We start from the raw sequence: 57,671 nt of genomic DNA, 5'->3' as shown, positions 1-57,671 counted from the left end.
GGCTCCAGCCCCACCAGCTTCCACGACGGCATCCTGTCCGCTTCGCAGCAGGCGCTCGACGTGGACATCGCCAAGGAGTTCTCCACCAGCTGGCTGCCTAATCCGGTGACGCTGGCGTTCGGCGCCGAATACCTGCGGCAGACCTACAAGATCGATGCCGGCGACGTGGCCTCGTACTACACCGGCACCTCGGGCACGTCCGGCGGCGCGCAGGGCTTCGGCGGCTTCCAGCCGGCGAATGCCGGCTCGCATTCGCGCCATGACGTGGCCGAGTACGTGAGCCTGGAAACCAACCTCACCGACAAGCTCGGCACCTCGCTGGCCGTGCGCCACGAGGACTACAACGACTTCGGCACCACCACGTCGGGCGCGCTGGCGCTGCGCTACGACTTCACCGACCGCTTCGCCCTGCGCGGCAGCGCCTCCACCGGCTTCCGCGCGCCCTCGCTGGCGCAGCAGAACTACTCGTACATCTCCTCGCTGTTCTTCGGCGCGGGCAATTCGCTGGGCCTGCCGCAGGGCATCTACAACACCGGCATCGTGCCTTCCACCAGCAAGGTCGCCACCTTGCTGGGCGGCGAGCCGCTGAAGCCTGAGAAGTCGCGCAACTTCACCGCCGGCGCGGTGTGGAACCCGATCGACCCGCTCAACCTCAGCATCGACGTGTACCAGATCACCATCGACAACCGCATCGTGCTGTCCAGCAACCTGGCCACCAACTCGGCGGCGGTGCACAACTACCTGGTCGCCAATGGCGTCACCGATCTCAACTACAGCGGCATCGCCTACTTCACCAATGCGGTGAACACGCGCACGCGCGGCGTGGACCTGGTCGGCAGCTATCTGTTCGACCTGGGGCAAGCCGGCACGCTGCAGGCCACGCTGAGCTACAACTACAACAAGAACAAGGTCACCGACGTCAAGACCAATCCCGCCGCGCTCAACGCGCTGGGCCTGAACCTCAAGCGCATCGACCGCCGCGACCAGTACGGCCTGCTCGCCGACACCACCCCGCGCAGCAAGCTGATTCTCAGCGGCCTGTACAGCGTCGACCGCTGGAGCGTCAGCGGCGCGCTCACCCGCTACGGCAGCTTCGTCTCCTACAACTCGACGACCGCGGCGCTGGACCAGACCTTCTCCAGCAAGTGGCTGCTCGACCTGGCGGTGAACTACAACCTCGACCGCTGGACCTTCACCCTGGGCGCGGACAACGTGTTCAACACCTATCCGGACCGGGTGATCCCCGCCAACGACAACAACGGCACCCTGCCCTATTCGGTGTTCTCGCCGTTCGGGTTCAACGGTGCGTACGTGTACGGCAAGCTGGCGTATCGCTGGTAAAGGATCGGCGTAGGTTGGGGTGAGCGCAGCGAACCCCAACAGGCGTATCGCCATGCCCTAGCGCCCGTTGGGGTTCGCTGCGCTCACCCCAACCTACGCCGTTGCCGCGGCGATCAGTACCGCGGCTTCGGTCAGCTCCGCCAGTGCGCCGCAGGTGTCGCCGGTCATGCCGCCGAGGCGCTGCAGACAGGCGCGCCGCCATGCGACGAACAGCGCCATCGCGACCATCAGCGATGCCGCGCCCCGCAGCCCCGCAAACAGGCAACCGACGGCGACCGTCGCCAGCACGGCCGTATTCACCGCGCGCGACGAAGCGGCCAGGCCTTCGCCCATGCCGCCCGCACGCACGTAAGGCACGAACAGAAACGCCGCCACCAACGCGGCACGTCCCAGCAGCGGCGCCAGCCATACGCCCGGCCACGCCGGCGCGCTCGCCAGCGCGGCGAACTTCAACAGCAAGGTCAGCACCACCGCGGTCACGCCCATCGGGCCGCAGTTCGGATCCTTCATGATCGCCAGCGTGCGCACGCGATCGCCGATGCCGCCCACCCAGGCATCGGCGCTGTCGGCCAGGCCATCCAGATGCAACGCGCCGGTCAGCGCCACCCAGGCTGCGAGCGTCAGCGCGGCGGACAGCAGCGGTGGCCAGCCATGGATCGCCCAGGCCAGCAGGTAAAGCAAGCCGCCGAGCATCCATCCCACCAGCGGATACCAGGGCAGCGAACGCATGCGCGCACCCGCATCGTCGAACACCGCCGCAGGCACCGGAATGCGCGTGAGAAAGCCGATCGCCACCAGCAGGCCGCGCATCACGCGCCGACCTTCGCCTGCCACCGCAATCGATGCAGCGAGGCATGCGGCACTTCGATATTGGCCATGTCGCCGTAGCCGCGTCCTTCCGCCCGGCAGCGCAGGAGCCGGATCGCGCCGCCGTGCGTCACCACCAGCACGTCGCGCCCGCGCGCCTCGGCCGCGACATCGTCCAGCGCCGCGCCGAGCCGCACATGGAACTGCGCGAACGTCTCCGCTTCCGGCGGCGGATGCGCCACCGGATCCGCCCAGAAATTCGCCAGCGCCTCGCCTTGGGTCTCGGCCAGCGTTTCGATCGGCACACCCTGCCACGCGCCGAAGTGATATTCGGCCAGGCGCGGATCGATGCGCAGCGGCAGCCCGCGCGCCGCCGCCAGCTCGCGCGCGAAGTCCGCGCAGCGGCGCAGCGAGGAAGACACGACCAGGTCCCAGCGGCGTTCCGCCACCGCCGCGCGCAGTTGGGCCCAGCCCAGCGCGCTCAGCGGATCGTCCAGCTGGCCGCGATAACTGCGCTGCCCGGTATCGCCATGGCGCAGCAGGTCGATCGCCGCGCTCATGCCGCCGACACTCCCGCTTCGGCGAACGTCGCCATGCCCGCGTGCAGCGCGCAGGCCAGGCGCAGCAGCGGTACCGCGACCGCGGCGCCGCTGGCTTCGCCCAGGCGCAGTTGCAGGTCGAGCAGCGGCTCGGCACCCAGTGCCTCGAGCAGCCGCGCGTGGCCTTGCTCCTGTGAGCGGTGCGAGAACAGCATCCAGGCGCGGCAGTCCGGCTGCAGCCGCACCGCCGCCAAGGCGGCCGCGCTGGCGATAAAACCATCCACCAGGACGGGCAGCCCGCGCTGCGCCGCGGCGATATAGGCACCGACCAGGGCGGCAAGCTCGAAGCCGCCGATGCAGCGCAGCCAGGCCAGCGGCGAGTCCGCCGCACCATGCAGCGCCAGCGCCTGCGCCACCGTCGCGGCCTTGCGCGCGATACCGCTGCCGTCCAGTCCGGTGCCCGCACCGGCCAGCGCCTCGGGCGCCGCGCCGAGCAGTGCGCAGGCCAGCGCCGTGGCGGCGGTGGTATTGCCGATGCCCATCTCGCCGCCGATGAAGAGCTGCGCACCGGCGCCGTCGGCGCAGCGCGCACTCTCCGCTCCCGCGCGCAAGGCGAGCGCGAGCTGCGACGGCGTCATCGCCTCGCCGCGTGCGAAGTTCGCGGTCTGCGCGGCGATCCACTCGCGCCGCACGCCCGGCAGTTCGCCCGGGTCGTTGACAGTGCCCAGATGCACCACTTCGAGCGAAGCGCCCAGTTCGCGCGCCAGTACGCTGATCGCCGCGCCGCCACGCGCGAAGTTGCGCACCATCTCGCCGGTCACCGCCTGCGGGAAAGCCGAGATGCCCTCGGCGGCAACGCCATGATCGGCGGCGAACACGCTGATCCATACCCGTTCCAGCGACGGCTTGAGCACTCCCTGCAGGCCGGCCAGTCGCACCGCCGCCGCTTCGAGCGCACCCAGCGAACCGGGCGGCTTGGTCAGCTGCGCCTGCCGCTCGCGCGCGGCCGCGGCGAGATCCGCACGCGGCGTACGGCACGGCGCATGTACCCAGTCGATCGTAGCCACACTCATGCAAGCTTTCCTTTGAGGGCCAGCGGCAGGCCGGCCGCGACGAACAGCACGCGCTCGCACACGCCGGCGAGCGCTTGATGCAGACGGCCGGCTTCATCGACGAAGCGGCGGCTCAGTTCGCCCATCGGCACCACGCCGAGGCCGACTTCATTACTGACCAGCAGGATCGTGCCGGGCAGGCCGGGCAAGACCTCCAGCAGCGCCTGGCGTTCGCGCGCGAAGCGCTCGCCGTCGGCGTCGCCCAGCAGATTGCTCAGCCACAGCGTGAGGCAATCCACCAGCAGGCAGCGCTCGGCGCGCGCATGGGCGCGCAGCGCATCGGCCAGCGCCAGCGGCTCTTCCACCTCATGCCAGCGCGCCGGGCGGCGCGCGCGGTGATGGGCGATGCGCGCCGCCATCTCGGCATCCCGTGCCTGCGCGGTGGCGAGATAGACCACCTCCAGCCCGGATTCGGCGGCCAGGCGCTCGGCCAGCGCGCTCTTGCCCGAACGGGCGCCACCGAGGATCAGGCTGCGCATGCGCGATCCACTCCCAGCAGCTGTGCGAGGCGCGCGGTATCCAGATGCGCTTCCACCATGTCCGCCAGGCGCTCCAGGCTCGCTTCGCGCAAGGCGCGCACATCGACCGCCGCCGGCTCGCGCAGGCCCGCCCAGCGCAGCAGCGCCTGCAGTGCGGCGGGCTGGTCGAACACGCCGTGCAGGTAGGTGCCGAGTACTTGTCCGTCCGCGGAAATCGCGCCGTCCAGGCGATCGCCGTCGAGCAGGCAGGCCGGCACGGCGAGCGCCGGGCCGGAGCTGCGTCCGCAATGGATCTCGTAGCCGGCGACGTCCGCCTGCTCCAGCGCAAGCCGGCCGCGCACGCGACGCAGCTGCTTCTCCGGTTCCAGCACGGTTTCCATCGCCAGCCAGCCCAGGCCCGTGCTGGAGCCCGGCTCGCCTTCGATGCCCAGCGGATCGTGGACCGCGCGACCGAGCATCTGGAAGCCGCCGCAGATGCCGATCAGCTTGCCGCCATAACGCAGGTGCCGCGCGATGGCTTCCGCCCACCCCTGCTCGCGCAGCCAGGCCAGGTCGGCACGCGTGGCCTTGGAGCCCGGCAGCACGATCAGGTCGCACGGCGGCGGCGCCTCGCCCGGTCCCACCAGGCGCACGTCCAGTTGCGGATGCGCACGCAGCGCGTCGAAATCGGTGTGGTTGCTGATCCGCGGCAGCGCCGGCACGGCGACGCGCAGCAGCGCGTCCTCACGGCGGCCGGCGTCGCGCGGCAATGCGTCTTCGGCCTCCAGATGCAAGCCGTGCAGATACGGCAGCACGCCGAGCACCGGCTTGCCGGTCTCGCGCTGCAGCCAGTCCAGGCCCGGCTGCAGCAAGGCGATGTCGCCGCGGAAGCGATTGATCACGAAGCCGGCCACGCGTGCCCGTTCGCCGGGCGACAGCAGGGCCAGCGTGCCGACCAGATGCGCGAACACCCCGCCGCGGTCGATGTCGGCGACCAGCAGCACCGGGCAGTCCACCGCCTCGGCGTAGCCCATGTTGGCGATGTCGCGGTCGCGCAGGTTGATCTCGGCGGGGCTGCCGGCGCCTTCCACCACCACCGCGCGATAGCGCTCGACCAGGCGCGCATGCGAGACCAGCACGGCGTCCATCGCCACCCGCTTGTACGCGTGGTAGTCGCGCGCATCCATGTTGCCGACGGCGTGACCGTGCACGATCACCTGAGCGCCGATATCGCTCTGCGGCTTCAACAGCACCGGATTGAAATCGGTATGCGGCGGCACGCCGGCGGCCTGCGCCTGTACTGCCTGGGCACGACCGATCTCGCCGCCGTCTTCGGTGACGGCCGAGTTCAACGCCATGTTCTGTGGCTTGAACGGCGCCACCGCCACGCCGTGGCGATGCAGCCAGCGGCACAGCGCGGCGACCAGCGTGCTCTTGCCGGCGTCGGAAGTGCAGCCCTGCACCATCAGCACCCGTGCGCTCATGGCGTTGTCTCCCGCTTCGTCTCGACTGTGCGCCAGCTTGCCAGCGCCGCGTCCAGTCGCGCGAATGCCGCCTCGTCGCCGGGCAGGCCGAAGCGGATGCTGTGGGGCTGCTCGAAGCGGCGCACCAGCACGCCCTGGCGGGCCAGCGCGCGCTGCATCGCCGTGGCGCGTTCGTCGCGGCGCCATTGGAAGAAGGCGCAACCGGCAGCGGGCGCCAGCCCGTGCCGTGCGAGCAGCGCGGACAGGCGCGCGCTCGTCGCGTGCAGGCGCTCGCGCTGGGCGGCCTGCCAGGCGGTGTCGGCGAGCGCCAGCTTCAGCACCTGGCGTGTCGGACCGCTCAAGGTCCACGGTCCCAGGCGCTCGCGCAGCGCTACCAGCAAGGCGGGTTCGGCGCAGACGAAACCGGCGCGCGCACCGGCCAGGCCGAAGAACTTGCCCACCGAACGCAGCACGATCAGGCCGGGCAGCGCATGCGCCTCGCACAGGCTGTCGCCGGGTGTGGCATCGATAAAGGCCTCGTCCACCACCAGCCAGCCGCCGCGGCGGGCCAGCGAGGCGTGCAGCGCCAGCAGGGCGTCGAGTTCGAATCGTTCGCCGCCAGGGTTATTGGGATGGATGAGCACGATCACGTCGTAACGGGCCGCGCGAGAGAACAAGGCATCGGCGGCGGCGCGCTCGACTTTGTGTCCGGCGCGTTGCCACGCCTGCGGATGTTCGGCGTAGCCCGGATCGAGCACGCCCACGCGCGCGCGATGGCGCAATGCGGGCAAGGCCTGGATGGCGGCCTGCGAACCGGCCACCGGCAGCAGCGAGGCATGTCTGTAGTAGGCACGCGCCACCTCGATCAGGCCATCGTCGTCCTCCGGCAACCGATGCCACGCCGCCGCCGGCAACGGCGGCACGGGCCAGGCGAACGGGCTCACTCCAGTGGAGAGATCGAGCCAAGCCTCGGGAGGCATGCCGTACTCGTGCGCCGCGCGCAGCAGGCGTCCGCCGTGTTCAAGCATGACGATATCCCTCGATCAACCAGATCGCCGCCAGCCACACGACCGCGCCCCGTCGCACCAGACGCATGGCACGGCGGATCGACCCGGCATCCGGCGCATCGCCCTCGCCCAGGACCGGACGCTCCTCCCACACGCCGTCGTAAGGTGCGGCGCCGCCAAGCTGCACACCGAGCGCGCCGGCACCGGCAGCCATCACCGGCCCGGCATTCGGGCTGTCCCACGCCGGCGCCTGCCGGCGCCAGCAACGCCACGCGCGCTGCGCATCGCCCAACAGCGCATACGTCGCCGCCGTCAGCCGCGCCGGCACGAAGTTCAACGCATCGTCGATGCGCGCCGCCGCCCAGCCGAAGCGTCCATAGCGTGCGCTGCGATAACCCCACATCGCATCCAGCGTATTGGCCAGGCGATACAAGACCGCGCCCGGCGCACCGAGCAGCAGGAACCAGAACAGCGCGCCGAACACGGCATCGCTGCCGTTCTCCAGCACCGACTCGGTAGCGGCCGCGGCGACCTGGCCTTCGTCCAGCATGGCGGTATCGCGGCTCACCATGCGTCCCACCGCGCTGCGTGCCGCATCGAGCTCGCCGTGCTCCAGCGCATCCGCCACCGGCAAGGCGTGCTCGCCCAGGCTGCGCAGGCCTACCGCGAGATAGAGCATCAGCGCACCGAACACGACACCCCACCGCGCCGGAAGCAGCCACCCCGCGCCCCATGCAACCGCCACCGGCGGCAACACTGCCGCGCACCACGCCACCGCACCGGCATCGCGCGCATCCCGATACCACCGCTGTTCGATCGCCCGCGCCCATGCTCCGAACGCCACCAGCGGATGCGCGCGGCGCGGCTCGCCGAGCAGCGCATCCAGCAGCAACGCCAGGGTGAACGCGAACGCGGTCATGGCAGGAACAGGCGCAAGGCCGCCTCCGGCGCGGACGGGAAATAGAAGTGCACGAAGCTCGCAGTCAGGCGAGCGCGCCGGTACACCGCTTCGTTCGCGGGACCGCCATCCGGATTGGCGGCGCGCACCAGCGGCGGCTGCGCCACTTCGGCGTGCGCGTAGTGGAAGGTGTGACCGCGCAGCCGGCCCTCGGGCAGCTCGACCGACTGCATGCCCAGCCCGGCCAACCGCTCGCGCACCACCGCCCAGCCCGGCAGCAGTCCGGCCATCGTGTATGCATCGCCTTCGCGCGTGGCCAGCGCGTCGAGCAGGCTGAGCATGCCGCCGCATTCGGCCAGCAGCGGCTTGCCGGCGTCGACGTGCGCGCGCAGCGCGGCGTGCAGATCGGTGCGCGCGGCCAGGCGCGGCAGATGCAGTTCGGGATAACCGCCCGGCAGCCACGCGGCATCGCACTCCGGCAAGGCCTCGCCGGCCAGCGGCGAGAACCAGCGCAGTTCCGCGCCGGCCTGCCGCAGCAGGTCCAGGTTCGCCGGATACAGGAAGCAGAAGGCGTCGTCGCGCGCGATGGCGATGCGCCGGCCCTGCAGCATGCGCGGCACCACCGGCGCATCCGCCGCACTGAACGCGACCGGCGGCGGCAAAGCCAGTTCCGCGTGTTTTTCCAGCGCATCGGCCAGCGCGTCGAGGCGCTGCTCCAGATCGGCCAGTTCGCCCGCCGCCACCAGGCCCAGATGCCGTTCCGGCAAGGCCAGCGCCGGATCGCGCGGCAACGCACCGAACCAGCGCAGCCCCGTCGGCAAGCTCTCCGCCAGCAGCTTCGCGTGATACGCGCCGCCGATGCGATTGGCCGCCACGCCATGCACGCGCAAGCCTTCGCGATACCGCGCCAAGCCCATCGCCACCGCACCGAAGGTCTGCGCCATCGCCGAACCGTCGATCACCGCCAGCACCGGCAGGCCCAGGCGCTGCGCCAGGTCGGCGCTGGAGGTGCCGCCGTCGAACAGCCCCATTACGCCTTCGATCAGGATCAGCTCCGCCTCGCCCGCCGCCTCGTACAGTCGGGCGCGGACATCGGCTTCGCCGTTCATCCACAGGTCGAGCTGGTACACCGGCGCGCCGCTGGCGCGCGCCAGCACCATCGGATCGAGAAAGTCCGGCCCGGTCTTGAACACCCGCACGCGCCGGCCCTGCCGCGCATGCGCCCGCGCCAGCGCGGCGGTGAACGAAGTCTTGCCCTGGCCGGACGCAGGTGCGGATACCAGCAGCGCCGGCGCATGCCGCACGCCGCTCACAGCTCGATCCCCTGCTGCGCGCGGATGCCCGCCTCGAATGCGTGCTTGACCACGCGCATCTCGGTCACCGTATCGGCCATCGCCACCAGCGCATCGGGCGCGCCACGGCCAGTCACCACCACGTGCTGGTCCGCCGGGCGCGCGGCCAGCGCGGGCAGCACCTGCTCCAGCATGACGTACTGCTTGACCAGGGCGATGTTGAGCTCGTCCAGCAGCACCAGGCGATAGCGCGCGTCGGTCAGCATCCGCGCGGCGATATGCCAGGCGGCCTGCGCCGCCGCGATATCGCGCGCCTTGTCCTGCGTCTCCCAGGTGAAACCCTCGCCCATCACGTGGTAATCGACCTGCTCGGGAAAGCGGCGGAAGAACGCCTCCTCGCCGGTGGAAAAACTACCCTTGATGAACTGCACCACGCCGCAGTGGAAGCCGTGACCGAGCGAACGCGCCAGCATGCCGAAGCCCGACGAGCTCTTGCCCTTGCCGTTGCCGGTGTTCACCACCAGCACGCCGCGGTCGACGGTGGCGCGGGCGATCTTGCGGTCGACCAGCGCCTTCTTGCGCTGCATGCGTTCGCGGTGGCGCAGTTCTTCCGGCGTCGGCGTCTGCTCGCTCATGCCTTCGCTCCCGCGCGGCGCGTAGCCGCCGCGCGCAACAACACGGCATAGGCGACCAAGGCCACCGCCACATAGGTCAGCGTGGTACGCACGAACAACGGCCCCCACTGCCACAGGCGCGCGACGTACTCGGCCAGGTGCGGATTCGCGTAGCGCCCGCCCAGCCAGTAGAACGCGCCATTGGAGATGGCGAAGGACAGCGTCGACGCCAGCAGGGCCAGCGCGAACGCGCCGGTCAGGGCCGCCGGCGTCGGCGCCATCCGCGCGGACCACAGCCTTCCCGCGTACCACAGCACCGCATAGGCCGGCAGCAGGAACGAGTAAGCCGGCGTCACGCAGAAAGCGCTGACGCCCGCATACGACACCGAGATCCAGTCCAGCAGCACCGCCAGCGCCATGGACGCGGCGAAGGCCAGATGCCGCCGAAGCCACAGCCCGCCCAGGAAGAACAGCGCCATCGAGGCATCGGGCAGATGCAGCGCGGTGCCGAAGTGATGGAAGCGCGTGGCGATCATCGCCGCGGCGAACACGATGGCGAGCGGTACGGGGAAGCCTGGCTTGACGGCGGACATGGTGCGGTCCTCTGGGCGGAAGGGATTCACTGCGCGGGCCGGTAGCTCACGCTGAGCATCGCGGTGCGGCCGGGCTGGTTGTAATAGGCCGCGGTCTCGTAGTGCTTGTCGAAGGCGTTGCGCAGGCTCAGCTGCAGCTTCCAGTCGCGGTCGAGCGCGTAGGCCAGGCGCAGGTCGGTCAGCGCATAGCCGCCGAGGCGGTAGCCGTTGGCCAGGTCGTCGTAGCGATGGCCGGCGGCATACACGCTGGCGCCGATGCTGAAGTCGCCGAAGCCGCGATCGGCATCGAGACGCGCGCTGCGCGGAGCACGGCGCGGCAGCAGTTTGTCGCGATAGGTCTCGCTGCGGTTGCGCGGGTCCAGCCAGGTGGCGGTGCCGCGCAGGATCCAGCCGTCCAGCGTGGTCGAGGCCACCGCTTCCGCGCCGCGGATGCGCGCGCGGTCGACATTGCCGGGCAGGCCGAGCGAGGCGTCATAGGCGATCAGGTCGCGGATGCGGTTCTCGAAGGCGTTGAGCGACCATAGGCCCCACGACGGCGTGCCGCGCAGGCCCAGCTCGTAGCTGCGCGAGCTTTCCGGACGCAGTGCGGTATTGCCGTAGCCGGGGTAGTACAGCTCGTTGAAGGTCGGCGCCTTGTAGGCGGAGCCGGCGCTGGCGGTCAGGCGCATGGCGGGCGCGAAATCCCAGCCCCACAGCAGGCTGCCGGTGGTCTTGCCGCCGAACTGCTGGTTGTCGTCGTGGCGCAGGCTGGCCTGCAGCGACTGCGTGCCGAAACTCTGCTGCCATTGCGCGAACACGCCGCGGTTGAGGCGCTGGTCGCGGGCGTAGCTGGTGTTGCTGTCCACGCGGTCGCGCTGCCAGTCATAGCCCAGGCTCCACAGGCCGCCACCGACATTCAGGTCGCCCTGCACCGAGCCCAGGTCGCGATGCGTATTGAAGGTGCTGGTGTAGCGGCCGTTGAGGTAGTTGTCGCTGAGGTCGGCGCTCTGGCCAGCGCTCACGGTCAGGGTGAAGGTCTGGCTCGGCCGCCAATGGGCGCGGGCGCCGTAGACCTGCTGCACCACATCGGACTGGTTGCTGGTCGAGCCGTCGTAAGCGTTGTAGCCCCAGCTGCGCAGCCACTGCGCGTCGGCATCCCAGGCGTCGTTGAAGCGGTAGCCGCCCTTCAGCGCGACGGAGCTGTCGCGGAAACCGTCGCGGTCCGGCTCGTTGACGAAGCAGCCCGCGCCGCGCGGCGACGGCTTGCCGCGGCAGGCATTGATGCCGTCGGTGTCTTCGTGTGTGGCCTGCACCGCGTACCAGCCCTCGCCGACCTTGCCGGCCAGGCCGGCGGCGCCGCGGAAGCTGTCGTTGCTGCCATAGCCCAGTTCCAGGCTCGGTTCGAAGGCGCCGCTCGGGCGCCGCGTAAAGATCTGGATCACGCCGCCCAGCGCTTCCGAACCATAGAGGCTGGAGAACGGGCCGCGCACGATCTCGATGCGCTCGATCTGCTCTACCGGGATGTTCTGGATCGACGGCTGGCCGAGCGTGGCCGAGCCGATCTTCACCCCGTCCACCAGCACCAGCACGTGATCGGCCTCGGTGCCGCGCAGGAACAGCGAGGTGGACTTGCCGGGGCCGCCGTTGTTGGCCATCGACAGGCCGGGCGTGCCTTGCAGCAGGTCCGTCACCGACTGCGGCTGCAGGCGCTCGATCTCGGCACGGTCGATCACGGTGACGGCGGCGAGCGTCCCGGCCTCGGTCTGTTCGGTACGCGTGGCGGTGACCACCACGTTCTTCAGGTCCTGCGCGGGCTCGTCGGCCAGCGCGGCGGTGGAAGCAAACACGAGGAACAACGCGGCCGCGAACGCGGACCGGCGCAAGGACGGGACATGCAATGACACGGGTGGCTCCTGGCCCGCGCCTGCCCGCGCGGGATCGCTTGAATGCAGGACAAGCGGCAAGGAGCTCTGGACGGACGCATGGAGGCGCGCTCGCCAGGAGCACGCCCACCGCATGTCCGGTTCACCTCGAGGCCGGTCTCCGGGCTCGCGAGCGAAGGCTGGAAGCCTTCCCGACCGGCGCCTTCCCATGCTTCGCAGCACAGTGGCTTGTCGCCGGTCGTGTCTCGCCTACCGTTGCGGGGGCAGCTCCGGAATAGCCGCGAAGGCGGCGCACCGGATTCCCGTTTCAACCGCCGGCCGAGCCGGCGGTCACCTCAGGCCGGGGCATCTTAGCAGCAGCGCGCAAAGGGACCAGCCGCCCGCGTATGGGTGCGCATCACCACGCTTTCACGCGGTGTCGCCGCACTGACGCATGAATGGCAAGGGCCTGCAACACGGCTGCGTTCTGCTATGCGCAGCCTGCCCCAGGCGCGACAAGCCAAGCCCCGACATGAGCGACATCGACCGCCGACGCCGCCGCTTTCTGCAGATGGCCACCGCCTCCGCCGGTGGCCTGGCCGCCATCTCCCTGCTTCCCGAACCGCTGCGCCAGGCGCTGGCGGCGCCTGCCACGGGCGGGGCCGGCGATCTCACCGACGTCAAGCACGTGGTGATCTTCATGCAGGAGAACCGCTCCTTCGATCACTACTACGGCGGCCTGCGCGGCGTGCGCGGTTTCGGCGACCGCGTGCCGGCACCGCTGCCCGGCGGGGCGCGCAACGTGTGGCAGCAACCGTATAGCGGCAACGCGGACGGCTATCTGCTGCCGTTCCGCATGAACACCACGACCACCAGCGCGATCTGCGCCAGCGCGCCGGCGATGAATTACCCGGTGGACACGGCGATCTTCAACAAGGGCCGCTTCGACGCGTGGAACACCGCACGCGAGGCGGGCCTGGGCATGGGCCATTTCGAGCGCGCCGACCTGCCGTTCTATTACGCGCTGGCCGACGCCTTCACCATCTGCGACCACTATTTCGCCGCCACGCTGACCCAGACCAACCCCAACCGGCTGCATGCGATGAGCGGCAGCAACGGCTTGTCGGTCGGCCAGGCGGCGGTGCTGGACAATACCGAGCCGGGCGGCGGTTTTACCTGGACCACCTATGCCGAGCGCCTGGAACAGGCCGGCGTGAGCTGGAAGGTCTACCAGGAAAGCAACAACTTCGACGACAACGCGCTGGCCTGGTTCAAGCCGTTCAAGCAGGCCAGGCCCGGCACGCCGCTGCACGACAAGGGCATGGCCACCGTGCCGGACATGGTCGCCGCCTTCGCCCAGGACATCGCCAACGACACGCTGCCGCAGGTGTCGTGGATCGTCGCCGCCGACTATCTGTCCGAGCACGCCAGCTTCAAGCCGGCCTACGGCGAGGACCTGAGCGCGCGCCTGCTCGCCGCGCTGGCCGCCAACCCGGCGGTGTGGGCCAAGACCGTCTTCATCCTCAACTACGACGAGAACGGCGGCTTCTTCGACCACGTGCCGCCGCCGACGCCGCCGGCCTCGGCCAACGACGGCCTGTCCACGGTGAGCGTGACCGGCGAGATCAGCAACGGCCTGCCGATCGGCCTGGGTTTCCGCGTGCCGCTGCTGGTGGTGTCACCGTGGACGCGCGGCGGCTGGGTGTGCTCGGAGGTGTTCGACCACACCTCGGTACTGCGTTTCCTGGAAAAGCGCTTCGGCGTGATGGAGCCGAACATCAGCGCCTGGCGCCGCGCGGTATGCGGCGACCTGCTCAGCGCGTTCGATTTCAGCGGCAGCAACCACGGCTGGCCGGGCCTGCCCTCCACCACCGGCTATACCGCCGCCGCGGACCTGCAGTGCAAGAGCCTGCCGGCGCCGGGCATTCCCGCGCTGCAGGCGATGCCGGTGCAGGAAGCCGGCACGCGGCCGGCGCGCGCGCTGCCGTACACGCTGCGTGCGGATGGCCGTGTCGATGCGACGACAGGGCGGTATTGGATCGACTTCCATAACGACGGCGCGGCCGGCGCGGTGTTCCAGGTGTATGCGGCCAATCGCAGCGACGGGCCGTGGCGCTATACGGTGGAAGCGGGCAAGCAGTTGTCCGATTACTGGAGTGCGGCGCGCTATACGCAGGGTGTGTATGACCTGGAGGCGCATGGGCCGAACGGATTCCTGCGCCAGTGGCGCGGCAGCGTGGCGACGGGAATGGGGGCGGCGCCGGAGGTGACGGCGACGTACGACGGCGCTCTTCGCCGCTTGCATCTGGCCATCGCCAATACAGGTGGCGCGGGCTGCACGGTCACGGTCAGCAATGCATATGTGAGCGGCGATGTGCGGATCTATTCGGTGGCCGCGGGCGCGACGGTCCATGACACGTGGGCGCTGGATAGGAATGCCAACTGGTATGACTTGAGCGTGACGGTGGCGGAGCTGGGCGGATTCTGGCGGCGGTTGGCGGGGCATGTGGAGGATGGGTTGCCGAGTCAGAGCGAGCCGCGGTGACGTAGGTTGGGGTGGGCCACAGGCGAACCCCAACATCGTGCCGCCAAACGCATCGCATGGTTGGGGTTATGGGCTGCATCAGCAGCCCACCCTTCGGGCCATCCGCTACGCGGATGTTCGCTACGGCGTCCTGCCTTCGCAGTCGCCTGCGGCTCACCCCAACCTACGTTCGTCATTGCTTCTTGCGAAACACCAGCTGCCCGCCTTCTGCATCCACCGCGATGGTATCCCCGGCCGCGAACCGCCCCTCCAGGATCTCGCGCGCCAGCGGATTCTCCAGTTGCTGCTGCACCGCGCGCTTCAGCGGCCGGGCGCCATACACCGGGTCGAAGCCGACGTTGCCGAGCAGGTCCAGCGCATGCTCGCCGATGTCCAGCGCCAGCTGCCGCTCGGCCAGGCGCTTCTCCAGATAGGCCAGCTGGATGCGCGCGATCGCGCGGATCTGGCGCTTCTCCAGCGGACGGAATACCACCAGCTCGTCCAGGCGGTTGATGAATTCCGGACGGAAGTGCGCCTGCACCACGCCCAGCACCGCCGCCTTCATCTTGGTATAGCCCTCCTCGCCATCGTCGCCGTCCAGCTCCTGGATCAGCTGCGAGCCGAGGTTGGAGGTCATCACGATCACCGTGTTGCGAAAATCCACGGTGCGGCCCTGGCCGTCGGTGAGGCGGCCATCGTCCAGCACCTGCAGCAGGATGTTGAACACGTCCGGATGCGCCTTCTCCACTTCGTCCAGCAGGATCACGCTGTACGGACGGCGGCGCACCGCCTCGGTGAGGTAACCGCCCTCCTCGTAGCCGACATAGCCGGGAGGCGCGCCGATTAGGCGGCTGACCGCGTGCTTCTCCATGAACTCGCTCATGTCGATGCGCACCATCGCGTCCTGCGTATCGAACAGGAACTCGGCCAGCGCCTTGCACAGCTCGGTCTTGCCCACGCCGGTGGGGCCCAGGAACAGGAAGGAGCCATAGGGGCGGTTCGGATCGGACAGGCCGGCGCGGGCGCGGCGGATCGCGTCGGACACCGCGCGCACCGCTTCGTCCTGGCCGACCACGCGATGGTGCAGCGCCTCTTCCATGTGCAGCAGCTTCTCGCGCTCGCCTTCGAGCATCTTGCTGACCGGGATGCCGGTCCAGCGCGAGACCACTTCGGCGATCTCCTCGTCGGTGACGCGATCCTGCACCAGCTTGAACTCGTGCTGCTCGGCGGTCTGCGCCGCGGCGAGCTGTTTTTCCAGTTCGGGCAGGCGGCCGTACTGGATCTCGCTCATCCTGGCGTAGTCCTGGCGGCGCTGCGCGGCTTCGAGCTGCACGCGGGCCTGCTCGATCTGTTCCTTGATCTTGGTCGCGCCCTGCAGCAGCGCCTTCTCCGACTTCCACACTTCGTCGAGGTCGGAGAACTCGCGCTCGAGCTTCTCGATATCGCTTTCCAGGTCGGCCAGGCGCTTCTTCGAGGCCTCGTCGGTTTCCTTGCGCAGCATCTCGCGCTGGATCTTCAGCTGGATCAGGCGGCGTTCCAGGCGGTCCAGTTCCTCCGGCTTGGAATCGATCTCCATGCGGATGCGGCTGGCCGCCTCGTCCATCAGGTCGATCGCCTTGTCCGGCAGCTGGCGGTCGGTGATGTAGCGGTTGGACAGCGTGGCGGCGGCGACGATGGCGGGGTCGGTGATCTCCACGCCGTGGTGCACCGAATAACGCTCTTTCAGGCCGCGCAGGATGGCGATGGTGTCTTCCACGCTGGGCTCGCCGACGAATACCTTCTGGAAGCGGCGCTCCAGCGCGGCGTCCTTCTCGATGTACTTGCGGTATTCGTCCAGCGTGGTGGCGCCGATGCAGTGCAGCTCGCCGCGCGCCAGCGCTGGCTTGAGCATGTTGCCGGCGTCCATGGCGCCTTCGGCCTTGCCCGCGCCGACCATGGTGTGCAGCTCGTCGATGAACAGGATCACCCGCCCTTCCTGCTTGGACAGGTCGTTGAGCACGGCCTTCAGGCGTTCCTCGAACTCGCCGCGGAACTTGGCGCCGGCGATCAGCGCACCCATGTCCAGCGCCAGCACGCGGCGGTCGCGCAGGCCCTCGGGCACCTCACCCTTGACGATGCGCTGGGCCAGGCCTTCGACGATCGCGGTCTTGCCCACGCCGGGTTCGCCGATCAGCACGGGGTTGTTCTTGGTCCGGCGCTGCAGCACCTGGATGGTGCGGCGGATTTCCTCGTCGCGGCCGATCACCGGGTCGAGCTTGCCGCTTTCGGCGCGCGAGGTCAGGTCCACGCAATATTTTTCCAGCGCCTGGCGCTGGTCTTCGGCGTTCTCGCTCTGCACCTTTTCGCCTCCGCGAATCTTGTCGATCGCCTGTTCCAGGTTGGCTTTGCTGGCGCCCGCGGCTTTCAACGCCGCGCCGAGATCGCCCTTGTCGTCCAGCGCGGCGAGCACGAACAGTTCGCTGGCGATGAACTGGTCGCCGCGCTGCTGCGCGAGTTTATCGGTGAGATTGAGCAGACGCGTGAGATCGTTGCTCACGTGCACATTGCCTTCCTCGCCCTTCACGCGCGGCAGGCGGTCCACCGCTTCGGCCACGCGCTGGCGCAGCGTCGGCACGTTGACCTGGGCCTGCGTGAGCATGGGCGCCGTGGTGCCGCCCTGCTGGTCGAGCAACGCGGCCATCACATGCACCGGTTCGAGCATGTTGTTGTCGCGACCGACCGCCATCGATTGCGCATCGGCCAGCGCCTGCTGGAAGCGCGATGTGAGTTTGTCCATCCGCATAAATATGTCCCCGCAAGATTTTCTGACGGCCCCCGAGGCCGCTCACTGCCGGTGAGATGCGGTCCACGCCGAGCGATTCAAGTAGGTCGGCGTGAGCGCAGCGAACCCCAACGTTGCCGCGGTGTTGGGGTTCGCTGCGCTCACCCCAACCTACGACGGGCGCTGCGGACTCATCCAAAGCTGATCTTCACATTCGCCCTGTTAGGCTCGATCTGATGTCTTTTTCCCCTGCCTTCCCCCGCATGTCCGCCATCACGCCACTTCCGGCACCGCCCTTGCCCGGTACCGGCGATCGCTGGGCTCTGTTCCTCGATGTCGATGGCACCCTGCTCGAGTTCGCCGATCGCCCCGACGACGTGCGCGTCGAGCCCGAGCTGTACGCACTGCTGGCCGAACTCTACGCCCATCTGGAAGGCGCGCTCGCGCTGGTCAGTGGACGCAGCCTGGCCGGACTCGATGCGCTGTTCGGCGCGCCGCCGTGGGCGATGGCCGGCCTGCACGGGCTGCAGCTGCGCCATGCCGACGGCGAGCAGCGCGAGACGCGCATCAGCGCCAGCCGCCGCGCCCTGGTGCTGCACGCGGCCGAATCGATCGCACGCGAACATCCCGGCGTGCTGGTGGAGAACAAGAGCCTCGCCGTCGCCCTGCATTGCCGTGCGGCGCCAGTCCACTATGAAGCGCTGCGCGAGGCCGTGCTGGCGCTGCTGCCGGGCCTGCCCGGCTACGAGCTGCAGGCCGGCAACCTGGTGCTGGAGCTCAAGCCCGCCGGCATGGACAAGGGCAAGGCGGTGACCGAGCTGCTCGAACGCGCGCCGTTCGCCGGCCGCCTGCCGGTGTACCTGGGCGACGACCTCACCGACGAACACGGCTTCGCCGCCACCAACCTGGAAAACGGGATCAGCGTGCGCGTCGGCGAACGCGAACCCACGCTCGCCCAATACACCCTGCCGGGCCCGTCCTCCGCACAGGCCTGGCTGCAACGTGTCTTGAACGTGCTGAAACAAGGAGTCGAACCCTATGCCCATGCCCTTGGAGGGAATGCCTGAATCACGCGCCAGGCCCGACGACACCGGGCCTGGCGACAGCAACACCCGGGCCAATGCGCAGACCCTGGCCCTGGGAGTGATCGGCAACGGCAGCATTGCCGCGCTGATCGACGGCATGGCGCGCATCGTCTGGTGCTGCCTGCCGCGCTTCGACAGCGACGCCAGCTTCTGCGCCCTGCTCTCGCCGCAGCGCGAGGGCGGCGACTGGATCATCGAGCTGGAACATGTCGAGCGCGCCGAGCAGGAATACCTGCCCAACACCGCGGTGCTGGTCACGCGCCTGTACGACCGCCACGACAATGCCATCGAGATCACCGATTTCGCGCCGCGCCACCGCTCGCGCGGGCGCTTCTACCATCCGGTGATGCTGGCCCGGCGCATCCGGCCGATCCAGGGCAAGCCGCGCATCCGCATCCTGCTGCGCCCCTTGTGCGACTACGGCGCACGCGCGCCCGAGACCACCTCCGGCAGCAATCACCTGCGCTTCCTGCTCAGCGACGTGATCCAGCGCCTGACCACCGACGTGGCGGTGCCGCTGATCGAGCGCGGGCTGTTCTTCCATCTCGACCGGCCCGCGCACCTGGTGTTCGGCCCGGACGAGACGCTGGTCACCAGCCCCGCCGACTTCATCCACAGTTCGCTGGAATACACCATCGCCTACTGGCGCGACTGGGTGCGCTACCTGTCCATTCCCTATGAATGGCAGGAGCCGGTGATCCGCGCGGCGATCACGCTCAAGCTATGCCAGTACGAAGCCACCGGCGCCATCATCGCCGCGCTGACCACCTCGATTCCGGAGGCGCCGGGCACCCGCCGCAACTGGGACTACCGCTATTGCTGGCTGCGCGACGCCGCCTTCGTGGTGCGCGCGCTCAACCGGCTGGGCGCGACGCGCAGCATGGAGGAATACATCCGCTACGTGTTCAATATTTTCTCCGCCGAAGGCGACCACGAGGTCGGCCCGGTGTTCGGCATCACCTTCGAGCGCGAACTGCCCGAGCGCGAGGCGGCGGGGCTGGACGGCTACCGCGGGATGGGGCCGGTGCGCATCGGCAACGACGCCTGGCGCCAGCGCCAGAACGACGTGTACGGCTCGGTGGTGCTGGCCTCGGCGCAGCTGTTCTTCGACCAGCGCCTGGAGAACCGCGGCGACGCGCGCACCTTCCAGCGCCTGGAAAGCATGGGCCGGATGGCGCTGCGCATGGCCGAGGAACCGGATGCCGGCCTGTGGGAATTCCGCGGCCGCGCCGCCGTGCACACCTATTCGGCGGCAATGTGCTGGGCCGCCTGCGACCGTCTGGCGCATATCGCCACCGAGCTGGGCCTGAAGGACCGCGCGCGTTACTGGCACGACGAGGCGGTGGCGCTGCACGAGCGCATCTCCAAGCGCATCTGGAACGAGCGGCTGGGGCATTTCGTCGACGCCTACGACGGCGAGCACCTGGACGCCAGCCTGCTGTTGCTGGCCGACATCGGCTTCGTGCGCGGGCGCGATCCGCGCTTCATCGCCACCGTGGATGCGATCGGCAAGGCGCTCGGCCGCGGCGACTACCTGTTTCGCTATATCGCGCCGGACGACTTCGGCGCGCCGGAGACCAGCTTCAACATCTGCACTTTCTGGTACATCGAGGCACTCGCCGCCACCGGCCGCAAGCGGCGCGCGCGACTGATGTTCGAGCACATGCTGGCGCAGCGGAACCCGCTGGGCCTGCTGTCGGAGGACATCGCGCCGGGCACCGGCGAGCACTGGGGCAATTTCCCGCAGACCTATTCGCTGGTCGGGTTGATCCAGACCGCGATGCGCCTGTCGCGCCGCTGGGAGGACGAGCTGTGAGCGTGGTACCGCTACGCACCGGACGCCTCATCGTCGTTTCCAACCGCGTCGCCCTGCCCAGGCAGACCGCTACTGGCGGCCTCGCCTCGGCCATGCGCGCGGCGCTGCAGGAGGCCGGCGGCGTGTGGTTCGGCTGGAGCGGCAAGATCGCCGCCGAGACCGCGGCCACTGTGCATCACCTGTACGACGGCCCGGTGCACTACGCCACCATCGACCTCTCGCGCGGCGACCACGACCATTTCTACGATGGTTTCGCCAATCGCACGCTATGGCCGCTGCTGCACTACCGGCCCGACCTGGTCGACTACAACCGCGGCCATCTGGACGGCTATCTGCGCGTCAACGGCATTTTTGCCGACCGCCTCGCCGCCGTGGTCGAGCCGGACGATGTGATCTGGGTGAACGATTACCACCTGATCCCGCTGGCCTCGATGCTGCGCGAGCGCGGCGTGCGCAATCGCATCGGTTTCTTCCTGCATACCCCGCTGCCGGCGGCAGGGCTGCTGATCGCCCTGCCGCGCCATCGCGAACTGCTGGAAACGCTGGCCTCCTACGACCTGGTCGGCCTGCATACGGCGCGCGACCTGCGCGCGCTGGAGGAGTACTTCGTGCACGAGACCGGCGCGCGCCTGCGCGGCGGCCATCGCCTGCGCCTGGGCCATCGCCGCTTCCGCGCCGGCGTGTTTCCGATCGGCATCGATACTCAGCACGTGGCCGATGCGGCGGCGCAGGCCGGCACGCTGGATCCGATCGAGGACCTGCGCAGCAGCCTGGAAGGCCGCGCGCTGATCATCGGCGTGGACCGGCTGGACTATTCGAAGGGCCTGCCGCAGCGCTTCGACGCGTACGCGCGGCTGCTCGAGCGAGCACCGCGCCTGCATCGCCGGGTCAGCTTCCTGCAGATCGCGCCGCCTTCGCGCAGCACGGTGCCGGAATACCGGCAGATCCGCCGCGACCTGGAGCGCAAGGCCGGCCATATCAACGGCATGTATGCGGCGCCGGACTGGGTGCCGATCCGCTACGTCAACAAGTCCTTTCCGCACAGCGTGCTGAGCGGGTATTACCGCAACGCCAAGGTGGGGCTGGTGACGCCGATGCGAGACGGCATGAACCTGGTGGCGAAGGAGTACGTGGCGAGCCAGAACCCGGACGATCCGGGGGTGCTGGTGCTGTCGCGCTTCGCCGGTGCGGCGCAGGAGCTGGGCGAGGCCTTGCTGGTGAATCCGGCCGATACCGAAGAGGTGGCCGACGCGCTGGAGCTGGCGCTGGCGATGCCGCTGGAAGAACGGCGGCAGCGCTGGCGGGCGATGATGGACGTGCTGGAGCAGCAGGATATTACGGCGTGGCGGCGGAGCTTCGTCGCTGCCCTGCGCGAGTAACGAACCCAAGCCTAGTGAATCCTTCTCCTCGCGGGAGAAGGTGCCGGCAGGCGGATGAGGGTACGGCCGGAGTCGTGCACATCACTCTTGCGCTCCGCCCGTACCCTCACCCCAACCCCTCTCCCGGAGGGAGAGGGGCTTTATTCGAGCCAGATCAGCGTGGCGAAGCGGCCGCTGCGCGCGGCGTCGCGGCGGTACGAATAGAAGCGCGGGTCGGCCAGCGTGTCGAAACCGCCGCCGTAGATGGCGGGCACGCCGGCCCGTGCCAGCCGCCGCCGCGCCAGGCCGGCCAGGTCGCACAGCCAGTGGCCGGGGCGGGTTAGCGCGAAGCAGGCCTCGTCGCCGGCGTCGTCAGCGACGAAGGCCTCTCGCACTTCCGCGCCGACTTCATACGAGGCGGCGCCAATGCACGGCCCCAGCCATGCCATCGCCGCGCCGGGCGGCGTACGCATATGCCGCAGCGTCGCCTCCAGCACGCCCCCGGCCAGGCCGCGCCAGCCGGCATGCGCCGCCGCCACTTCGCTGCCGTCCGCGGCGCAGAACAGCACCGGCAGGCAATCGGCGGTGAGGATGGCCAGGGGCTCGCCGCGGGTGCGGGTCACCGCGGCATCCGCTTCGGGCTCCGCGCCGTCGCCGCCGCTTTCCGCCACTGCGATCCCATGCACCTGCCGCAGCCAGCGCGGCGTCGCCGGCAGGCCCAGCATCGTCTCCAGCGCCGCCCGATTGGCCGCCACCGCCGCGGGCGCGTCGCCGCAGCGGCTGCCCAGGTTGAAGCGCGCGAACGGCTCGGCCGAGGCGCCCGGCGCCTCGCGCGTGCTCACCGCCGTCCGCACGCCGGCCGGCGCCGGCCAGTCCGGGCGCAGCCAGCCCTCAGTAGTCATCGTAGGGATCGGCCTGGGCGGCATCGGCGCGCAGGATGCGCACCAGTTCGTCCAGGTCGGCCGGCCGCGCCGCGCTGAACGACAGCGGCTCGCCGCTGACCGGGTGGGCGAAGGCCAGCCGCTCCGCATGCAAGGCCTGGCGGCGGAAGCCGCGCAGCGCCGCCACCAGTTCCGGCGTGGCGCCCTTGGGCAGGCGCAGGCCGCCGCCGTACAGCGGGTCGCCGACCAGGGCATGGCCGATATGCGCCATGTGCACGCGGATCTGGTGGGTGCGTCCGGTCTCCAGGTTGCACTGGAGCAGCGCATGGGCGCGGAAGCGTTCGCGCAGGCGGTAGTGGGTGACGGCGTGCTTGCCGTCCTCCTCGTCGCGCACGGCCTGGCGCAGGCGGTCGCCCATGTGGCGGCCGATCGGCGCGTCCACCGTGCCGCCGGCCACCAGCTGGCCCAGCACCACGGCCTCGTACTGCCGCTCCACGTCGTGGCGGGACAGCATCTCGACCAGGGCGGTATGCGCCGGCAGCGAGCGGGCCACCACCATCAGGCCGGAGGTCTCCTTGTCCAGGCGGTGCACGATGCCGCCGCGCGGCAGCTCGGCCAGCTTCGGGTCGTGGTGCAGCAAGGCGTTCAGCATGGTGCCGGCGGGGTTGCCGGCGCCGGGGTGCACCACCAGGCCGGCGGGCTTGTTCAGCACCAGCACGTGCTCGTCCTGGTGGACCACCTCCAGCGCAATATCTTCCGGCTCCAGCTCGACCTCGGCCTCCAGCACGGCCTCCAGCCGCACCTGCTCTCCGCCCCGCAGCAGCTGCCGCGGCGGCGCCACGGCGCCGTCCAGGGTGACCGCGCCGGCCTTGACCCAGGCGGTGAGGCGCGATCGCGAGTATTCCGGGAACATCTCGGCCAAGGCCCGGTCGAAGCGCCACCCCGCTGCCGACAGCGGCACGGTGGCCTCATGGCGGATCGTCGTCATGGCCGGCCGCCCGGGTTTCCGGTGGTTTCGGCTATCATCCCTTTTCGATCAAACATCTGAACCCTTTCCCATGCGCGTAACCAAGCTGCAGCTCTGTAAAGTACTGATCGTGCTCGCCGTCGTCGCCTCGATGAGTGCCTGCTCCATGTTCCGGAGCAAGAAGGACACCATCGACACGATGCCGGTGGACAAGCTGTACACCACCGCGCACGACTCCCTGGTCCATGCGGACTACGCCGCGGCCACCAAGGCCTACCAGCGACTGATCGCGCGCTTCCCGTCCGGCGACTTCAACGAACAGGCCCAGCTTGACCTGGCCTACTCGCAGTACAAGGACAACCAGCCGGACGACGCCTATTCCACGGTCAACCGCTTCATCAAGACGTATCCGACCCACAAGCATGTGGATTATGCCTATTACCTGCGCGGCCTGATCAATTTCGACCGCACCGGCGGCTTCATCGAGCGCGTGTTCCAGCGCACCGAGACCCAGGCCCGCCGCGACCAGGGCTACAACCTGCAGGCCTTCGACGACTTCTCCGAGCTGACCCGCCGCTTCCCGGACAGCGCCTACGCGGCCGACGCCCGCCAGCGCATGATCTACCTGCGCAACGTGCTGGCCCAGTTCGAGATCAACGTGGCCGAGTTCTACCTGCGCCGGAAGGCCTTCATCGCCTCGGCCGACCGCGCCCAGTACGTGATCGAGCATTACCAGCAGGCGCCGCAGACCGGCGACGCGCTGGCCATCCTCACCCGCAGCTACATCGGCCTGGAGCGGCCCCAGCTGGCCGAGCAGACCCGCAAGGTGCTGGCCCTGAACTATCCGGACCACCCCTACCTGACCGACGAGAAGTGGCCGCACGCCCCGTCGACGCTGCGCAAGATGGTGCCGTTCTCCGGACACCATTGACGCAAGGCACTCGCTTCGCATCCGAAAACGCCACGGCCCGCGCCGTGGCGTTTTCGTTTGCACGGCCCATTACCGCGTTACGCCGATCAATTCGCCGAAGCGATGGAACCCGGCCCGCGCGTACACGCGGTTCTCGTTGCCCGATGCCGTCATCAGGAACGGGAAGCACACGCCCTGCACGAAGGCATGATCGGCCAGCAGCGCGGTGACCGCGCCGCCGATGCCGCGGCCGCGCGCATCCTCGCGCACGCCGATCGCCGCGATCTCGGTGACGCCCTCCAGCGGCGGCGAGTACAGGCCGGCGCCGAGCGCGCCGCCGCCGTCGCGGCAGCGAGCCAGGGCGACCACGCCGCCCTGTTCCACCACGCCGGCCAGCCGCTCCACGTCGGCCTCGCAGGTGGCCGGCACGCCGTAGGCGGCGTTCTGCACCTCGGCAGCGGCGTGCAGTTCGTGCTCGCGTTCGGCCAATAGCCACTCCACGCCATCGAGGTCGCCGTCGGCGGCCAGGCTGTCGCGCGTGCAGGTCATCAGGGCCAGCGGCTCCTCGCGGAAGAAGCCAGCTTCGAGCAGGCGCGGCAGCACCTCCGGCGCCAGTTCGTGCAGGTATTCCAGGCGCGGCGTGCGCTGCCTGCGTTCGAACAGATCGACCAGCGCGGCGATGTCGGCGGCGGCCGGCGTCGCATCGTCCACCGGCGTGGCGTAGTTCCAGCCGGGCTCGTTGCTGGCCGCATCGAGGGTGATATGGAATGCATCGAGGCAGCGGTGATCCTTCTGCAGCGCGATGCGGGCGCGCAGATAGGCGGAGACACGGCTCAGCGCCGTGCGGTCATGCATGGTCATGTGTGGGGTACTCAGTCTCGTCCCGACGCGGGCAGCGTCAGGACATGCCGGATCGCCCGAACCTTAGGGCTCGGGTACGGATGCGGGGCCGCAAGCGCGGCCGTCAGAACGGACCAGGTAGACAGTCCAGCGAGAGAAGAAACCGGTGGACCGGCTCAGCAGGCGGCGATCTGCGCTGCAGTGGCGACGGCGGGCTTGCGTGAGGCGATGACATTCATGGCGCACCTCCATTTCCGGAAGGGCGCGGATCGTTCCAAACACGGCGGTGCACTGTCAAGCGCAATGCGCCGAACCGTGACATCAGTTGGGATAAACGCGTCACCGCCACCCGGATGTAATCGGATAACGCCGCTCGCGCCCGAACGCACGCGTGGTCACGCGCGGACCCGGCGCCGACTGCCGGCGCTTGAACTCGTTGAGCAGCACCAGCCGCACCACGCGGCGCACGGTGTCGCAGTGGAAACCCTGCGCGGCGATCTCCGCCTGCGACTGCTCGCCTTCGATGAAGCGCTCCAGGATCGCATCGAGCTCGTCGTACGGCGGCAGCGAATCCTGGTCGGTCTGGTTGTCGCGCAGCTCGGCCGAGGGCGGACGTTCGATCACCGCCGGCGGGATCACCTCGCCGCCGCCGAAGCGCTCCGCATGCGCGTTGCGCCAGCGCGACAGGCGGTACACCACGGTCTTGTAGACGTCCTTCAGCGGCGCATAGGCTCCGCACATGTCGCCGTACAGCGTGGCGTAGCCCACCGCCATCTCGCTCTTGTTGCCGGTGGCCAGCAGCAGGCGGCCGTGCTTGTTGCTCAGCGCCATCAGCATCGCGCCACGGGTGCGCGACTGCAGGTTCTCTTCGGTGAGGTCCGCCGGCTTGCCGGCGAAGGCCGGCGTCAGCGCCTCGATGAAACTCTGGAAGGTCTGCTCGATCGAGATGATGTGGTACTCGACGCCGAGCTGCTCGGCCTGCGCGCGCGCGCCGTCCAGCGACAGCTGCGAGGTGTAGCGCGAGGGCATCATCACCGCGGTGACGCGTTGCGGGCCGAGTGCATCCACCGCCAGGGCCAGGGTCAGCGCGGAATCGATGCCGCCGGACAGGCCCAGCAGCACGCCGCCGAAGCCGTTCTTCTCGATGTAGTCGCGGATGCCGCGCACCAGCGCGGCGTACAGCGTTGCTTCCGGCGCGTCGTCCTGCATGGCGGGCCAGGCGTCCGCGAGCAGCGTGCGCGTGGCGGCGTCGAAATCGGCCCACAGCAGCGCTTCGACGAAGGCCGGCGCACGCGCGGCGACGCTGCCGTCGCCGTTCACCAGCAGGCTGCCGCCGTCGTAGACGACTTCGTCCTGGCCGCCGACCAGGTTGAGATAGATCAGCGCGCAGCCGGTTTCCTGCGCGCGGGCGCGCAGCACGGCTTCGCGCTCGGCCTGCTTGGCGCCGTCCCAGGGCGAGGCATTGATCACCACGATCAGCTCGGCGCCGGCGCGGGCCGCCTGCGCGGCGGGCTCGGGCTGCCAGACGTCCTCGCAGATCAGCAGGCCGACCGTCACGCCTTCGATGGTCGCCACCGCGGTTTCGTGGCCAGGGCGGAAATAGCGCTTGTCGTCGAACACGCCGTAGTTCGGCAGCGCCTGCTTGTGCGCGGTCAGTTCGACGCGTCCCTGGCGCAGCAGGCTGGCGGCGTTGTAGACCTCGCCCTCGCTGTGCGGATGGCCGACCAGCGCGGCCACGCCGTTGGTGGCGGCGGCCAGCGCGCTCAGCTCGCTGTCGCAGGCGGCCAGGAAGCTGGGGCGCAGCAGCAGGTCCTCCGGCGGATAGCCGCTCAGGGTCAGCTCGGGATACACCACCAGGTCCGCGCCGCCGTCGCGCGCCTGCGCCAGCAGGTCGCCCACGCGGGCCGCATTGGCGGCGACCGCCCCTACCGGAAAGTCGAACTGGGCGAGGGCGAGGCGCAGGGTGGTCATGCCTGGGAATCCACGGGGAATGGGCCGCCAATGATACTCGCAGCCCTTTCCCGCAGGAGCGGATCAACCCACGCTGGTCAACCCACGCTGATCAACCCAGTGGCTGCAGCAGCAGCGCGGCCGCCAGGACGAACATGAAAGCGGCGATCAGCACGTCGAACACCCGCCACGCCAGCGGACTGCGGAACACCGGCAGCAAGGCGCGCGCGCCATAGCCCAGCGCGGTAAACCACAGCGCGCTGGCGGTGCAGGCGCCGCTGGCGAAGGACCAGCGGCCCGCGCCTTCGTAATGCGTCGACAGGCTGCCGAGCAGCACCACCGTGTCCAGGTACACGTGCGGATTGAGCAGGGTGAAGGCGAGGCACGCCAGCAGCGCGCGGCGGCGACCCGCCGAGCCCTCTTCCGAAGGTTGCAGCCCACTCTCCCCGTTCCACGCGCGCCGCAGCGCCAGCGCGCCATAGGCGGCCAGGAAGGCCGCGCCCGCATAGCGCAGCACCTGCAGCAGTCCGGGCATCTGCTTCACCAGCAGACCCATGCCGGCCACGCCGAGCAGGATCAGCGCCATGTCGGCCACGATGCACACCAGCACCACCGGCCCGACATGCCGGCGCTGCAGGCCCTGGCGCAGCACGAAGGCGTTCTGCGCGCCGATGGCGATGATCAGGCCCGCGCCGGCGGCGAGGCCGGCAAGGTAAGCGGAAGTCTGCACGGGGTTACCTGCTGGATTTCGATGAAGGGGAAGCGCGCGACGTGCAGCAGCGTGAAGCCCCTCTCCCTCCGGGAGAGGGGTTCCAATTGAAAACGTGAGGTGACCCCCTCTCCCTCCGGGAGAGGGGTAGGGGTGAGGGTACGGGCGGAGCGCAAGCGTGATGTGCTCCGCTCCGCCCGAACCCTCATCCGGCTGCCGCCACCTTCTCCCGGAGGGAGAAGGATTCATGCTCGAAGACTGAGTCCATCCAGGATGCGACACATCCGTCTTTAAGCAAAACTAAATCGACTTATCATGGATAAGATTTTCTTCATCGCGGGCGCCGCCATGACCCTGCTCAACCCCCAGCTCTCCGCCTTCGCCGCCGTGCTCGGCGAAGGCAGCTTCGAAGGCGCCGCGCGGCGCCTGTCGGTGACGCCTTCGGCGATCTCCCAGCGCATCAAAGCGCTGGAGGACCGGCTTGGCCAGGTGCTGATCCTGCGCCAGGCGCCCTGCCGCGCCACCGCGGCAGGCGAGCAACTGCTGCGCAGCGTGCAGCAGATGCAACTGCTGGAAGCGGAAACGCTGCAGGCCTTCGCGGTGGAGCGCGCGGCGGAGCAGGCGCCGACCACGCTGGCGATCGCGGTGAATGCCGACTCGCTGGCCACCTGGTTCCTCGGTGCGCTGGCCATGCTGCACGGCCGGCATGGCCTGCTGTTCGACGTGCGGGTGGAAGACCAGGACCATTCGCTGGACCTGCTGCGCGACGGCAGCGTGCTCGGCGCGATCACCGCCGATGCGCACCCGGTGCAGGGCTGCACGGTGCGCCCGCTCGGTGCGATGCGCTATCTGCCGATCGCCTCGCCGGCCTTCGTCGCGCGGCACTTCGCCCATGGCCTGGACGCCGCCGCGCTGGGTCGCGCGCCGATGGTGGTGTTCAACCGCAAGGACGCGCTGCAGCGGCGCTTCGTGCGCAAGATCACCCGTGCGCGGCTCGATCCGCCGACGCATTACCTGCCCTCCTCCACCGGCTTCGTCGACGCCGCCGGGCTGGACCTGGGCTGGTGCATGGCGCCCGAATCGATGCTGCACAAGCCGCTGCGCGAGGGCATCGTGCAGGCGATCGCGCCGGGGCGCTGGCTGGACGTGCCGCTGTACTGGCAGCACTGGTCGGTGCGTTCGACCACGCTGGAACGCCTGACCGGCGCCCTGCTGGCCGGCGCCGCCAAGGCCTTGCGTCAGCGCGATTAAAGAAAAGCGGCGAGCCGGTCGACTAGGAAGGGGAAGCCCGCCCACTCCCCCGTCGCATGTACCGTCCGCTCCTGCTCGCCGCCCTGCTGCCGCTCACCGCTCACGCCGCCGTCGCCACCGCCCCCCTCGAGGTCAGCCTCACCATCAAGGAGAGCTGCCGCGTCGACCGGCGCGACCGCGAACCGGCGCCGCCGGCCGTCAGCTGCACTTTCGATGCACCGTACCGCGTGCAGCCGAACGACGACCGGCGTCCGCCGGCCGTCAAGTTCAAGCCCCAACCCGCGTACTGGGAAGTGATCTTCTGATCGCGCTCAGAACTCGATCGTCGCCATCACCGTATCGCTGTAATTCCCCGGCATCGGCGTCGCCTGCGACGGCACGCGGCCGTAGACCGTCACCGCCTGCGCCAGGCCGGTGCCCGTGCCGGTGACGCGCGTGGTGCCGCCGCTGCCGTCGCCCCATGGCTGGGAACGCGCGCCGTCGGTGTACAGCTGGTAGCCGACCGAACCTCCTCCGCCGGTGCGCTGCATCACCCGCGCCGCCACGTCGCCGCTGCCGCCGCCGTTGAGCGAGATGCGCCAGGCGTCGCCGTTGGTACAGGTCACGCTGAGGCTGCTCAGCGCATTGATGCCCGCGCCGATCACGCCGGCGGTGCCGAAGCTGAGGTTGGTCGCGCCGATCGTGCAGTTGTTGGTCACCGTCGCGCTGACCGTGAAAGGAAAGCTGCCGGCCGAAGCCAGCGAGGCGCAGCTGGGCGCCACCAGCAGATAGTAGCCATAGGCCAGCACCGTCTCCGCGTTGAAGCTCTGGCTGTACACCGTGCTGGCGTTGCCGCTGGTGGGGATGGTGGTCTGCCCGGCGGTGATCTGCCCGTAGAAGTTCACCGTGGCATTGCCCGTGGTGCCGATCAGCGGCTTGGCGATGGACACCGAGATCGGCGTGTTGCCGCTGCTGGTGGAACCCCAGAGCTGCGTGTTGCCGGCGTCCTGGTAGAGGTTGTACTGGATGGTGTTCGCGCCATTGGCCAGCGCACGCGTCGTGGCGGTGCTCAGGTTAAGGCAGACCTGCGCATTGGGCTGCAGCGAGATCAGCGTCCAGTTGCAGGTGATGTTGATAGTGCCGCTGCGCGCCACGGCGGCGCCGGCGATCGGGTTGACGTTGCCGAAATCGAGATTGCTGGGCGTGGCGGTGCAGGTCTGCGCCTGCGCCGGGCCGCACCAGGCGAGCGCGCCGGCCAACAGCAGCAGGGCGAGCCAGCGGATCATCGCGCCGCCTCCGTGCGCCTGGGGCAAGTCAGCGGGCCGATCCGCGGCAGCGAGCCGTCGGCCGGGCGGCGGTAGTCGAACGCGACGCTGCAATGCCAGCCGTCGCCTTCGAGTTCGAGCCGGTTGTGTTCGCGCAGGCCGCTGACGAAGGTAAGCCCGTCATAGCCCACCACGGTGTCGGCAGCGCCGTCGGCGAGACGCACGCGCGTGCCCGGTGGCAGCGGCTGCCCGGCTTCGTCCGCCAGCGCGATCGAGGCCGCCGCATAACGCGACAGCGGGAAGCGCGCCAGCACGCCCGAGCGCGCCTGCGGCACGACCTCCTGGGCGACGATGTCCACCCGCGTGTCCGCCGGCAGCGCCAGGCTGTCGATCGACAGCTGATTGGACTGATAGGCGTTGAGATCCGGCACCAGCAGGTGGCCGCCCGCATCGGTGCGGCCGATCGGACGGTTTTCGTGCAGCACCGGCACGTCCGCCACGCCGTCGGTCGAGACCAGCGCGAAGCCGTCGTAGATGCGCCGTGCGGGCTGCAGGCTGCCGTCCATCCACACCAGCGCGCCGTAGGCATCCAGCGAAGCGCTGCGATGGCCGTCGGTGTCCTGCACCAGCGCGGTGAGCTGGCCGGCGCTGCCGAGGTATTGCAGCTGCGCCTGGCGGAAGCGCAGGTCGCCGCTGCGCCCGTCCTGCACGCCCCAGCCCCAGCCGCCGCCGTAGTCGGCCGGGCGCAGCGCCTGCAGGTTGCGATACGGCTGGCCGCCCTGGCTGCCGCCGAGCGCGCTGGCGGTGATGCGATCGTCCAGCGCCAGGTTGAGGGTGAGGAAGGCGCCGCTGGCGGAAGACCGCGCGAAGTCGCGGTAGGCGCTGAGGTTGAGCGAGATCCGACGCGTCATCGCGTAGAACCAGGTCAGCGCACCGATGCGCGAAGCGGGCGCCCCGGGCGAACGCAGGCCGATGTAACTCAGCGCGAGGTTATGGCCGGGCGCGAACGGCACCGAGACGGTGAACCGCGCCAGCCGCCGCGGCGCGGGCGCGCCTTCGCGTGCGGCGAGATCGGCATAGCCGCTGCTGCGTTCGGTCAGTTCCGCGTCGAGCGCCAGCTCGGGACGGATCCACTGGTAGCCGAGGCTGGCCTGGCGTCCCGACTCGCGGCCGCCGCTCAGCGCCAGCGAACCGCTCAGCACGCCGGCCTGGCCCAGCCGCACCAGGGCGCCGCCGCCGGCATTGGCCAGGCCGGCGCTGGCCTCGCCGTGCAGCTCCACGGTCAGCGCATCGCCCAGGCCGTGCCGCCAGGAGCCGCTCGCCGACGGATGGCCGGCGTAATCGAACGAGGCCAGCCCATAGCGCCGCCGCACGAAGCCGGCTTCCACGCCATAGCTGTCCAGTCCCGTGGCCAGCATGCGCGCATCGATGTACAGCGGCAGCGCGGTGGTCACCGTGCGACCCAGCGCATCGCGCGTGACCAGGGTGGCCTGGCCGGCGCCGGTGATGCCGGGCGCCTGGTTGAGCACGAACGGGCCGCTGGGCACGTCCACGCTGGCGCGCCGCACGTTGTTGACGTACAGGTCCACCGCCGAGGGCACCGCGGCGGAGCCGCCGAGGGACGGCAGCGGGAAGGTGATCAGGTCCGGGCGCAGGCCGAAATCGCTGCGCCACTGCACGCCGGCGAAGCGCACGGGGCGCGACCAGTTCAGCGCCGAGGTGATGCCGTCGCCGATCTGCAGCACGCGCATGCTGGCCGGGTCCGAGCGCGTCCACGCGGTGTCATAGCGCACATAGCGGTGCTGGCCGTCGCCGTCGTACCAGGTGCCGGTGTGGTCGAACACGCCCGACGGCGCGAAGTAGCGCAGCTGCGACCACAGCGCGAAACGCGAACCGGCACCGCTCTGCGCATAGGCATCGTAGTTGAGCACCAGGCCGCGCCCGCTCTGCGCCGGCGCCGTGCGCGCGAGCTGCCGCGCGTCGGCGAGGAACGGCAGGCGCAGGCTGTCGTCGACGCTAAGCTCCACCCGCTGCGCGGCCGCGTCGTAGCGATAGGACAGGCCGGGCAGCTCGTCCAGGCGCGCCTCGCCGGTACCGCCCAGGCGCGCCGGATCCAGCCCCAGCGTGGCCAGCTCGGCGGCGTCGCAGGCGAGCCGGCCGCCGGTGGCGCGGAAGCGCAGGATCCGTCCGCTGGGCTGGCCGTTGAGGATCACCTCGAGAAAGACCTCCTGCGGCTGCGCCATGTCCAGCGCGGCCGGGATCGCCAGCTCGTCGGCACGTGCCGGCAGCGCCGCGGCCAGCGCGCACAGCAGCAGGCAGCGGCCCAGGCCGGCCCGCCGCTCATCGCCTGGCGCCGTCGCAGCGGGGCAGCGCGCGCGGGCCATGCGTCATGGCCGCGCGGGAACGCTCAGCACCGTCTCGATGGGCTGGGCGTTGAGGTTGGCGCGTAGCTTCAGCGGCCCGTGGGCCGCGATGTCTTCGTCCAGCGCGATCGTCCATTGCCGCGTCCTCCCCGCCAGCGCGTAGCCCAGCAAGCCTCGGTTGATCTCATGGGCGACGCCGTCGGCGCCGATCACCTGCACGGCGGCGAGCTGGGCGCGGCGGTGGCCGGTATTGCTCACGCGCAGCTGCCATTGCGTCCCGGCGCGGCGCAGTTCCCAGCTCAGCTGCGGCAGGCCCGGCGGGCCGGGCGGCTCGACGAACACCGGCACCGAATAGCGCAGGCGGATGTTGACGCCGTTGCCGGACGCCGCATCCAGACTGGGCACCTCGTCGACCAGCACGCGGTAGTTGCGCTCCGCCGTCACCGCGGCGGCGTCGCGGCGCACCAGCCGCACCAGCTGCTCGCCCTGCGGCTCGATGCGGATCAGCGGCGGGCTGGCCACCAGTTCGTCGCTCGGTTCCAGCTGGTCGTTGTCCGCCGACTGGTCCCAGCGGAACACCCGCACCTGGCCGTAGATCGGCTCCTTGCCGGGATTGCGCAGGGTCATCGCCGAGGCGCCCTGCCCCGGCATCAATTCCACCAGCACCGGCGAGATCTGCAACGAGGAGGCGCGCGCCGCCAGCGCGCAGCCCAGAGCCAGCGCGACCGCCGCCAGGCGTCGCATGGCCTCAGAAATAGACCGTGGCGGTGACGGTGGCCTGGTAGGTGTCCGGCTTCGGCGTGGCCTGGACGGGCACCTGGCCGTAGACGTTGATCGACTGGGCCGAGCCGTTGCCGGTGCCCGCGACGGTGTCCGTACCCTGCGTATTGCCCCAGACCGTGCCGTGGCCGGAGTCCTGGTAGAGCTGGAAGCCGACCGTCGTGCCGGTATTGCCGGTGGTGGTGCCGGCCATCAGGCGGGCGGAAACGGTGGACCCGCTCACTCCGCCCGCATCCAGCCCGACGTTGTAGGGCGTGGTGTTGGTGCAGGTCACCGCCACGGTGGTCTGCTGGTTGATCGCCGTGCCCAGCACGCCGGTGGTGCCGAAGGCGAGCGGATTGGCGGTGATGCTGCAATTGGCCTGCAGCGTGAGCGAGACGGTGAAGGTCGCCGTCGCGGTGCCGTTGTTGTAGATGGCGGCGGGCGCCGTGGAAGCGGCCCCGGCGAGGATCAAGGCGGAACACAGCTGCTGCCAACGCTTCATGGCGACCCCCTGAGGTTCGTGAGCGATGCGAGTGCTGTCCGGGCCGTACCGACCGATGCCTGACCGCCGTCCCGGGCGTGCGCGGCGCTATGTGTAGACCCGAACCAAACGTTTAGTCAAATCCTGTCGCGGCCGGGGCTGTCGCGGAATCGTCGCAAGCGCTGTCGCAAAACGAAGAAGGCCGCGGGATCGCCGCGGCCTTCTCCGGACTTCCGGGAACCGGAAGGCTTACTTCTTCAGCAGGCCCGCCAGGGTCTTGCCCAGGTCGGCCGGGGACTTCACCGTGGTGACGCCCGCCTTCTCCAGCGCGGCGAACTTCGCCGCGGCCGTGCCCTTGCCGCCGGAGATGATCGCGCCGGCGTGGCCCATGCGCTTGCCGGCCGGAGCCGAGGCGCCGGCGATGAAGGACACCACCGGCTTGGTCACGTACTCGCCGATGAACTCGGCGGCGTCTTCCTCGGCGCTGCCGCCGATCTCGCCGACCATGATGATGCCTTCGGTCTGCGGGTCGTCCTGGAACAGCTTCAGGCAGTCGATGAAGTTCAGGCCGTTGATCGGGTCGCCGCCGATGCCGATGCAGGTGGACTGGCCCAGGCCTTCGTTGGTGGTCTGGAACACGGCTTCATAGGTCAGCGTGCCGGAGCGCGACACGATGCCGACCTTGCCCGGCTTGTGGATATGGCCCGGCATGATGCCGATCTTGCACTCGCCCGGGGTGATGATGCCGGGGCAGTTCGGGCCGATCAGCACGGTTTCCGGATGCTGCGCCAGCACGTTCTTGACGCGCAGCATGTCCAGCACCGGGATGCCCTCGGTGATCGCCACGATGACCTTGATGCCCGCGTCGATCGCCTCGAGGATCGAGTCGGCCGCGAACGGCGGCGGCACGAAGATCACCGACGCGTCGGCGCCGGTATCGTCGACCGCTTCGGCCACGCTGTTGAAGACCGGCAGGCCGATGTGCTCGCTGCCGCCCTTGCCCGGGGTGACGCCGCCGACGACCTTGGTGCCGTAGTCCAGCGCCTGCTGCGCGTGGAAGGTGCCCTGCTGGCCGGTGAAGCCCTGCACGACCACCTTGGTGTTCTTGTTGACGAGAACGCTCATGCTCGATTGCTCCTCACTTCGCGGCGGCCACGGCTTTCTGCGCCGCGTCGTTGAGATCGTCGGCCGGCGTGATCGCCAGGCCGGAGTTGGCCAGCAGCTCGCGGCCCAGCTCCACGTTGGTGCCTTGCAGGCGCACCACCACGGGGATTTTCAGGCCCACTTCCTTCACGGCCGCGATGATGCCCTCGGCGATCATGTCGCAACGAACGATGCCGCCGAAGATGTTGACCAGGATGGCCTTCACCTTGTCGGAGGAGGTGATCAGCTTGAACGCCTCGGTCACGCGTTCCTTGGTGGCGCCGCCGCCGACGTCGAGGAAGTTGGCCGGCTCGCCGCCCGCCAGCTTGATCACGTCCATGGTGGCCATGGCCAGGCCCGCGCCGTTGACCATGCAGCCGATGGTGCCGTCCATGGTCACGTAGTTGAGGTTGTGCTGCACGGCAGCCGCCTCGGCCGCGTCTTCCTGGCTCAGGTCGCGCATGGCGGCCAGGTCGGCGTGGCGGAACTCGGCGTTGTCGTCGGAATTGACCTTGCCGTCGAGCGCGGCCAGGTTGCCGTCCTCGAGGATGGCGAGCGGGTTGAGCTCGACCAGGGCCAGGTCCTTCTCGTTGAACAGCTGGTACAGGCCCAGCATGATCTTGGTCAGCTGGCCGACCTGCTTGGCGTTGAGGTCCATGGCGAAGCCGAGCTGGCGGCACTGGTACGGCTGCAGGCCCTCGACGAAGTCCACCACGATGGTGTGGATGTCTTCCGGGGTGTCCTTGGCGACCTGCTCGATGTCCACGCCGCCGTGCTTGGAGGCGATGAAGGACACGGACTTGGTGTCGCGGTCCACCAGGATCGACAGGTACAGCTCCTTGGCGATATTGGTGGCGTCGGTGACCAGCACCAGGTTCACCGGCAGCGCACGGCCGGCGGACTGGTAGGTCTCCATGTTGGTGCCCAGCATGCCCTTGGCCGCTGCGCGCACGTCATCGAGGCTCTTGCAGAACTTCACGCCGCCGGCCTTGCCGCGGCCGCCTGCGTGGATCTGAGCTTTGACCATCCACTGCGAACCACCAAGGTGCTTGGCGGCGTCGACAGCGGCATCGGGAGAGTTGGCGACCTTGCCCGGGGGCACGGCGATGCCGTACTTCGCGAACAGTTCTTTGGCCTGGTACTCGTGGAAATTCATTCGATACCTCGAGCGAACGGGGGAAAACATGGCACCCGTGCGGGGAGGACCGGACGGGCTTGAGGGGGACGGACGGCGACGGCGTCGAATGCAGGCGCTGCCAGGATGCAGTGCGCTGCCATGCCTGAGACAAGTCTCGAGATGGCGAAAACCGCGCAATACGGCCCGGTATTTTCGCGGAAGGCGGGCGGGATGGCAATGTAAAGCCCCTCTCCCCTCGGGAGAGGGGTTGGGGTGAGGGTGCGGGCGGAGCGCAAGCGTGATGTGCACCGCTCCGCCCGCACCCTCATCCGGCTGCCGCCACCTTCTCCCGGAGGGAGAAGGACTTAGGCGCGAGAACTGAGGATTGATGCAAGTCGCACCTATACTGCCGGCCGACCCGACCGCCGAGAGTGCCAGGCCCCGTGCCCCATACCGCGCCGCCCGCCTTCGCCCCCTCCCGCGCCGCCACCGAGGCCGTGCGCCACGAGCTGTTCTTCCTCAACTATTTCCGGCTGGCGCAGGCGCTGGTCTATGCCGGCCTGGCCTTCAGCCCGCCCGCGCTGGGCTGGCCGCACCTGAACGACACGGACACCGCGCGCCTGGTCGCGCTGTGCTTCCTGGGCTTCGCCATCGCGGTCGCCGCGCTGACCCGGCGCACCATGCCGTGGACCCGGCTGGTCACCTCCGCCTCGCTGGTGATCGACATCGTCGCCGCGGTGCTGGCCACCGGCGCCATGCAGGACGCGCGCATCGGCATCGCCATGATGCTGGCGGTGAACCTGGCCGCCGGCGCGCTGCTGCTGCCGCTGCGCCTGGCGCTGTTCTTCGCCGCGCTGGCCACCTTAGGGATGCTCGGGCACTCGCTGCTGAACCCGCAGGGCGATGCCAGCGTGGCCGACCGCCAGCTGCTGGAGGCCGGGCTGTTCGGCCTGGCCTACTTCGCCATCACCATGCTGTGCTACGTGCTGAGCCGCCAGCTGCGCGCCAGCGAGGCGCTGGCCGAGCAGCGCAGCATCGACCTGGCCAACCTGGCCCAGGTCAACGAGCTGATCATCCGCCGCATGAAGACCGGCGTGATGCTGGTCGACGACGCCAACCACATCCACCAGATCAACGAATCGGCGTGGATGCTGCTGGGCAATCCCAGTGCGGACCAGCGCGACCTCGGCCGCGTCGCGCCCGAGCTGTCGCGTCGCCTGTACCACTGGACCACCTCGGGCAAGCTCGACGAAACCGCCACCCAGCTGGCCGACGGCGTGCCGGAAGTGGTCCCGCGCTTCAGCCGCCTGGCGCCGAACGACGACGCCCTGGTGCTGATCTTCCTCGACGACACCTCGCTGGTCTCGCGCCGCGCGGAAGAACTGACGCTCAGCTCGCTGGGCCGCCTGTCCGCCTCGATCGCGCACGAGATCCGCAACCCGCTGGCGGCGATCCGCTACTCGGCCCAGCTGCTGGCCGAATCGCGCGACCTCGGCGGCACCGACCTGCGCATGGTGGAGATCATCAACAACCACTGCGTGCGCCTGAACGACATCATCGAAAACATCCTGCAGCTGTCGCGGCGCGAGCGCTCGCGCCCGGAGACGCTGGACCTGGGTCGCTGGGCCGAGAACTTCGTCGACGAATACCGCCAGGGCAACGACCTGGGCAACGACACCCTGCGGGTGATCAGCAACGGCAGCGAACCGGTCGCCGCGGTGGCCGACCCGCAGCAGCTGCAGCAAGTGGTGTGGAACCTGGTGCAGAACGCGCTGCGCTATGGGCGCATGCCGGGCGAACCGGCGCGGGTGATGGTGGTGGCGCGCCATGGCGAGCATGGCGTGCCGATTCTTGAAGTGATCGATCGCGGCCCGGGCATCGCGCCGAAGGTCGCCGCGCAGATTTTCGAACCGTTCTATACGACGCACGAATACGGCACCGGACTCGGCCTGTACCTGGCGCGCCAGATGGCCGAGGCCAACCAGTCCTCGCTGGAATACGTACGCGTCGCCGGCGGCGGCAGCTGCTTCCGCCTGGTGCTGACGCCGCCCGCGCGGGTGCCGGGCAGCGATGCCATCGCAGCGCCGTAGCGCCGTAGGTTGGGGTGAGCGCAGCGAACCCCAACGGACGTATCCGATTGCCGCACCCTGCATCCAGTCAATCAGCCCATTAAGCGTGAGGTGGCGTGCGAGGTTCGTTGGGGTTCGCTGCGCTCACCCCAACCTACGGCGCTACGTCGCGCGGACGATCAGATTCACCGGCAGCACTTCGGACTGCGCCGCCTCGTCGCGGATCATCGCCAGCATCTTGCGTGCCAGCAGGCTGCCGCCCTCCTGCCAGTCCTGGCGCACTGAGCTGAGCGGCGGCTGGAAGCTGGCCGCCAGTGGCATGTCGTCGTAGCCCACCACCGATACGTCGCGCGGCACGCGGCGGCCCAGTTCCTCCAGCGCGCGCACCGCGCCCATCGCCAGCAGGTCGCTGCAGGCGAACAACGCGTCGAAGCTCACGTGGCGCGCGGCCAGCGACTGCACCGCGTCCATGCCGGAGGCGAGGGTGAATTCGTCGCGGCGGATCAGCAGCGGCTTCACGCCGTGCTCGGCCAGCGCATCCACGAAGCCGCTCAGGCGCTCGAAGATTTCCGGATGCCCGGGGTTGCCGACGAACACCGGATTGCGCCGTCCCAGTCCGATGAAATGAGCGGCCACCGCGCGCCCGCCCTGACGGTTGTCGCTGCCGACGACCACGTGGTCGTCGTGATCGCCCTGCGCGCCCCACACCACCATCGGCAGGCCCAGCTTGTCGAAGCGGCGCACCGCGTCCTGCCGCACGCCCTGGCCGAGCAGGATCATGCCGTCGGCCGCCTGCACCGCCGCGGCGCTGGCGCCCTGGCGGGTGGTCAGCAGCACGCTGTAGCCGGCCGCGGTGAGCTCCTGCGAGATGCCGCCCAGCAGCATCAGCGGATACGGATCGAACATGGTGCGGTCGTTGCTGGGCTTCATCTCCACGATCACCGCCACCGTATGGCTGCGGCGCAGGCGCAGGTTGCGCGCGCTGACGTTGAGCTTGTAGCCCTGCTCGCGCGCCAGGTCCTGGATGCGCTCGCGGGTCTCCTGGTTGACCAGCGGACTGTCGCTGAGCGCGCGCGAGACGGTGATCTTGGATACCCCGGCCAGCTTGGCCAGGTCCGCCATGGTGAGGTTGGCCGGCGCCCCGGGTCGGGCGGGTTTTCGTTTGCGACTCAAGACCGGGCCTCGGCCAGTTCCATTGCTGTGCTCCTGGGGATGCATCCGCAGCAACGCGCAGTGTGTCGATTTGCGCCCCATGCGTCCAACAGATGGCCGAGACGCCGCCCCCGTCAGGCCTGCCCGCTGTAGCGCCGGCGAGCCTGCGGCAGCCCGGCTCAAAGCCGCGTGATTCTGCGCCGCAGCAAATGATATCGATATCTTGATATCGATATCATTTGCTGCGAAGCTCCGCCCCCAATGGACCGGCAGGCGCCCGAGCGCCCCCGCCGAGAACAATCACAAGATTGCCGGGGAATACATGCTCGACCGCCTTGCCTCCGCGCCCGCCGCGGCCGTCGATGTCGTGCCCACCTCCGGGGTGGGCACGGGCATGACCGATCCCTGGACCCTGATCCGCCGCGGCACCGACCCGGCCGGCTTCGCGCAGGACGAAAGCCTGTTCGCCCTGGCCAATGGCGCCCTGGGCGTGCGCGGCGGCCTGGAAGAAGGCGACAGCCCCAGCCAGGCGAGCTTCCTGTCGGCAGCGTGGGAACGCACTCCGATCGAGTACCACGAGCGCTTTCCCGGCTTCGCCGCGCACACCGACACGCGCATCCCGGTGGCCGACGCCACCCGCATCCAGTTGCGCCTGGGCGACGTGCCGGTGCGCCTGGCCGAGGGCGAATGGCTGGATTTCGAGCGCCGGCTCGATCTGCGCGAAGGCTGCTACCGCCGCTTCCTGCGCTGGCGTTCGCCGGCCGGCGAAACGCTGGAGATCGAAGCCGAGCGCATCGTAAGCCTGGACGAACCCGGCCTGCTGGCGCTGCGCTATCGCGTGCGCTCGGTGGACTACACCGGCCCGGTCACCCTGGAATCCGCGATCAGCACCGCGCGCGACGCCGCCGAACAGGGCGACGATCCGCGCATCGGCACGCGCCTGGACGGCGGCCTGCACACCGTCGACGCCGCGGCCGAACCGGACTTCGCCTGGGTGCGCCAGCAGACTACGCACAGCGGCATCCGCCTCGCCTGCGCGCAGGCGCATCGCGCGCAGGACGGCGGCCTCGACTGCCACTTCGCCAACCTCGCCCAGCACGGCGTGGTGCACAGCTACACCGGCATGCTGACGCCGGGCCAGGCGGTGACGTTGGAGAAATACGTCGCCTATGCCTGGACCGAGCCGCACGGCGACGATGCGGACGACGCGCTGCTCGCGCGCACCCGCGGCATCCTCGAGGCCGCCGCCCACTTGCGCTACGCCGGCCTGCTGGAACGCCAGCGCCAGGCACTGGCTCCGCTGTGGGACGGCGCCGACCTCGCCATCGACGGCGACGCCGCCACTGAGCAGGCGCTGCGCTTCAACCTGTTCCACCTGTTCCAGTCCAGCTGCCGCGACGGCCAGGGCAGCGCGGCGGCGAAAGGCCTCACCGGCGAGGGCTACGAAGGCCACTACTTCTGGGATGCCGAGGCCTTCATCCTGCCGGTGCTCGCCACGGTCGCGCCGGAGCTGGCGCGCGGCATGCTGCTGTACCGCCACCGCATCCTCGACCGCTCGCGCCGGCATGCGCGCGAACTCAATCATCCGCGCGGCGCGCTGTACGCCTGGCGCACGATCAGCGGCGACGAGTGCTCGGCCTACTATCCCGGCGGCTCGGCGCAGTACCACATCAATGCGGCGATCGCCTGGGCGATCAGCCTGTACGTGGACGCCAGCGGCGACACCGATTTCCTGCGCGACCACGGCGCCGAGATCCTGTTCGAGACCGCACGCGTGTGGCTGGACATCGGCCACTTCAATGCGCGTCGCGGCGACGCCTTCTGCATCCACGAAGTGACCGGGCCGGACGAATACTCCGCCCTGGTCGACAACAACCACTACACCAACCGCATGGCGCAGCGGCACCTGCGCGACGCGGCCGCCACCGCGCTGTGGATGGCCGGCGCCGCGCCGGTGGAATATGGCGCGCTGTGCGCGCGCATCGGCCTGGGCGAGGACGAAGTCGCGCAATGGCGCCGCGCCGCCGAGGCGATGTACCTGCCGGAAGATCCGCGCCTGGGCGTGTTCCCGCAGGACGACGGCTTCCTCGACCGTCCGCGCCTGCCCGATCACCTCGCGGCCAAGCCCGGCGACGGCAAGCATCCGCTGCTGCTGCGCCTGCATCCGCTGACCATCTATCGCCATCAGGTGTGCAAGCAGGCCGACACCCTGCTCGCCCTGATGCTGGCCGGCGACGGCGTGGAGCGCGCGGCCAAGCGGCGCAACTTCGACTACTACGAAAGCGTCACCGTGCACGACTCCACCCTGTCCGCCTCCACCTTCGGCGTGATCGCCGCGGAAGTGGGCCTGGCCGCCAAGGCCTGGCGCTATTTCCAGGACAGCCTGCGGGTGGACCTGGACGACTCGCACGGCAACGCCGCGCACGGCGTGCACATGGCAGCGATGGCGGGCAGCTGGCTGGGGCTGGTATGGGGCTTCGGCGGTTTCCGCACGATCGATGGCCAGCCGGCGCTGGCGCCGCGCCTGCCCGCCGCGTGGCACGGCTATCGCTTCGGCCTGCGCTGGGGCCGCGCGCAGCTGCGCGTGGAAGTGGATGCATCCGGCGTGCGCTACACGCTGCTGCGCGGCGACACGCTGGCGTTTCGCCACGACGGCCGCGAACACACCATCCATGCCGGCCAGACGCTGCGCCTGCCGCGCGCCGACGCCATTCCCAACCGCCGCGCGCCGCAGCCGGCGCTGCAGGCGGTGATCTTCGATCTCGACGGCGTGATCGCCGACACCGCCGTGGTGCACGACGCCGCGTGGCGGCGCTTGGCACAGGAAACGGGCCTGCCGTTCGATGCCTCGATCGGCGAGCGCCTCAAGGGCGTGGATCGCATGGGTTCGCTGGACATCCTGCTCGAACGCGCCGGCCGCGCGTACAGCGCCGAGGAAAAACTCGCCCTCGGCGAGCGCAAGAACGACTACTACCGCGAACAGATCCAGCGCTTCGGGCCGGACCAGCTGCTGCCCGGCGCGCGCGCGGCGATCGCCGCGGTGCGCGCGGCCGGCCTCAAGGTCGGCCTGGCCTCGGCCAGCCGCAATGCGCCGCTGCTGCTGGAGCGGCTCGGCGTGGCCCATCTGTTCGACTACATCGTGGACGCCGCGCATATCCAGCGCTCCAAGCCCGACCCGGAGATCTTCCTGGCCGCGGCCGCCGGACTGGGCGTAGCGCCCGCCGCCTGCCTGGGCGTGGAAGACGCCGCCGCGGGTGTCGCCAGCATCCACGCCGCCGGCATGGCCGCCGTCGGCATCGGCCAGCCGTCCGCGCTGGCCCAGGCCGAGACCGTGCTGCCCGGACTGAGCGCGTTCCGCATCGAGGATTTCATCAGCAGTGAAGAAGCGTCGCGCGCCGCCTCAGGGGAAGCGGCCAGCGATATCGCCACATAAAAGCCCGACATCATGGGTGGGGAGGTTTGACCATGCATCGCCAAGGCATCACTCGACAGTTGCTCGCCGCGGCCATCGCCACGGCACTTATGCTCGGCACGGCGCAGGCCCAGGACACGACGCAGAACAGCGCGCCGGCCGCCGCGCAGCAGAACCCGGCGCCGCCCGCGCCGCTGCCGCCCGCGCCGCCGCAGGGCAAGAAAGACACCAAGACGCTGGAACAGGTGGTGGTCACCGGTACGCCGACCATCGGCGGCATCCGCAAGATCGACGCGGCCTATTCGATCACCGCGGCCGATGCCGAGGCGATCAAGCAGGCCAACCCGAAGAGCACCGCGGACCTGCTGAAGATCTCGCCCGGCCTGTGGCCGGAATCCACCGGCGGCCAGACCGGCGCCAATATCGAGATCGCCGGCTTCCCGGGCGGCGGCGACGCGCCCTACTTCACCACGCAGATCATGGGCTCGCCGCTGTACGGCATGCCCACGCTGTCGTTCATGGAAACCACCTCGATGTTCCGCCTCGACGACACCGTCGAGCGCGTGGAAATCCTGCAGGGCGGCCCGTCCGTGGTGTTCGGCGACGGCCAGATCGGCGCCACCGCCAACTTCATGCTCAAGCAGGGCACGGCCAAGCCGTCCGGCAGCATCGGCGTCACCTACGGCAACGAAGGCCTGTGGCGCACCGACGGCTTCCTCGGCTTCAAGGTCGCCGACGACTGGTTCGGCAGCGTGGGCGGTTTCTGGCGCAAGTCCGACGGCGTGCGCGATCCGCAGTTCGCCGCCGACAAGGGCGGCCAGTTCACCGCCACCTTGTCGCACACCATGGAGAAAGGCTCGCTGGTGCTGTGGACCCGCGTGCTCAACGACCGCAACCAGTTCATCACGCCGATCCCGCTGCTCCAGCGCGGCAGCGACAATTTCTCGGCGTACCCGGGCTTCGATCCGCTCACCGACACCTACAACAGCAAGTACATCCAGCACGTCAACCTGCCGGGCTATCCGGGCGGCGGCACCAGCGCCAACCTGGCCAACGGCCGCGGCGCGAAGATGCGCTTCTTCGGCGGCAACTTCGACTATGACCTCGACGGCGGCTGGAGCATCTCCGACAAGTTCCTGATCGACCAGGGCGACATGGATACCAATGCCCTGTTCTCCGGCTCCAATCCAGACACGCTCGACAACGTGCTCTATAACAATTCCACCGACCTGGGCGGCCTGAAGCTGACCCCTGGCGCCACCGCCAGCTACATCAACGGCGGCGGCGTGGTCGACCCGAACCAGAGCGTGATCCACCAGGGCTGGTGGTACATCCACAAGCGCCTGAAGAACATCAACAACGACTTCCGCCTCAGCAAGGAACTGTTCGAGGGCAACACGCTTACCGCCGGCCTGTACCTGGCGCACTACACGATGAACGACAAGTGGGCGCTGGGTAACCAGATGCTGATGACCAACACGCCGAACGCGCGCCCGATCAAGGTCGTCGCCGCCAATGGCGACCAGGTCACCGACTACCAGGGCTTCCTCGACTACGGCGCGTACAACATCGCCGAGAACGGCACCTCCACCAACAAGGCGTTCTATCTTTCCGACGTGTGGAAGATCGACCGCTGGATCTTCGACGTGTCGGCCCGCCTGGAGAACCAGGACTCCACCGTGCACGTGTGCAACCTGCACAACGTCAACCTGGACGGCAACAACGCGACGCTCTATGACAACGCCGTGCCGGTGTGCGACGGCACCTTCGCCACCACCAAGTACGACAAGACCCACACCTCCTGGACGGTCGGCGCGAACTACGCGCTGGCCGACAACATGAGCGTGTACGGCCGCGTCAACAAGGGCGTGCACTTCGGCGACTTCGACAACGCGCTGCGCGGCAACACCACCGGCAACACGCCGCCGCTGCAGAAGGTGCAGAACTTCGAGGCCGGCTTCAAATACCAGTCCAAGCTGCTGTACGCCGACATCAGCGTGTATCACCGCCAGTTCAACGGCCTGCCGTACCAGCCGACCAATGCGGCCGGCGCGCCGGTCGGCTCGCCGCTGCTGTACGGCTCCGACTCCAAGGGCATCAACCTCAGCGGCGCGGTGATGCCGATCGACAACCTGAAGCTGGCGGTGGTGGCCAATTATCTCGACGGCCACTACTCGCACTATTCGGCCTGCATCCCCTACGTCAACCAGGTGGCGGGCAACGGTTGCGCGTTCATCAACGGCAAGCAGCTGCAGCGCCAGCCGAAGGTGCGCTACATGTTCACGCCGAGCTACCGCTTCCTGTTCCCGTGGGGCGATGTCACCGCCTTCGTGACCTATACCCACGTCGGCGCGCACACCCAGGACCTGTCCGGCCTGCAGCAGCTGGGTTCCTACGACACGCTCGACTTCGGCGTGGTGGCGAATGTGCAGGACCACTGGGAACTGCGCCTGCAGGGCACCAACATGACCAACGAGCTGGGCCTGACCGAAAGCAACTCGCGTATCTTCGGTTCGGCGGCAGGTTCCAACGGTGTGATCCTGGCCCGTCCGCTGGAAGGGCGCGAGGTCAATTTCCAGGTGAAGTACAACTTCTAAGCAGCAGGTTTTTCCCTAAGGCGGTCCGGGCACGCGACAGCCCGGGCCGCCGGTTTTTTGAACTGCATCGCTGGATGCATCCACCGACCCGCAAGCGAGTGGCCATGAACCGATTCCGCATGATCGCTGCATTGACGCTGATCTATATGATCTTCGCGATCCTGCTCAACAGCGTCGGCACGGTGATCCTGCAGACCATCCACACCTTCGGCATCGACAAACCGCAGGCCAGCCTGCTGGAACTGTTCAAGGACCTGCCGATCGCGGTCACCTCGTTCCTGGTCGCGTCCTTCCTGCCGCTGCTCGGCTATCGCCGGGCGATGATGATCGCGCTGGCCATCGTCGGCTGTGCCTGCGCGCTGATGCCGCTGTATCCCTCTTTTCATACCACCGAGCTGCTGTTCACCTGCGTCGGCATCGCCTTCGCGCTGACCAAGGTCTCGGTGTATTCATCGATCGGCCTGCTGACGCGCAACCGCGCCGAGCACGGCCGCCTCACCAATACGATCGAAGGCCTGTTCATGCTGGGCGTGCTGCTCAGCGGCTGGATCTTCAGCGCCTTCATCGACCATGGCGATCCGGCCAACCCGGTGTGGTTCCGCGTGTACTGGCTGCTGGCCGTGCTGTGCGTGCTGGTGTTCGTGCTGCTGGCCGGCTCGAAGCTGGACGAATCGGCCGCGCATGCCGGCGGCATGGAGTCGCTCGGCGGCTCGGCGGCGGCGATGTTCAAGCTGATGCTGCGACCGCTGGTCAACGTGTTCCTGATCTCGGCCTTCCTGTACGTGCTGATCGAGCAGAGCTTCGGCACCTGGCTGCCGACCTTCAACAACGAGATCCTGCACCTGCCCAATGCGATGAGCATCCAGCTGGCCAGCATCCTGGCCGGCTGCACCGCGCTGGGCCGCATCGCCGCCGGCCAGGTGCTGCGGCGCATGCCCTGGCATACCTTGCTCAATCTTTGCGTGATCGGCATGGGCGTGCTGGTGCTGCTGGTCCTGCCGCTGGCGCAGCACAGCGTGCCGCGCGCCGACGCCGGCTGGTTCGGCGCGCCGCTGGCCGCCTATCTGCTGCCGCTGATCGGCCTGCTGATGGCGCCGATCTATCCGGTGATCAATTCGGTGGCGCTCAGCTCGCTGCCCAAGCCGCTGCATGCGTCGATGACCGGCCTGATCGTGATCTTCTCCGCGCTGGGCGGCACGCTGGGCTCGCGCATCACCGCGGTGGTGTTCGCCAGCTTCGGCGGCATCCATGCGTTCTATTTCTCGCTGGTGCCGATGAGCCTGGTGCTGGTGGCCCTGTTCTTCTTCAAGCGCGAGGCGGATCGCGTGGGCAGCCTGCCCCCGCCCTCCGACCTGGCGCCGGAATGACGCCTGCAAGGAATCGATGATGGGTCCAGCCATGAAAGATCGCTTTCGCCGCGCCGGCCTTGCCGGCCTGCTCCTGCTCGCCATCGCCGGCCCCGCCGCCGCGCAGGATGCCGGGAGCGATCCGAGCTTCGTGCTCACCGGCAGCTCGGCCGACTTCGACAGCTACTTCCCCGGCTATCTCGCCAACGGCTATTTCTCCAACATGACCTCGCCCCGCGGCACCGAGCCGGCGATGGGCTACATGGTCGCCTTCATGGACTACGCCAAGGACGATATCGCGCGCCCCGCGGCTATACCGGGCTGGAGCGAGATCGACTACAACCCCGGCGGCGGCTGGCTCAACGCCACCCGCCTGGGCAAGGAGATCTTCATCGACTACGCACAGACGCTCGACCTGCGCGACGCCACGCTGGCCACGCGCTACCGCTTCGTCTATGCCAACAAGTCCACCGATGTGAAGGTCACCACGTTCGTCAGCCAGGATGCGCACCACCTCGCCGCGACGCGCTTGTCGATCACGCCGCAGTTCGACGGCAGCGTGCAGCTGACCTTTCCGATCCGCCTGTGGTCCGAGCATGCCCCGCGCTTTCCGATCGGCAAGCTCAGCGGCGACCAGATGATCGAGTCGGTGATCGCCAGCGGCCAGAACCTCAACAACAAGCCCGTGCCCACGCCCGACCGCGCCGCCGTGTGGTACCACGGCGTGACGCGCATCGTCGCCAATGACGGCGATGCCAAGGACCTCACGCTGTGGCTGGATGGCCGCGCCGAGCAGGGCCTGGACATGGCCGAGGCCATCGCGGTCAGCCTGCCGGCCGGCTTGAAAGTCGAAGACGTGAAACTGGAGAAGACCCCGTTCCGCATCTCGCTCAATGTCACGGCACGCGTGCAGAAGGGCCGCACCTACGCATTCACCAAGTACGCCGCGCTGTCGCGCCAGGGCTGGGGCGGCGACGCCAAGACCACCCTGGCGCTGGCGAAGCAGGCGCGCGCCACCGGTTTCGACCAGCTGCTGGCGGCGCACAAGGCCGCGTGGCACGAGCTGTGGAAGTCGGACATCGTGGTCGATGGCGACCCGGCCGTGCAGAAGGCCGTGCATTCGGACCTTTATTACCTGCTGGCCAATTCCACTACCGGCACCGCCTGGCCGATGGGCGCCTGCGCGCTGACCCCGGGCTATGCCGGCCATGCGTTCTGGGACAGCGACTCCTGGGTGTTCCCCGCCCTGCTCCTGCTGCATCCGGAGCGCGCCAAGCCGATCGTGATGTTCCGCCACCGCACCATGCAGCCGGCGCGCGAGCGCGCCAGGCAGTACGGCGTCAGCGGCACCATGTATCCGTGGGAAGCGGACCCGGAGACCGGCAAGGACTACACGCCGCACTTCGCCTACGACGTGTACCGCGAGATCCACGTCAACGCCGACGTGGCGATCGCCCAGTGGCAGTACTACCAGGCCACCGGCGACGAGGCCTGGCTGAAGCAGTACGGCTGGCCGGTGATCCGCGAGGTGGCCGGGTTCTGGGTCAGCCGCGTCACCTACGACAAGGCGCACGACCGCTACGAGATCCACCACGTCACCTCGCCCGACGAGGCCTACAACGACGTGCCGAACGACTCCTTCACCAATGCCGCGGCGAGCAAGGCGCTGCGCATCGCACAGGAGGCGGCGAAGCAGGTGGGCGAGGCGGCGGATCCGAAGTGGGGCGAGATCGTCGCCAAGATGTATATCCCGTTCGACGAGGCCAATCAGCGCCATCTCGACTTCGACGCCTCGGTGCCGCACGACAAGATCACCTGGATGGGCTCGTCGCTGATCTGGCTGATGTATCCCAACCTGGACCTGCCGATGACCCCGCAGATCCGCCGCAACAACTTCGACTTCCAGCTGCATGAGCTGAAGGTGCACGGCGACGATCCGAACGAAATGATGATGGTGATGCTTGCGGTGGGCGCCGCCGAGCTTGGCGACGGCAAGACCGCGGGCGAGTGGATCCATCGCAACCTGGCCGGCTTTCTCAAGCCGCCGTTCAATGTGCGTACCGAGACCGTGGCGAACAACGCCGGTTACATCCTCTCCACTTCGGCTGGCTTCGTGCAGAGTTTCGTGTATGGGCTGAGCGGACTGCGCATCGATGACAACGGCTTGAGCGAGGCGTATGCGCCGGTGCTGCCGCCGGCGTGGAAATCGCTGAAGCTGCAGGGTGTGCATTACCGCGGCAAGCAATATGACATCCGCATCGAGCATGGTGCGGATGGCAAGGCGAAGCTCACCCGTACGGAGCGGGCGAACTAGCCCCTCTCCCCTCGGCGACCCGAAGGTAGTCCCTGTGGGAGAGAGGGGTTGGGGTGAGGGTACGGGCGGAGCGCAACAGTGATGTGCACCGCTCCGGCCGTACCCTCATCCGGCTGCCGCCACCTTCTCCCGGAGGGAGAAGGGTTCAAGTTTGAAGACTGAGGACACAGGCAATCTCGAAGCGAGGACCCCACCCATGACCCGCTCTCCCCACTTGCTCCGTGCCGTTCTGTTCGCGGCCATCTTCACAGCCGCGGCCACGCAGGCAGCAACGCCCGACCCCGCCAAAACCCGCGCCTACATCGACCAGGCCTGGACCACGCTGACCCGCTCGCAGGACCAGTGCAACGCCCTCACCGACCCGAAGATCGCCGGTCACCCGGTGCTCTACGTGCCGGCCGAGATGAAGGTGCCATCCACGCTGGCCGACATCGGCAAGCGCTGCGGCGTCGACATCCGCCCGCTCCCGCGCGCGATCCAGCGCCTCGGCGACATCGACGCCACCAAGCTGCCCGCGCAGGGCCTGCTCTACCTCCCCCACCCCTACGTCGTCCCCGGCGGCTTCTTCAACGAAATGTACGGCTGGGACAGCTATTTCATCGTGCTGGGCCTGGCCGCCGACCAGCGCGGCAAGCTGGCGCGCGACATGGTGGACAATGCGCTGTTCGAGGTGGAGCACTACGGCGCCGTGCTCAATGCCAACCGCACCTATTACCTCAGCCGCTCGCAGCCCCCCTTCCTCACCGCGATGATGGCCACCGTGCTCGGCGATCCGGACGCCTTCGCCTCCGACGCCGAACGCAAGGCCTGGCTGGCCGGCGCCTACCCGCTGGCGGTGCGCAACCACGACGTGTGGACGCGCGAGGAACATCGCGCCGGCGACACCGGGCTCGCCCGCTACTACGACCTCGGCGACGGCCCGGTGCTGGAGGCGCAGAACAGCGACGACTTCTACGTGAAGGTGATCAAGTGGCTGCGCGCGCATCCGAAGGACGACCCGGGCTATCTGCTGAAAGGTGCGCAGCAACCGGATGACGCCGAGGCCGCGCGCCTCGCCAAGGACAGCTGCGACGTGCGCGCGTCCAAGGTCTGCCTGGGCAACTGGCACGACGGCTACCGCCTGACCGCCGACTACTATCGCGGCGATCGCGCCATGCGCGAATCGGGCTACGACACCAATTTCCACTTCGGCCCGTTCGGCGGTTCGACGCATCACTACGCCTCGGTAGACCTCAACAGCCTGCTCTATCGCTACGAGCTGGACCTGGCCGATTTCGCCACGAAGCTGGGCAAGAGCGACGAGGCGAAACGCTGGACCGACGCCGCCGCCGCGCGCAAGCAGGCCATGGACAAATACCTGTGGCGCGCCGGCGACGGCATGTATCGCGACTACGACTTCGTCGCCGGCAAGCCCTCGCCCACGCCCTACATCAACACCTTCTATCCGCTGTGGGCCGGCGCCGCCTCGCCGCAGCAGGCGGCGGCGGTGCGCGGCAAGCTGGCGGTGTTCGAGCGTCGCGGCGGCCTGTCGATGGACAACCAGCCCAGCGGCGTGCAGTGGAACGATCCGTTCGGCTGGGCGCCGACCAACTGGCTGGCGATCAAGGGCCTGGAGGACTACGGCTTCCACGACGACGCGCGCCGCCTCGCCGGCAATTTCACCGCCACGGTGGACCGCGGCCTCGCCGACGACGGCACCATCCGCGAGAAGTACAACATGGCCAAGGGCAATGCCGACGTGCGCGTCAGCGCCGGCTACAGCGAGAACGTGATCGGCTTCGGCTGGACCAATGGCGTGTATCTGAAGCTGCAGGAGATCCTGCAGCGGAACAAGGCCGAGCCCGCGCCGACGCCGCGCGTCCCCGAAACCGCGAAATGAGCCCACGCCAAGGACCTCTCGCCATGCGCAGCTTCCGCCTTGCCTGCCTCGCCGCGTCCTTGCTGCTGGGCGCCGCCGGTCTCGCCTGCGCCCAGTCCGCGGCGGGCTTCAGGCCCGACGGCAGCGTGGACCTCGGCAGCGCCAGCGTGCCGTACTCGCATTTCGCCTCGCCGGAATCGCGCGCATTTTTCCCGAAGATGCTCACCGAAGGTGACAAGGCACCGCCGATCACGGCCCCGATCGAGCAGAGCCGCGCGTTCTACGACCGCATGAACAGCGACCGCGCCGCGCGGATGCAGAAGCTCTATCCCGTGAAGATCGCCGCCGACACCATCGCCGGCGTGAAAGTCGACGTGGTGCTGCCGGCGCAGGGCGTCGCGCCGGCGAACCGGCAGCGCGTGCTGATCAACCTGCACGGCGGCGCCTTCCTGTGGGGTGCGCACAGCGGCGGGCTGGTCGAGGCCATTCCCATCGCCGGCGTGGGGCGCGTGAAGGTGATTACCGTCGATTACCGCCAGGGCCCCGAGCAGGTGTTCCCCGCCGCCACCGACGACGTGGTGGCGGTCTATCGCGAGCTGCTCAAGCAGTACAAACCTGCGGACGTAGGCATTTACGGCTGCTCCGCCGGCGGCGTGCTCACCGGCGAAGTGGTGGCCCGGCTGATCCACGACCATGTGCCGGTGCCCGGCGCGATCGGCATGTTCTGCGCGGGGCTGAGCAATCTCGATGGCGACTCGGTGTACCTGGCCGCGCCGCTCAACGGCAAGCCGGTGCCGGGCGCGCCGCTGAAGCTGGACGACCTGCCCTATTTCAAGGGCGCCAGCGCCGCCGACCCGCTGGTGTTTCCGGCCAATGCGCCGGCGCTGCTGGCGAAATTCCCGCCCACCCTGCTGATCTCCGGCACGCGCGACATGGCGATGAGCGCGGTGATCCACAGCCAGACCCTGCTCGACCGGGCCGGCGTGGACACCGAGCTGCGCCTGTGGGAGGGCATGTGGCACTCCTTCTTCTCCGACCCGGAGCTGCCGGAATCGAAGGACGCGTACCGGGTGATCTGGCGCTTCTTCGACCGCCGCCTGGGCCGCTGAAAACGCGTGAAGACGGCAGGCTTTGCCCCTCGGGGAAGCGGCGGGTATCCTAGCCCGCATCTGACGCCCAGCTGGATGACATGAGCCAACAGACCGTCCTCGTCATTGACGACGAGCGCGATATTCGCGAACTGCTGACCATCACCCTGGGTCGCATGGACCTGCAGGTCGATGCGGTGGGTACGGTGGCGGATGCGCGACGCGCCCTGGAAGAGCGTACCTACGACCTCTGCTTCACCGACATGCGCCTGCCCGACGGCAACGGCCACGAGGTGATCGAGCTGATCGCGGCCAAGCACCCGGACACGCCGGTGGCGATGATCACCGCCTACGGCAATGTCGACGCCGCGGTGAGCGCGCTGAAGGCCGGCGCCTTCGATTTCGTCTCCAAGCCGGTGGATATCCAGATGCTGCGCCAGCTGGTGCGCACCGCGCTGCGCCTGGCCGAAGAGAAGCGCGCCGGCGGCGGCGCCGCCAAGGCGCCCAACGCCGCGGACCGCCTGATCGGCGACTCGCCCGCGATGCAGCAGGTGCGCGCCACCATCGGCAAGCTCGCGCGCAACCAGGCGCCGGTGTACATCGCCGGCGAATCCGGCGTGGGCAAGGAGCTGGTCGCGCGCCTGATCCACGAGCAGGGCCCCCGCGCGGCCGGCCCGTTCGTGCCGGTGAACTGCGGCGCGATCCCGTCCGAGCTGATGGAGAGCGAGTTCTTCGGCCACCGCAAGGGCAGCTTCACCGGCGCGGTGAGCGACAAGGAAGGCCTGTTCCAGGCCGCCAACGGCGGCACCCTGTTCCTGGACGAAGTGGCCGAGCTGCCGCTGCACATGCAGGTGAAGCTGCTGCGCGCGATCCAGGAAAAGGCCGTGCGCCCGATCGGCGCGCGCGAGGAAATCCCGGTCGACGTGCGCATTCTTTCGGCCACGCACAAGAATCTCGCGGCGCTGGTCGAGCAGGGCCAGTTCCGCCAGGACCTGTTCTACCGCATCAACGTGATCGAGCTGCGCGTGCCGCCGCTGCGCGAACGCCGCGGCGACGTGCCGCTGCTGGCCAGCTACATCCTGCGCCAGCTCGCCGCCAAGAGCGGCGGCAATCCCGGCCGCCTGCTGCCGGCCGCACAGCAGGCCCTGGACAGCTACGACTTTCCCGGCAATGTGCGCGAACTGGAAAACATCCTCGAGCGCGCCATGGCCATGTGCGAAGGCGAGCAGATCGACCTCGCCGACCTGATGCTGCCCCAGCGCCTGCCGCGCGCCGCGGATGCCACGCCACCCCCACCGGGAATGGCCGCCCCCAGTCCCGCGCCAGCCCAACCCGCAGCCGCACCGACCGCCGACGGCGGCCTGGACGACTACATCAGCAATATCGAGCGCACGGCGATCATCAAGGCGCTGGAAGAGTCGCGGTACAACAAGACCGCCGCGGCGAAGAAGCTGGGGATTACCTTCCGCGCTTTGCGCTACAAGCTGAAGAAGCTGGGGATCGACTGATCCGCGCCATCGCCCGGTAGGTTGGGGTGAGCCATAGGCGAACCCCAACAATGCGATGCGTTCGGATGTAGCCATGTTGGGGTTCGCCTGCGGCTCACCCCAACCTACGCCGGCCGATTTTCAACCCTCGCCTTCCAATGCCTCGCGCAACGTCCCCAACAACTTGAACGTCACCACCGGCTTGTCGACCAGATAAAGCCGCTCCACCTCCGGCATCTCCCCCAGGTCCGGTGGCGCATCCGGCCGCGTCAACAGCACCACCGCGCGCCGGTAGCCGTGCTCGATCAGCGCCGCCAGCGTGCGCACGCCGGTGAACAGATTCATGTCGGCATCCATCACCACCAGATCCGGCACGCCATGCGCCTCGATCCACTGCAGCGCCGCGGTGCCGCTCTGGCTCGCATGCGCCTGGTAACCCCAGGCATCCAGCGTATCGACCAGCAGCGACAGCTGCGCGGCCTCCTCCACCACCACCAGCACGCGTTCGGCATTGCCGAGCAGGCGCTCGTCGTCCTCGCCTTCCGGGATGTCGTCGAACTGCACGCCCAGCGGCAGGTAGAGATGGAAACAGGTGCCCTGCTCCGGCGCACTCTCCACGCGCATCGCGCCGCCATGGCTGGCCACGATGCGCTTGCACGACAGCAGGCCCAGGCCGGTGCCGCCTTCCTTGGTGGTGTAGAACGGCTCGTACAGATGGGCCAGCGTCGCCGCGTCCATGCCGCAGCCGGTATCGGCCACGCTCAGGCGCAGATAGCGGCCTTCGTCCGCGCTTTCGCCGTCGAGGAAAAACTCGCGCGTCAGTGCCTGTTCGGCTGCTTCGATGCGCAGCTCGCCGCCGCCCGGCATGGCCTGGATCGCATTGAGGCTGAGGTTGAGCAGGCATTGCTGCAGCTCGGTGTGATTGCCGGAGAAGCTCAGCTCCGGATCGTCCACCGCCAGGGTCAGCGCGATATTGCGTGGCACGCTGCCCTGCAGCAGCAGGTTGAGCGCATCCAGCAGCGCACCCACCCGCACCTGTTCGGCGCGGCGTGCGCCGCGCGCGAAGGAAAGCATCGACTGCACCATGTCCAGGCCGCGCCGTCCGCAGTCGCGCACCAGCTTGCCCAGGCGCGCCAGGCGCGGATCGTCCTGGTAGTCCTGCAGGCTCTCGCCGGCCAGCAGCAGCGGCTGCAGCAGATTGCGCAGGTCGTGGCTCAGGCCGCCGGCCAGCATGGCCAGGCTTTCGAAGCGCTGCGCGCGGATCAGTTCCGCCTCGGCGCGGCGCTGCGCCTTCTGCGCCTCGTGCTCGCGCAGGGCGCGGCGCACCGCGCTGGCCAGGCGCGCGGGGTTCTGCTTGAGGATGTAGTCGGTGGCGCCGTTGCGCAGCGCGGCGATCGCCGCTTCCTCGCCGAGGGTGGCCGAGACATAGATGAAAGGCAGGTCGCGGTCGCGCTCGCGCAGCAGCTCCAGCGCGCGTTCGCCGGAGAAGCCGGGCATGCTCAGGTCGGACAGCACGATGTGCGGCTTGAAGTCTTCCAGCTCGCGCAGGTAGCCGGTCTCGTCGTCGACCAGACGCACATCGAAGTCGATCGCGTCGGCTTCCAGTTCGGAGATCACCAGCTCGGCGTCGGGCTGGCTGTCCTCGATCTGCAGCACGCGGATGCGCGGGAACGGCAATGGCAAGGGAATGTTGGGTTTCTCTGGCATGAAAGCGATACCTTCGCGGCGCTGCGCCCTCAATCGGGCGCCTGGTTGAGCACCGCCCAGAACTGGCCGAGCGTGCGCACCGCTTCGAAAAACTGTTCCACATCGACCGGCTTGATCACATAGGCATTCACGCCCAGGTCCCAGCTGCGCGCCAGGTCGCTCTCCTCGCGCGAGGACGACAGCACCACCACCGGGATGCGCCGCAGGCGTTCGTCCGCGCGCATCTCGGTGAGCACTTCCAGGCCGTCCACGCGCGGCATCTTGATGTCCAGCAGCACCACCGCCGGATCCTGCGGCGGGCGACCGGCCCAGGCGCCGCGGCCGTGCAGATAGTCCAGGCAGTCCACGCCGTCCTCGACGTGCACGATCGGATTGGCCAGGTGCGCGCTGCGCAGCGCCTCCAGCGCCAGCTCGGCATCGGCGGGACTGTCCTCGGCCAGCAGGATGCTGCGCAGCGAACCCTGCGGCGGCGGCGCGCGGTTGAGCGTACCCAGGCTCACTGCCGTTCCTGCGCGAAGGCGTCGGCCAGGTCGGAGGCCGGCAGGGTGAAGTGGAAGCGCGCGCCCTCGCCCGGGCTGCCCTCGGCCCAGACCTTGCCGCCATGGCGCTGCACGATGCGCCGTACATTGGCCAGGCCGATGCCGTTGCCGGGGAATTCCGAAGCGCGGTGCAGCCGCTGGAACACGCCGAACAGCTTGCCCGAGTACTGCATGTCGAAACCGGCGCCATCGTCGCTGACCACGAACTCGTAGTCGCCGTTGTCGCCGCGGCGCATCTCCACGCCGATATGGGCCACCTCGACCTTGCCGGTGTACTTCACCGCATTGCCGAGCAGGTTCTGCCACACCGTGCGCAGCATGTTCTCGTCGCCGATCACGATCGGCAGCGGCGCGATCGACCACAGGATGCGCCGGCCGTGCACTTCGGATTCGGCCAGCACGCGCGCCTCCTCCGCCAGCGACTGCATGTCCACCGGCTGCAGCCGCAGCGCACCACGGCCCAGGCGCGAGAACACCAGCAGGTCGTCGATCAGCTGGGCCATGCGGCGGGCGGCGTCGCTGATCACGTCGATGTAGTGCTGCGACTTGTCGTCGGCGCCTTCGCCCAGGTGCTGTTCCAGCTTGCTGGCGAAACCGGCGATATGGCGCAGCGGCGCGCGCAGGTCGTGCGAGACCGAATAGCTGAAGGCCTCCAGCTCGCGGTTGACGTCGGAGACCTGGGCCACCTTGCCTTCCAGCTGCCGGTTCAGCTCCTTCACCTGCTGCTCGACCAGGGCGCGCGCGGTGACGTCGCTGACGGTGAGCAGCAGCACCGGCTCGCCGCCGTCGTCCTGCTGCAGGCGGCGGGCGTTGATCACCACGTGGCGGTCGACGCCGTCGACGGTGCGCTGGAGCAGTTCGTAGTCCCACAGCTCGCGGTCCAGCAGCAGCACGTCGTTGAGGCGCTGCTGCAGCGCGCTGTCGCGCCAGGCGCCGTCGCCGATCTCGACCAGCGGCAGCGAATGCCGGTTGGACGGCGGGATGCCGTAAAGCTCGCCGAAGGCCGCGTTGACCAGCAGGGTGCACAGCTTGCTGTCCAGCAGCGCGATCGGTTCGCGCACGGCCTGCACGATCAGCTGCGAGCGCTGCACCGCCTGGCCTTCGCGCTCCTCCGCCTGCAGGCGGCGGCTGATCTGCCGCTCGGACACGATCACCACGATGGCCAGCAGCAGCATCTGCGCGGTGGCGGTAATGGTCAGCGCCAGGCTGCTGTTGGAGGAGGCCGCGCGCGCCTGGCTGCGTCGCGCGAGCAGGGTGTCGTCCTCGCTCTGCACGATGCCGTCGATCAGGTCGTCCATCTTGAACAGTGTGCCGGAGTCGCGCAGCGCCTCGTTGGCGGCGCGCACGTCGCCCTGGCGGTAGTGCAGCATGGCCTGGTCGAGCAGGGCCAGGCGGCCGCTGACCATGCTGCCGAGCGCGCCGATGCGCGCCTGCTGGTCGGCGTTGTCGCGGGTCATGTCGCGCAGCTGCGCGAGCAGGCCGGGAATCTCCTTGCTGGCGCGGCCGGCGCGCACGCGCACCTGCGGGTTGTCGTCGCCATCCAGCAGCCGGTACAGCGCCGCCTCGCCATCGCGGGTGACGTAGGCGATGCGGTAGGTCAGCGACTTGACCTCGGAGGAATGGGTGACCCGGGCGTTGGCTTCCAGCGCGTCGCGCGAGCCGCTGCGGGTCACCATGTAGGGCAGCGCCACGATCACCAGCACCGCGAACAGCAGGCCGCCCAGCCGCCAGCGCATCGCCACGCGATCCCGCATCCGGGGTCGTGTGACCGGCGTAAGTTTCCACGGGGACTGCGGCATAAGCCGATGGTTACAGAATCATCTGATGCCTGCCAGCGGTGGCGTCACGGCGCGGCGATTTGCCCTCGCTTGGCTCCCTCTTCCCGCCGGGAGAGGGGTTGGGGTGAGGGTACGGGCGGAGCGGAACAATGATGCGCACCGCTCCGCCCGTACCCTCATCCGGCTGCCGCCACCTT

At 69.1% G+C, this 57,671-nt stretch carries 43 protein-coding genes and 1 riboswitch (1 of these 44 running past the window's edge); of the genes, 16 read left to right on the top strand and 27 right to left on the bottom strand.

Features of this window, described 5'->3' with window-relative positions; all coding sequences use genetic code 11:
• Positions 1-1,341: the 3' portion of a TonB-dependent receptor plug domain-containing protein gene (locus BM172_RS11095; RefSeq protein WP_026633637.1), read on the top strand. Its footprint begins 1,095 nt before the window's first position; only the last 1,341 of its 2,436 coding nucleotides appear in the window; its start codon lies beyond the left edge, outside the window; the stop codon is at positions 1,339-1,341.
• A gap of 93 nt (positions 1,342-1,434) precedes the next feature.
• On the opposite strand, the gene BM172_RS11090 is transcribed toward BM172_RS11095, so the two are convergent.
• From BM172_RS11090 to btuB, 11 genes are read right to left on the bottom strand one after another with little or no spacing between them, the layout of a single operon-like run.
• Complete coding sequence (locus tag BM172_RS11090) at positions 1,435-2,154, bottom strand: adenosylcobinamide-GDP ribazoletransferase (protein WP_026633638.1); 720 nt, start codon at positions 2,152-2,154, stop codon at positions 1,435-1,437.
• Positions 2,151-2,708: a histidine phosphatase family protein gene (locus tag BM172_RS11085; RefSeq protein WP_026633639.1), complete on the bottom strand. Its 558-nt coding sequence runs from the start codon at positions 2,706-2,708 to the stop codon at positions 2,151-2,153. Before BM172_RS11085 ends, BM172_RS11090 begins: the two co-directional genes overlap by 4 nt.
• The gene (gene cobT, locus BM172_RS11080) at positions 2,705-3,760 is read right to left on the bottom strand and encodes a nicotinate-nucleotide--dimethylbenzimidazole phosphoribosyltransferase (RefSeq protein WP_026633640.1); all 1,056 of its coding nucleotides are present in this window, start codon (positions 3,758-3,760) and stop codon (positions 2,705-2,707) included. Before cobT ends, BM172_RS11085 begins: the two co-directional genes overlap by 4 nt.
• Positions 3,757-4,278, bottom strand: coding sequence for a bifunctional adenosylcobinamide kinase/adenosylcobinamide-phosphate guanylyltransferase (gene cobU, locus BM172_RS11075; RefSeq protein WP_026633641.1), 522 nt, complete (start codon positions 4,276-4,278; stop codon positions 3,757-3,759). Before cobU ends, cobT begins: the two co-directional genes overlap by 4 nt.
• Positions 4,266-5,741, bottom strand: a complete 1,476-nt coding sequence (locus tag BM172_RS11070; RefSeq protein WP_026633642.1) for a cobyric acid synthase — start codon at positions 5,739-5,741, stop codon at positions 4,266-4,268. The genes cobU and BM172_RS11070 overlap by 13 nt, the downstream gene beginning before the upstream one ends.
• The gene (cobD, locus tag BM172_RS11065; RefSeq protein WP_026633643.1) at positions 5,738-6,748 is read right to left on the bottom strand and encodes a threonine-phosphate decarboxylase CobD; all 1,011 of its coding nucleotides are present in this window, start codon (positions 6,746-6,748) and stop codon (positions 5,738-5,740) included. Before cobD ends, BM172_RS11070 begins: the two co-directional genes overlap by 4 nt.
• Entirely contained in the window at positions 6,741-7,646 is a 906-nt protein-coding gene (gene cbiB, locus BM172_RS11060; RefSeq protein ID WP_026633644.1) for an adenosylcobinamide-phosphate synthase CbiB, read from the bottom strand. Before cbiB ends, cobD begins: the two co-directional genes overlap by 8 nt.
• The gene (locus BM172_RS11055) at positions 7,643-8,938 is read right to left on the bottom strand and encodes a cobyrinic acid a,c-diamide synthase CobB (RefSeq protein ID WP_026633645.1); all 1,296 of its coding nucleotides are present in this window, start codon (positions 8,936-8,938) and stop codon (positions 7,643-7,645) included. The genes cbiB and BM172_RS11055 overlap by 4 nt, the downstream gene beginning before the upstream one ends.
• Positions 8,935-9,552 carry a cob(I)yrinic acid a,c-diamide adenosyltransferase gene (gene cobO / locus BM172_RS11050; protein ID WP_026633646.1) on the bottom strand — a complete coding sequence of 206 codons (618 nt, stop codon included), beginning with the start codon at positions 9,550-9,552 and terminating at the stop codon, positions 8,935-8,937. Before cobO ends, BM172_RS11055 begins: the two co-directional genes overlap by 4 nt.
• Positions 9,549-10,124, bottom strand: a complete 576-nt coding sequence (locus tag BM172_RS11045; protein WP_051548333.1) for a hypothetical protein — start codon at positions 10,122-10,124, stop codon at positions 9,549-9,551. Before BM172_RS11045 ends, cobO begins: the two co-directional genes overlap by 4 nt.
• 26 nt (positions 10,125-10,150) lie before the next feature.
• Positions 10,151-12,007, bottom strand: coding sequence for a TonB-dependent vitamin B12 receptor (gene btuB / locus BM172_RS11040; RefSeq protein WP_026633648.1), 1,857 nt, complete (start codon positions 12,005-12,007; stop codon positions 10,151-10,153).
• A 113-nt stretch (positions 12,008-12,120) separates the two neighbouring features.
• Positions 12,121-12,339: riboswitch (cobalamin riboswitch) on the bottom strand.
• 158 nt (positions 12,340-12,497) lie between these two features.
• On the opposite strand from btuB, the gene BM172_RS11035 reads away from it, so the two are divergent.
• Positions 12,498-14,510: a phosphocholine-specific phospholipase C gene (locus BM172_RS11035; protein ID WP_035322378.1), complete on the top strand. Its 2,013-nt coding sequence runs from the start codon at positions 12,498-12,500 to the stop codon at positions 14,508-14,510.
• A gap of 172 nt (positions 14,511-14,682) precedes the next feature.
• Here BM172_RS11035 and clpB read toward each other — a convergent pair whose 3' ends face one another.
• On the bottom strand, positions 14,683-17,271 hold the full coding sequence (clpB, locus tag BM172_RS11030) for an ATP-dependent chaperone ClpB (RefSeq protein WP_026633650.1): 2,589 nt from the start codon (positions 17,269-17,271) through the stop codon (positions 14,683-14,685).
• Between the two features lie 215 nt (positions 17,272-17,486).
• Between clpB and otsB the strand changes: the two genes are divergently transcribed.
• Genes otsB through otsA form a run of 3 tightly spaced genes read left to right on the top strand, consistent with a single transcriptional unit; the run spans position 17,487 to position 21,530 of the window.
• Positions 17,487-18,317 carry a trehalose-phosphatase gene (gene otsB, locus BM172_RS11025; RefSeq protein WP_231504118.1) on the top strand — a complete coding sequence of 277 codons (831 nt, stop codon included), beginning with the start codon at positions 17,487-17,489 and terminating at the stop codon, positions 18,315-18,317.
• On the top strand, positions 18,310-20,151 hold the full coding sequence (locus BM172_RS11020) for a glycoside hydrolase family 15 protein (RefSeq protein WP_051548334.1): 1,842 nt from the start codon (positions 18,310-18,312) through the stop codon (positions 20,149-20,151). Before otsB ends, BM172_RS11020 begins: the two co-directional genes overlap by 8 nt.
• Complete coding sequence (gene otsA / locus BM172_RS11015) at positions 20,148-21,530, top strand: alpha,alpha-trehalose-phosphate synthase (UDP-forming) (RefSeq protein WP_026633653.1); 1,383 nt, start codon at positions 20,148-20,150, stop codon at positions 21,528-21,530. The genes BM172_RS11020 and otsA overlap by 4 nt, the downstream gene beginning before the upstream one ends.
• Before the next feature lie 140 nt (positions 21,531-21,670).
• Here otsA and pgeF read toward each other — a convergent pair whose 3' ends face one another.
• Positions 21,671-22,411 (bottom strand): peptidoglycan editing factor PgeF, encoded by a 741-nt coding sequence (gene pgeF, locus BM172_RS11010; protein WP_026633654.1) that lies wholly within the window; start codon positions 22,409-22,411, stop codon positions 21,671-21,673.
• Positions 22,401-23,378 carry a 23S rRNA pseudouridine(1911/1915/1917) synthase RluD gene (rluD, locus tag BM172_RS11005; protein ID WP_026633655.1) on the bottom strand — a complete coding sequence of 326 codons (978 nt, stop codon included), beginning with the start codon at positions 23,376-23,378 and terminating at the stop codon, positions 22,401-22,403. Before rluD ends, pgeF begins: the two co-directional genes overlap by 11 nt.
• A gap of 70 nt (positions 23,379-23,448) precedes the next feature.
• Here rluD and BM172_RS11000 point away from each other — a divergent pair, with 70 nt between their 5' ends.
• Positions 23,449-24,288 (top strand): outer membrane protein assembly factor BamD, encoded by an 840-nt coding sequence (locus BM172_RS11000; protein ID WP_026633656.1) that lies wholly within the window; start codon positions 23,449-23,451, stop codon positions 24,286-24,288.
• 69 nt (positions 24,289-24,357) lie between these two features.
• On the opposite strand, the gene BM172_RS10995 is transcribed toward BM172_RS11000, so the two are convergent.
• From BM172_RS10995 to BM172_RS10985, 3 genes are all read right to left on the bottom strand, one after another.
• Positions 24,358-25,128, bottom strand: coding sequence for a GNAT family N-acetyltransferase (locus BM172_RS10995; protein WP_026633657.1), 771 nt, complete (start codon positions 25,126-25,128; stop codon positions 24,358-24,360).
• A gap of 318 nt (positions 25,129-25,446) precedes the next feature.
• Positions 25,447-27,078, bottom strand: coding sequence for an NAD+ synthase (locus BM172_RS10990; protein ID WP_026633658.1), 1,632 nt, complete (start codon positions 27,076-27,078; stop codon positions 25,447-25,449).
• A 91-nt stretch (positions 27,079-27,169) separates the two neighbouring features.
• A complete protein-coding gene (locus BM172_RS10985) occupies positions 27,170-27,787 on the bottom strand; it encodes a LysE/ArgO family amino acid transporter (RefSeq protein ID WP_026633659.1) in 618 nt (205 codons plus the stop codon).
• Between the two features lie 327 nt (positions 27,788-28,114).
• Between BM172_RS10985 and BM172_RS10980 the strand changes: the two genes are divergently transcribed.
• Both BM172_RS10980 and BM172_RS10975 read left to right on the top strand, forming a co-directional pair.
• Positions 28,115-29,017 (top strand): LysR family transcriptional regulator ArgP, encoded by a 903-nt coding sequence (locus BM172_RS10980; RefSeq protein WP_026633660.1) that lies wholly within the window; start codon positions 28,115-28,117, stop codon positions 29,015-29,017.
• A gap of 56 nt (positions 29,018-29,073) precedes the next feature.
• A complete protein-coding gene (locus BM172_RS10975) occupies positions 29,074-29,322 on the top strand; it encodes a hypothetical protein (protein ID WP_026633661.1) in 249 nt (82 codons plus the stop codon).
• A 6-nt stretch (positions 29,323-29,328) separates the two neighbouring features.
• Here BM172_RS10975 and BM172_RS10970 read toward each other — a convergent pair whose 3' ends face one another.
• The 6 genes from BM172_RS10970 to sucC form a co-directional block, all read right to left on the bottom strand.
• Positions 29,329-30,282 (bottom strand): Csu type fimbrial protein, encoded by a 954-nt coding sequence (locus BM172_RS10970; RefSeq protein ID WP_051548335.1) that lies wholly within the window; start codon positions 30,280-30,282, stop codon positions 29,329-29,331.
• Entirely contained in the window at positions 30,279-32,645 is a 2,367-nt protein-coding gene (locus BM172_RS10965) for a fimbria/pilus outer membrane usher protein (protein ID WP_051548336.1), read from the bottom strand. The genes BM172_RS10970 and BM172_RS10965 overlap by 4 nt, the downstream gene beginning before the upstream one ends.
• A 3-nt stretch (positions 32,646-32,648) precedes the next feature.
• A complete protein-coding gene (locus BM172_RS10960; protein ID WP_026633663.1) occupies positions 32,649-33,368 on the bottom strand; it encodes a fimbrial biogenesis chaperone in 720 nt (239 codons plus the stop codon).
• 4 nt (positions 33,369-33,372) lie between these two features.
• Positions 33,373-33,888, bottom strand: a complete 516-nt coding sequence (locus tag BM172_RS10955; RefSeq protein ID WP_026633664.1) for a Csu type fimbrial protein — start codon at positions 33,886-33,888, stop codon at positions 33,373-33,375.
• Between the two features lie 228 nt (positions 33,889-34,116).
• Positions 34,117-34,992: a succinate--CoA ligase subunit alpha gene (sucD, locus tag BM172_RS10950; RefSeq protein WP_026633665.1), complete on the bottom strand. Its 876-nt coding sequence runs from the start codon at positions 34,990-34,992 to the stop codon at positions 34,117-34,119.
• 13 nt (positions 34,993-35,005) lie between these two features.
• Positions 35,006-36,166 (bottom strand): ADP-forming succinate--CoA ligase subunit beta, encoded by a 1,161-nt coding sequence (gene sucC, locus BM172_RS10945; RefSeq protein ID WP_026633666.1) that lies wholly within the window; start codon positions 36,164-36,166, stop codon positions 35,006-35,008.
• Between the two features lie 404 nt (positions 36,167-36,570).
• Between sucC and BM172_RS10940 the strand changes: the two genes are divergently transcribed.
• Positions 36,571-38,217 carry a sensor histidine kinase gene (locus tag BM172_RS10940; RefSeq protein WP_026633667.1) on the top strand — a complete coding sequence of 549 codons (1,647 nt, stop codon included), beginning with the start codon at positions 36,571-36,573 and terminating at the stop codon, positions 38,215-38,217.
• 141 nt (positions 38,218-38,358) lie between these two features.
• Here the strand turns inward: BM172_RS10940 and BM172_RS10935 are convergent, their stop codons facing one another.
• Positions 38,359-39,318: a LacI family DNA-binding transcriptional regulator gene (locus tag BM172_RS10935; protein WP_026633668.1), complete on the bottom strand. Its 960-nt coding sequence runs from the start codon at positions 39,316-39,318 to the stop codon at positions 38,359-38,361.
• A gap of 352 nt (positions 39,319-39,670) precedes the next feature.
• Here BM172_RS10935 and pgmB point away from each other — a divergent pair, with 352 nt between their 5' ends.
• The 7 genes from pgmB (at position 39,671) to BM172_RS10900 (ending at position 53,471) form a co-directional block, all read left to right on the top strand.
• Positions 39,671-42,781, top strand: coding sequence for a beta-phosphoglucomutase (gene pgmB / locus BM172_RS10930; RefSeq protein WP_035322385.1), 3,111 nt, complete (start codon positions 39,671-39,673; stop codon positions 42,779-42,781).
• Between the two features lie 32 nt (positions 42,782-42,813).
• Positions 42,814-45,357, top strand: coding sequence for a TonB-dependent receptor (locus BM172_RS10925; RefSeq protein WP_026633669.1), 2,544 nt, complete (start codon positions 42,814-42,816; stop codon positions 45,355-45,357).
• Positions 45,358-45,461: 104 nt separating this feature from the next.
• The gene (locus tag BM172_RS10920; protein ID WP_026633670.1) at positions 45,462-46,724 is read left to right on the top strand and encodes an MFS transporter; all 1,263 of its coding nucleotides are present in this window, start codon (positions 45,462-45,464) and stop codon (positions 46,722-46,724) included.
• Between the two features lie 31 nt (positions 46,725-46,755).
• Positions 46,756-49,017 (top strand): glycosyl hydrolase family 95 catalytic domain-containing protein, encoded by a 2,262-nt coding sequence (locus tag BM172_RS10915; RefSeq protein ID WP_026633671.1) that lies wholly within the window; start codon positions 46,756-46,758, stop codon positions 49,015-49,017.
• A gap of 196 nt (positions 49,018-49,213) precedes the next feature.
• On the top strand, positions 49,214-50,896 hold the full coding sequence (locus BM172_RS10910) for a trehalase family glycosidase (protein WP_026633672.1): 1,683 nt from the start codon (positions 49,214-49,216) through the stop codon (positions 50,894-50,896).
• Positions 50,897-50,919: 23 nt separating this feature from the next.
• Positions 50,920-51,984, top strand: coding sequence for an alpha/beta hydrolase (locus BM172_RS10905; RefSeq protein WP_026633673.1), 1,065 nt, complete (start codon positions 50,920-50,922; stop codon positions 51,982-51,984).
• An 80-nt stretch (positions 51,985-52,064) separates the two neighbouring features.
• A complete protein-coding gene (locus BM172_RS10900) occupies positions 52,065-53,471 on the top strand; it encodes a sigma-54-dependent transcriptional regulator (protein ID WP_026633674.1) in 1,407 nt (468 codons plus the stop codon).
• Positions 53,472-53,591: 120 nt separating this feature from the next.
• Here the strand turns inward: BM172_RS10900 and BM172_RS10895 are convergent, their stop codons facing one another.
• The 3 genes from BM172_RS10895 to BM172_RS10885 are packed head-to-tail and all read right to left on the bottom strand — an operon-like array spanning position 53,592 to position 57,432.
• Complete coding sequence (locus BM172_RS10895; protein WP_051548394.1) at positions 53,592-55,157, bottom strand: sensor histidine kinase; 1,566 nt, start codon at positions 55,155-55,157, stop codon at positions 53,592-53,594.
• Between the two features lie 29 nt (positions 55,158-55,186).
• Positions 55,187-55,657: a response regulator gene (locus BM172_RS10890; RefSeq protein ID WP_231504119.1), complete on the bottom strand. Its 471-nt coding sequence runs from the start codon at positions 55,655-55,657 to the stop codon at positions 55,187-55,189.
• The gene (locus tag BM172_RS10885; RefSeq protein ID WP_231504120.1) at positions 55,654-57,432 is read right to left on the bottom strand and encodes a sensor histidine kinase; all 1,779 of its coding nucleotides are present in this window, start codon (positions 57,430-57,432) and stop codon (positions 55,654-55,656) included. The genes BM172_RS10890 and BM172_RS10885 overlap by 4 nt, the downstream gene beginning before the upstream one ends.
• Positions 57,433-57,671: the final 239 nt, after the last annotated feature.

It is taken from the genome of Dyella marensis, from assembly GCF_900112865.1.
GTDB lineage: Bacteria > Pseudomonadota > Gammaproteobacteria > Xanthomonadales > Rhodanobacteraceae > Dyella_D > Dyella_D marensis_A.
Note: the sequence above shows the minus strand (reverse complement) of the source record. Positions and strands in the feature narration are given on the sequence as shown.

Bases quoted from the DNA above. Each gene is read 5' to 3' on its own strand.
- BM172_RS11085 (WP_026633639.1), bottom strand. From the start codon at position 2,708: ATGAGCGCGGCGATCGACCTGCTGCGCCATGGCGATACCGGGCAGCGC.
- cobT (WP_026633640.1), bottom strand. From the start codon at position 3,760: ATGAGTGTGGCTACGATCGACTGGGTACATGCGCCGTGCCGTACGCCG.
- cobU (WP_026633641.1), bottom strand. From the start codon at position 4,278: ATGCGCAGCCTGATCCTCGGTGGCGCCCGTTCGGGCAAGAGCGCGCTG.
- BM172_RS11070 (WP_026633642.1), bottom strand. From the start codon at position 5,741: ATGAGCGCACGGGTGCTGATGGTGCAGGGCTGCACTTCCGACGCCGGC.
- cobD (WP_026633643.1), bottom strand. From the start codon at position 6,748: ATGCTTGAACACGGCGGACGCCTGCTGCGCGCGGCGCACGAGTACGGC.
- cbiB (WP_026633644.1), bottom strand. From the start codon at position 7,646: ATGACCGCGTTCGCGTTCACCCTGGCGTTGCTGCTGGATGCGCTGCTC.
- cobO (WP_026633646.1), bottom strand. From the start codon at position 9,552: ATGAGCGAGCAGACGCCGACGCCGGAAGAACTGCGCCACCGCGAACGC.
- BM172_RS11045 (WP_051548333.1), bottom strand. From the start codon at position 10,124: ATGTCCGCCGTCAAGCCAGGCTTCCCCGTACCGCTCGCCATCGTGTTC.
- BM172_RS11035 (WP_035322378.1), top strand. From the start codon at position 12,498: ATGAGCGACATCGACCGCCGACGCCGCCGCTTTCTGCAGATGGCCACC.
- clpB (WP_026633650.1), bottom strand. From the start codon at position 17,271: ATGCGGATGGACAAACTCACATCGCGCTTCCAGCAGGCGCTGGCCGAT.
- otsB (WP_231504118.1), top strand. From the start codon at position 17,487: ATGTCTTTTTCCCCTGCCTTCCCCCGCATGTCCGCCATCACGCCACTT.
- BM172_RS11020 (WP_051548334.1), top strand. From the start codon at position 18,310: ATGCCTGAATCACGCGCCAGGCCCGACGACACCGGGCCTGGCGACAGC.
- pgeF (WP_026633654.1), bottom strand. From the start codon at position 22,411: ATGACTACTGAGGGCTGGCTGCGCCCGGACTGGCCGGCGCCGGCCGGC.
- rluD (WP_026633655.1), bottom strand. From the start codon at position 23,378: ATGACGACGATCCGCCATGAGGCCACCGTGCCGCTGTCGGCAGCGGGG.
- BM172_RS11000 (WP_026633656.1), top strand. From the start codon at position 23,449: ATGCGCGTAACCAAGCTGCAGCTCTGTAAAGTACTGATCGTGCTCGCC.
- BM172_RS10995 (WP_026633657.1), bottom strand. From the start codon at position 25,128: ATGACCATGCATGACCGCACGGCGCTGAGCCGTGTCTCCGCCTATCTG.
- BM172_RS10990 (WP_026633658.1), bottom strand. From the start codon at position 27,078: ATGACCACCCTGCGCCTCGCCCTCGCCCAGTTCGACTTTCCGGTAGGG.
- BM172_RS10980 (WP_026633660.1), top strand. From the start codon at position 28,115: ATGACCCTGCTCAACCCCCAGCTCTCCGCCTTCGCCGCCGTGCTCGGC.
- BM172_RS10975 (WP_026633661.1), top strand. From the start codon at position 29,074: ATGTACCGTCCGCTCCTGCTCGCCGCCCTGCTGCCGCTCACCGCTCAC.
- BM172_RS10970 (WP_051548335.1), bottom strand. From the start codon at position 30,282: ATGATCCGCTGGCTCGCCCTGCTGCTGTTGGCCGGCGCGCTCGCCTGG.
- BM172_RS10965 (WP_051548336.1), bottom strand. From the start codon at position 32,645: ATGGCCCGCGCGCGCTGCCCCGCTGCGACGGCGCCAGGCGATGAGCGG.
- BM172_RS10960 (WP_026633663.1), bottom strand. From the start codon at position 33,368: ATGCGACGCCTGGCGGCGGTCGCGCTGGCTCTGGGCTGCGCGCTGGCG.
- BM172_RS10955 (WP_026633664.1), bottom strand. From the start codon at position 33,888: ATGAAGCGTTGGCAGCAGCTGTGTTCCGCCTTGATCCTCGCCGGGGCC.
- sucD (WP_026633665.1), bottom strand. From the start codon at position 34,992: ATGAGCGTTCTCGTCAACAAGAACACCAAGGTGGTCGTGCAGGGCTTC.
- sucC (WP_026633666.1), bottom strand. From the start codon at position 36,166: ATGAATTTCCACGAGTACCAGGCCAAAGAACTGTTCGCGAAGTACGGC.
- BM172_RS10935 (WP_026633668.1), bottom strand. From the start codon at position 39,318: ATGGCGGACCTGGCCAAGCTGGCCGGGGTATCCAAGATCACCGTCTCG.
- pgmB (WP_035322385.1), top strand. From the start codon at position 39,671: ATGCTCGACCGCCTTGCCTCCGCGCCCGCCGCGGCCGTCGATGTCGTG.
- BM172_RS10925 (WP_026633669.1), top strand. From the start codon at position 42,814: ATGCATCGCCAAGGCATCACTCGACAGTTGCTCGCCGCGGCCATCGCC.
- BM172_RS10920 (WP_026633670.1), top strand. From the start codon at position 45,462: ATGAACCGATTCCGCATGATCGCTGCATTGACGCTGATCTATATGATC.
- BM172_RS10915 (WP_026633671.1), top strand. From the start codon at position 46,756: ATGAAAGATCGCTTTCGCCGCGCCGGCCTTGCCGGCCTGCTCCTGCTC.
- BM172_RS10910 (WP_026633672.1), top strand. From the start codon at position 49,214: ATGACCCGCTCTCCCCACTTGCTCCGTGCCGTTCTGTTCGCGGCCATC.
- BM172_RS10905 (WP_026633673.1), top strand. From the start codon at position 50,920: ATGCGCAGCTTCCGCCTTGCCTGCCTCGCCGCGTCCTTGCTGCTGGGC.
- BM172_RS10900 (WP_026633674.1), top strand. From the start codon at position 52,065: ATGAGCCAACAGACCGTCCTCGTCATTGACGACGAGCGCGATATTCGC.
- BM172_RS10895 (WP_051548394.1), bottom strand. From the start codon at position 55,157: ATGCCAGAGAAACCCAACATTCCCTTGCCATTGCCGTTCCCGCGCATC.
- BM172_RS10885 (WP_231504120.1), bottom strand. From the start codon at position 57,432: ATGCGCTGGCGGCTGGGCGGCCTGCTGTTCGCGGTGCTGGTGATCGTG.